A 55,925-nucleotide genomic window follows, 5' to 3' on the forward strand; every position below is an offset into this window, starting at 1 on the left:
AGGGCTAACGCCTCGGGGGATTTTTTTTGCATCTTTTTTTAATTTGCGAGAAAAGCAGTCGATAAAAAAGGCGGCTTGCGCCGCCCAGTTAAGGATTTACAAATTAAAGCGTTACGCGCAGATCGCCTGTAACGCCTCAATCAAACTATCCATTTCATCATCGGTGCCGATGGTAATCCGTAAGAAGTTGTTGAGCTCTGGGGTATTAAAGTGACGCACCAAAATGCCGCGCTCGCGTAGGCCTGCGTACAGCTGAGCACCTGCAAAGCTCGGATGTTGGGCAAGCACAAAGTTAGCTTTCGATGGCAACACTTCAAACCCTAGTGCTTCAAGGCGCTGGCGAGTACGCTCTCGCGTGGTGATGACATATTCGCGACATGCCTCGAAGTGTTCGGTGTCTTTTAGGGCAGCGATGCCGACAACGCTGGCTAAGCTGTCCACGGGGAACGAGTTGAAGGAGTCTTTTACTCGCTCTAGGCCGTCGATCAACGCCTCTGAGCCCACCGCATAGCCTAAACGTAAGCCCGCCAAGCTGCGAGATTTAGAAAATGTCCCTGTGACTAGCAAGTTAGGATAGCGATTAACCAGCGTCACAGCGCTCTCAGCGCCGAAATCGACGTACGCTTCATCAATGAGTACCACTCGGTCTGTCACGCGCTTAAGCAGTGCCTCAATCGTCTCTAGAGAGTGCGCATGGCCAGTCGGCGCATTAGGGTTGGCGAAAATAACGCCGCCGCGCTCTGTGTTTGCCGCAAGCGCATCTGTATCGACTTCCCAGTTCGCCGTGAGCGGATGCTTGCGCAGCTCTATGCGGTAAAGGTTGGCATACACAGGATAGAAGCTATACGTGATGGCCGGTACATCAAGTGGTGCCTGATGGCAAAAGAAAGCCTGAAAGGCAAACGCGAGGACCTCATCAGAGCCATTGCCAACAAACACCTGGCTACTCGTCACCTGAAAATTCTCCGCCAGCGCTTCGCGAAGATCGGCAGAGGTTGGGTCAGGATAGAGGCGGAGATGGTCGGTAGCGTAATGACGCAGAGCTTCACCAACGCCGGGTGCCGGCGGGTAAGGATTTTCATTGGTATTGAGCTTCACCAGCTGCTCGCGTGGTTGCTCGCCGGGCACGTAAGGCGTAAGTTCGCGAACGGCCGGACTCCAGTATTGGCTCATGACGGTAACCTGATTATCCTAGCGATGGTATGCCATGGTCGCTTGAAGACTAACGAAGCGCAAGCATTCGCATCGCTAGGGGTGTGCGTCGCACCTTGTAGCAGTTATGCTGTCACAAGTGCGCGTAAATAAATGTGATGTCCAACACGAGATTAAGGAGACACTCTATGCAACTCAGGAGTTTGCTAGCCGGTTCGGCTATGTTGGCACTGCTGGCTGGCTGTGCGAGCGGCCAAATGGAACAGCAGCAGGAAGAGGCTGCTACCTCGCAGGCTAACTACAAAGGCTCACTGCCTTGCCGTAACTGCGACGGTATTGACCTGGATGTCACGATGGTCGGTGAAGAAATGAGCGCCGCTGAAGAACGCACGTTCACGCTAAACGCGACTTACCGTAACCATCCCCAAACACCGCCGGATGAAAACTACGCCGGGAACTGGGAAGTACTGACAGGCACGCCGTCTGATCCAGATGCTACCGTTTACGAGCTAACGCCGAATGGCGAAGGCCAGATTTACTACTTCATGCGCATTGATGAGCGCACGTTGGAGTTGATCGATCCTGAGCGTCGCCGTTTTGAAAATGGTGAGAAGCTGCAGCTAACGCGTCAGTAACGCGTTAATCAGTAGTACAAAAGGCGGCCGATGGCCGCCTTTTGTATATATATCTGTTGGCTCAATCAAGCTCTGTTAAATAAAGATTAGTTTGAAGAGAATGGGTCGGATATGACGGCCCAGAAGCGACTCAGACATAGCAACCATGGGAGCGTAATCTCAGTGGCCAAAGCCAAAAGCGCCTTTGTATGTACCGAATGCGGTGCTGAATATCGCAAATGGCAGGGGCAGTGCAGCAGTTGCCAGGAGTGGAACACGCTAAGCGAAGTGCACTTGGCGAGTGCTCGTCCAGGCGGCGGAGCGGCTTCCGGCCGGTCAGGCTACGCGGGAGATCTTTCGCGTGAGGTAATCGACCTGGGCAACGTTGACCTCAGCGAAGTGCCACGTATGAGTTCCACTTTTGCGGAGTTTGATCGCGTATTGGGCGGCGGGCTTGTGCCTGGGTCGGCGGTGTTGCTGGGCGGTAATCCTGGGGCAGGGAAGTCGACGCTGCTGCTTCAAACGGCCTGCAAATTAGCGCAGCAACGACGCATTTTGTATGTTACCGGGGAAGAGTCACTATCTCAGGTAGCGATGCGTGCGCATCGCCTGCAGCTGCCTACCAACGGACTGAAAATGCTGGCCGAGACCAGCGTAGAAACCATTCTGGCGGTATCTGAGCGTGAAAAACCCGAAATCCTAGTGATTGATTCCATTCAAACGATGCACCTGGAAGATATCAGCTCGGCGCCTGGCGGCGTTGCGCAGGTGCGTGAATCTGCTGCCGCGCTGACACGCTTCGCCAAAAAAACCAATACCGTTCTACTGCTGGTTGGGCACGTAACCAAAGATGGCACCCTGGCAGGGCCTAAAGTGCTTGAGCATATGATTGATGCTTCGCTGTTGTTAGAGGGCGGCGCAGACTCACGCTTTCGCACCCTACGCGGCCAGAAAAACCGCTTTGGCGCTGTCAATGAGCTAGGCGTCTTCGCGATGCTAGAGCAGGGCCTCAAAGAGGTTAAAAACCCCAGCGCGATTTTTCTTTCCCGCCAGGAAGAGCAGGCGCCGGGTAGTTTGGTAATGGTGGTGTGGGAAGGTACGCGGCCAATTTTAGTTGAGGTGCAGGCGCTCGTTGATGAATCCGCACTGGGTAATCCAAGGCGGGTGGCGGTGGGCGTAGATCAAAACCGCTTGGCGATGCTGCTGGCGGTGCTCAATCGACACGGCGGATTGTTTACCGGCGATCAAGACGTCTTCTTAAACGTTGTCGGCGGTGTGAAGGTGCTTGAAACCAGCGCCGATTTAGCCGTTCTGTTGGCGGTGGTGTCGAGCTTGCAAAATCGGGCGCTGCCAAAAGAGCTAGTAGTTTTTGGCGAAGTGGGGCTGTCAGGCGAGATACGCCCGGTGCCAAGCGGCCAAGAGCGCATTGCCGAGGCCGCCAAGCACGGGTTCTTACGCGCTATTGTACCCCGCGCGAACGCTCCCAAGCAGGCGCCAAAAGGTATGGAGGTCATTGCCGTGGATAAATTAAGTGACGCCTTAGACGCGCTCTAGCATGAGCTATCCTTAAAGCGTCTGATATTATGAATGTGCCAGGGAGAGACACGATGAGTTCCATTCGTTTAACCCAATATAGCCATGGTGCTGGGGCCGGCTGCAAAATTGCTTCCGACGCGCTGGACAGTCTTCTAGCCAAGGCCGGGCCAGCGGCGGGCCATAAGCAGCTTATCGTTGGCAATCAAAGGCGCGACGATGCCGCAGTGTATGACCTAGGCGATGGACGCGGAATGATTGCGACCACTGACTTCTTTATGCCAATAGTTGATGACCCTTTTGATTTCGGCCGTATCGCTGTCACCAATGCGATCAGCGACGTTTATGCGATGGGCGGCACGCCGGTGATGGCATTGGGCATACTGGGCTGGCCGCTGGATAAATTAAGTGCGCAAGTCGCCGGCGATGTAATGGCGGGGGCTCAGGCGGTTTGCCGCGAGCTTGGTGTTGCGCTGGCTGGAGGTCATTCGATTGACGCGCCCGAGCCAATTTTCGGGCTCGCCGTGAAGGGCTTGGTTGATCTCAAAAAGCTCAAGCTGAGCAGCACCGCCAAGCCCGGCGACTTGCTATTTTTAACTAAGCCGCTGGGCGTTGGGATGCTAACCACGGCGGAAAAGCGCGGCTGGTTGGAAGTCGGCCATCACGGCCTGGCCCGTGAAGCCATGCTGAAAGCTAACCGTATTGGCGTGAGACTTGCCGAGGTCGAAGGAGTGAACGCCATGACAGACGTCAACGGCTTTGGCTTAGCCGGCCAACTCACTGAAATGTGTCAAGCGAGCAACGTGATGGCGCGCATTGATTTTCGCCGCCTGCCCCGCTTAGCTGAAGCTGAGGCATACCGGCGTAAAGGCGCCGTGCCGGGCGGTACGCTGAAGAATCGCGAAGCCCTGGGTGAGAGTTTACCCGCCATGGATGAGGTGCACTGGCAGTGGCTATGCGACCCACAGACCTCTGGCGGGCTGCTGATTAGCGTTGACCCTGCCTGGGAGGATGATGTGATGCGCATTGGCCGAGAGTACGGCTTGGATTTACAGTCATTTGGCGTGATGGCCTCGCGAAGCGCTAAGGCGAGCATCGAGGTGATTGGGTGATATTAATCTCCTCTGGCAGAAATTCATGTCGGCGACTGGGGCCGCTAGCGGTGTGCTTGAGCGGTTATGTCGCTTTAAGCCACTGCGTCATTAATCGATCCAGTAGCGGCGCTAGCTGAATGAAACGGTCAGCGTTTTCAGTGATTTGTGCATCATCCTGGACATAGCGGCCGCCGGTTTTAGATGTTGCGTGTGGGCGCGGAGTATTGCTCAGTAGCAGGTTGACGCTAGCGGGAGTGGCTTCTAAATGGCATAGCAGGCCCATGACGCGGCCTCTGTCCCAAGCAAACCCCTGCAGCGGTGCTGCTTCGCTACCGCCGAGCGCAATGGCTTCATCCGGCAGGCTGAAAACCAAGCGATGCCACATGAAAGCGCTAAATGTCTCTGGCAAATCGAACGTGCTTTCAGGCGCCAGCGTCACGGTGTGCCAGCCAGCCTCGGCATAGGTTCCAGGAGCGACCACTGCCCCCAGCGCACGCGCTAACCAATGGGCGCCCAAGCCAATGCCCAGCAGCGGCTTTTGGCCATCTAGGTAGCGGTTGATTAGTTTATCTGCGGCTTTGAGCCAGCGTGGAGGTTGGCTGAATAGCTCCTCCGGCCCATCAAGTACTATGAGTGCATCAGCCTCATTGTGGCGTGGGGTTAATTCATCCGCATAGAGATGAAAAGTGCTGTAACTATGGCCCATACTGGCTAACCAATCCGTTAAACGGGCGGGGCCATGGTCAGGGCCGTGCTGTAGCAGATGAATATGCATGGTAATCTCCTCGCCGGCCATTCCATCATCTGATGACCATAACGCACCCACTACTTTTCACCAATACTTCGTAGAAGAAGCTTCAGGAACTCCGCATGGCGCCTAAACCCATAGGATTTTATCAACGACTACAAGAGCTTTCGTTACCCGCCCAGCAGGCCTTTATGGCGGCGCTTTGCGAACGCTTGTTGCCCAACTACGCGCTCTATGAGCAAACCACCGGGCAGGGCGACGGTCACACGCTTAGCGCGGTGCTGAGCTTGGTTTGGGAGCGGCTGAGCGTGCCTAGCGCCAGTATCGATTTTGCCCGTCAGGCGGAAAAGTTAGCCGAGTGTGAGCCGCCTGAAGGCGACGACAGCTTTGGTGCCCGCCGTGCGCTAGACGCGGTAGTGTCGCTTTCGGCATTGCTTGATACGCTGCAAGGCGACTCTCCAGAGGCAGTGCTAGATGTGAGCCGCACTTCACGTGCGGGCGTACGCGCCTTTATCGAGCTCACTGAAGGTGAAGAAGATGCTCAGGCGTTGGCGCTGATTATCCGTGACCATCCGCTGATGGACGATGAAAATGACTTCCAGGATGCCGTGCTGGAAGCGGTCAGCGAACCGCTGGATAAAGCAGCGCTGAAAGAAGTGCGTCAGCTGGGTCGCAATGGCGGTATCAGTAACTTGGGTTTAACGCTTGATGAGAGTGATGAATAGCGGCTAAAAGCGCACGCCTGCGGTGACCATCATTCCGGCGGTTCCGAATATAATGAGATCGGACTCAAACCGCCCCCACTGCATGCCGATACTGGGCAAGACGGCCGGTGCCACTTCCAGATGGTTGAGCGGGATTTTGTCGCGATACTCGCCTTTGTAGCCGTGTAAAAGCCCGCCCGTTATTTTGGCACGCACGTTCAAGCCCTGGCTAAACTGCCAAACAGGGAACTCGCGGCCCGCATAGAAATACCACGTGGGCTGCTCATAAGAGTTCTTAAACCACGCCGCGCCCGCCAGCCAACGGTCTGGGTTGTGCAGTTCAATGCTAATGAGATTCTGATGATTATTATGCTCAGGATCCGGGCTGAAGTGGCGTGTATAAAGGCTGGTTTGTACCAACGTGTGATCCCACTCCAGCGCAGGTGGCCAGTCAGGCAGCGAAAACGCAGCGGCGGGCGTGCTCAGCGCTATGCCAGCTAGCCACCCCATCAATGGGTATGCTCGGCGCATTCGCCGCTCCTGATTGAAGAGAGGCATCTTAAAGGCGCATCTCAATGCCGCGCTCCGCCATGTAGCGTTTTGCTTCAGGGATCGTGTACTCGCCGAAGTGGAAAATACTGGCGGCCAGCACCGCATCGGCACCGCCTTTCAGCACGCCGTCCACGAAGTGGTCCAGGTTGCCCACACCGCCTGAAGCAATTACAGGAACGCTCACCGCTTCGGAAATCGCGTGCGTCACGCCTAGATCAAAGCCAATCTTGGTGCCATCGCGATCCATGCTGGTAAGCAGCAGTTCGCCAGCGCCGAATTCCACCATCTTCTTCGCCCATTCAATGGCATCGAGTCCCGTTGAGCGACGGCCACCATGGGTGAAAATTTCCCAACGCGGCGTTTCCCCCTCTGCTGATACTCGCTTGGCATCGATGGCGACGACAATACATTGGCTACCAAAACGTTCCGCGGCTTCGCGCACGAAGTCGGGGTTGGTGACCGCCGCGGTATTGATCGAGACTTTATCCGCCCCGGCATTAAGCATGGTGCGAATGTCGTCACAGGTGCGAATTCCGCCGCCCACGGTTAACGGAATAAAAACCTCACCCGCAATGCGCTCCACCATCTCAACCGTGGTGTCGCGGTCTTCGTGGCTGGCGGTAATGTCCAGGAAAGTGATTTCATCAGCACCTTGCTGGTTGTAGCGCTGGGCGATCTCTACCGGGTCGCCGGCATCACGAATACCGACAAAATTAACGCCTTTAACCACTCGCCCAGCGTCTACATCCAGGCAGGGGATAATACGTTTGGTGAGGCTCATGAGCGGCCTCCCGTCAGCTGGTCGCTCAGGTGCTGCGCTTGCGCAACATCCAGGCTGCCTTCGTAAATAGCGCGGCCAGTGATAGCGCCTAAAATGCCGCTGTCAGCGACATCGCACAGCGCTCTGATGTCGTCTAGATTGGTTACACCACCGGAAGCAATCACCGGTAAGCCGCCTTCGCGAGCAAGGGCCGCGGTGGCGTCAACGTTGACACCCTGCATCATGCCATCGCGGGCAATATCGGTGTAAACGATGCTGGATACGCCATCGTTGGCGAAACGCTTGGCCAATTCGGTGGCTTTAATCGTCGACACTTCTGCCCAGCCGTCGGTGGCGACATAGCCGTCTTTAGCGTCTAGCCCAACAATCACATGGCCTGGGAATGCGCGGCACATTTCGCCTACAAATGCAGGCTCTTTCACCGCTTTGGTGCCGATAATGACGTAGGCGACGCCGGCGCTTAAGTAGTGCTCAATCGTTTCTGCACTGCGGATGCCGCCGCCAATTTGAATCGGCAGGTTGGGATAGGCGCGGGCGATAGCGGTAACGGCATCGCCATTCACCGGCTTGCCTTCAAAGGCACCGTTTAAATCCACAAGATGCAGCCGACGTGCGCCGGCTTCCACCCAGCGCGCCGCCATTGCTACCGGGTCATCGCCGTAGGAGGTAGCGTCTTCCATGCGGCCTTGCTTAAGCCGTACACACTGGCCGTCTTTGAGATCAATAGCGGGAATGACTAACATAAACAATCCTCTCAGGGCGTCCAGGTGACAAAGTTTTCGAGTAAGCGAAGACCGGCACGGGAGCTTTTTTCGGGGTGAAACTGCACCGCGAAGGTAGCATCGCGGCCAATGGCGACGTGGGCGCTTACCTTGCCATATTGAGTCGTGCCAAACACCTGAGCATCGTCCTCTGCATTGACATAGTAACTGTGCACGAAGTAGAAATGTTCACGGTTATCAATGCCTGCCCACAGCGGGTGGTCGTTATGCTGCTCGACGACATTCCAGCCCATGTGAGGGACTTTTAAGCGTTGCTCGTGGGTGTCGCGCATATCGTTAGGAAAGCGGTCTACGCTACCTTTAAAGAACCCAAGACATGCCACGCCGCCATTTTCTTCGCTACGCTCCAGCAGCATTTGCTGACCCACGCAAATACCCAGCAGCGGTTTATCTTGGCGCGTTAAAATCTCATCCACCAGCCCGCGTAAATCGGTACGCTCAAGTTCGCCAACGCAGTCGCGAATAGCCCCTTGGCCCGGTAGCACTAAGCGCGTCGCGCCTAGAATACGTCGCGGGTCGCGAGTAATGACAACATTTTCATGCGTCACGTGTTCCAGCGCTTTGGCCACGGAATGCAGGTTGCCCATTCCATAGTCGATCACCGCAATGGTCATGAAGCGCTCCTTGTGGAAGTAAAGGGGTAGTCGCTAGTGGTACTGCACCGCATTACAGGCTCCCTTTGGTTGAGGGCATCTGACCGGCCATGCGAGGGTCTTCTGCTACCGCCATTCGTAGCGCACGTCCGAAGGCTTTGAAAATCGTTTCAGCCTGATGGTGAGCATTAAAGCCTTTAATGTTGTCGATATGCAGTGTCACGCGGGCATGATTGACGAAGCCTTGGAAAAACTCCCAGAACAGTTGAGTGTCCAAGCTGCCAATCGTGTCGCGCGTAAACTCAACGTTCATAAAGAGGCCGGGGCGTCCGGAAAAATCGATCACCACGCGCGAAAGCGCTTCATCTAGAGGCACATAGGCATGTCCGTAACGGTAGATGCCGCGCTTATCGCCAATGGCTTCAAAGAAAGCTTGGCCTAGCGTAATACCCAGGTCTTCTACGGTATGGTGTTCGTCAATATGTAGGTCGCCGGTGGCATTGATGTCAAGATCGATCATCCCGTGGCGGGCAACTTGATCAAGCATATGATCCAGAAACGGAACGCCGGTTTGGCAGCTAAGACGGCCTTCACCGTCGAGGTTTACGCTGACCTTGATCTGCGTTTCGTTGGTGTCACGGCTAACCGTGGCAATACGCGCTGACATGTTGCATCTCCTAGGCTAAAGCGCACTCTGAGGGGAGCCCTGAGGAACGATCCTAAGGGGTGATCCTAAGGAATGGTCGGTGGTTTTGCATCAACTTACCACCGTTTGATCAGGGCATGACCTCTGGCGAAGCGACCATTATAGTGAATCGACGCCCTCATCCGCTACAATGCGCGCAATGTAGCCGTTATCAATGATAGAAAAATAGCAGCAAGACTGCTTTGGCGAAGAGGATTTCATCATGCCGGTGACACTGCACCACGTCGACCAGGCCCGTTGGGAAGCCGATGAACAGGTGCGCCTTGATCTAGTGCGCATTTACCAGGACGCGCCTCAAGAGCGCATGCCTACTCCAACGGTTGAGCCGTTTATCGATGCGCATTTTAACGGCCGGCACTTTTTTGCCTGCGCGCTTTTTAATGATCGGCTGCTGGGAGCCGTCGCGGTACAGGAGGGCGCCGACCGCGCTTGGTGGCTCTCTGAGCTATGCGTGCGTACCACCACTCGCCGCCGTGGGGTTGGTTCGCGTTTAATGGCACTGCTGGGTGAGCAAGCCAAGCAAGAAGGGCGCGTATTGCGTATTGAAACCTCTTCACTGCCACTGGCTGACCGTGTGCTGCTTTCCAAGTTAGGTTATCGGCCCATGGCCAACCCAATGACTCCGGCGGGGATGCCCGCCACCAGCGATTTTGTTGAGTTAGACCCACAAGGGAAAGGGTAATGAAACAGTTATTACGTATTTTGCTAGCGGCCGTCGGTATTCTTGCCATCGTGGCGGTCGCTGCGGTGGTCTACGTGACCACCTTTTTAGATCCAGAAGACTTCAAACCACGCTTAACCGCCGTTGTAAAAGAGCAAACGGGACTGAACTTGGTGTTGGAAGGCCCGATCAACTGGTCGTTCTATCCGCGTATTGGGGTCAGCGTAGAGCAGGCGCGCGCGTGGCTGCCTGAGCAAGATCAAGACAGTGCCGCGTTTGCTGCGATTAACCGCGCTGAAGTGAGCGTTGCCTTTGCCCCGTTGCTACGCGGCGAGATTGCCGTTGATGGGCTGACATTGGACGGCATGCGACTCAACTTAGAGCGTGATGCTGAAGGCGAAGGCAATTGGGAACCGTTGGTCGAGCGCCTGTCTGAACAGACAAACGGTACCGCTGAAACAGTGTTGGCGCCTGCCAGTGCGGGCCCTAATGCCGACGCCGGTAGCTTGGCGGTAGTGCTAAACATTGCGAGCGTGGAAGTAAAAAATGCCGATATACGTTTTCGCGATGAGCAAACCCAGGCGCTGTGGCGGCTGCAACAACTGAACATCTCGGGTAGCAACGTTAATCCGGTGCGTGCTTTCCCACTGAAAGCCATGTTTACCTTGACTAAGCACAACCGCCTGGATACCGAGGTATTGGAGCGCGCTCCGGATATTACCAGTGACATCAATCTTGAAACGCGCATGCGGCTTGGTTTAGAGGAAGAGCTTTTTGTACTCGAAAACATGTCATTAACGACGCGTACTAGCACAAAAACTGACAGCGAGCCGCAGCAGCTTAGTTTGAAAGTCGCCGAAATGGTGGCGCGCATGGGTGAACAGCAGCTGTCGATTAAAGAAGGGCTACTGGAAGCGGGTTTGCGCAATGCAGACAGTTGGCAGGGCAGTCTGGCGCTGGCGCTTGCTTTTGGTTTAGAAGGCGACTGGCAAGCGCAGACCGCTCAGCTTAAAGATCTTCAGCTCACAGGCCCAGATGGGCTACGAGTGAGCGGCCATCTTAATATTGAACAGATGCTTGACGCGCCGAACTACCGTGGGCAGCTAACCGCAGCGCCTTTCACGCTGCGCCCCTGGCTAGCACGCGCGGGTATTACTCTCACCACCGCGGGCGAAGCCGCACTCAGTGATGTGGCAATGACCAGCCCTATTGAAGGCGACGCCGAACAGTTCTCACTGCCCAGATTGTCACTAGTCATCGACGACAGCACCTTTACTGGAGAGCTGTCGGCGGCGTTAGACGGCTCACGTCTGGCGTTTGATTTGGCAGGTGATCAGCTGTCGCTTGACCGCTACTTGCCCGGTGAGGCCACGGTTGAGCATGCCAGCCGCGGTTTGCTACGCAGTGCTTTTGCCCAAAGCAGTGATTCGCTACTCCCGCAATCCGTGCTTGAAGGGTTAGCGCTAGAAGGCGATCTGAGTATGGATACCCTGATTTTCGCTGGGCTGACGTTCAATAAGCCTAGTTTGCAGCTGCGCGGAGATGATGGCGTTCACCGCTTAACGGCGTTTGAATCCGGCTTCTATGAAGGTAAGCTCAGCGCTACCGGCCAGGTGGATGCCTCTGAATCTGTGCTTGAATGGGCATTCTCGCCAACGATTAGCAACGTGCAAGTAGCGCCGTTAATTGAGGCGATGAGTGAAGAAACGTCACCACTACGCGGTCGTTTTGATTTGTCTGGCGAACTCACCAGCCTTGGCAACACTCGGGAAGCGCTGACGAGCAATCTGAATGGCGAGCTCACTGCGCACCTAAAGGACGGGGCGATCTTAGAGACCAATATTTCACAGCAAATGTGTGAGCTGGTCGCTCAGCTAGAAGGTGAGGACACCGTTCGCGACTGGCAGGATGATACCCGCTTCGAGCAGTTCGATGGCACCTTCCAAATTAGCAATGGACTGGTGGAAAGCGATGACCTGCTCATCACCTTGCCGGGTATCAATGTTCAGGGCGACGGTGAGCTTAATCTCAGCAGCATGGCTTTTGATACGCACGCCAACGCACGCTTGGTCGACACGGCTGACGCGGCCTGCAACGTTAATCCGCGTCTGGCACAATTGCCGCTACCCATGCGCTGCGAGGGCAACCTGAGCGATGAGCGCAGCGAGTGGTGCCGCTTCGACCGGGCGGCATTCCAGACGGCCGTTGTCGATCTGCTGCGTAACGAAGCCGGTGATCGTGTGGACGAAGAGCTTGAAGAGCGCCTGGGCGATTCTTTGGATCAGCTAGACGAGCGCCTTGGCGAAGGAGCCGGCCAGAAGCTTCGCGAGGGGCTGCGTAATTTATTTAACTAAGCAATGATGCACGTTCATTCTGCGCCGGCCTAAATGCTGGCGCTTTTTTATGAGTATCGTGGGTCGTTTACATACTTCTGTGTGAGGAACGTGCATGGCAGATATGCCCGCACCGCGGCTGACGGCTGCTAAATTCCAACGTCGGCTATTAGCTTGGTTCGATCAACATGGTCGCCACGACTTGCCCTGGCAGTCACCGCGCAGTGCGTATCGCGTATGGGTGTCGGAAATCATGCTGCAGCAAACACAGGTTGCGACCGTCATTCCGTACTTTGAGCGCTTTATGGCGCGCTTTCCGACCTTGGAGGCGCTTGCCAGCGCGCCGCAAGATGAGGTGCTGCACTTATGGACCGGGCTAGGTTATTACGCCCGCGCGCGTAACTTGCACAAGGCCGCTCAACTCACGGTGGCGCAGCATGGCGCAGAACTACCTAGCGAAAGTGTCGATGCCCTAACGGCGCTGCCCGGTATTGGTCGCTCTACCGCGGGTGCCATCGTTGCGCAAAGCACAGGGCGGCGGGCGGCGATCTTAGATGGTAATGTCAAACGCTCGCTTACTCGTCTGCATGCGCTGCCCGGCTGGCCGGGCAAGCCGGCGGTGGAGCAAAAGCTTTGGGCGCTGGCCGAGTATTACACGCCCAGCACGCGCTTAGCCGATTACACCCAGGCGGTCATGGATTTTGGTGCGACGCTGTGTAAACGCAGCAAGCCTGACTGTTTAAGCTGCCCGTTTGATGACGTTTGTTTGGCCTATGCCCAGGGCGAGCCACAGCGCTATCCTGAATCAAAGCCGAAAAAAGCGCTGCCCACACGGCAGACCATTATGCTGATGCTGAGCGACTCACAGGGCCGGGTATGGCTAGAAAAACGACCGCCAAGTGGCCTGTGGGGCGGGCTATGGAGCTTGCCGCAGTTTGATAAGCATGGCGAACTTAACGACTGGCTAGAGGATCACGCGGTCAATCCTGCGCGTGGCAGTACATCGCCAAGTTTTTATCATACGTTTAGCCATTTTCGTTTAGAGATTACCCCGCAGCCGGTGACCTGCGATAGGCTGGGCGGTATTCGTGAAAGCGGCGTATGGTACGACATCAACGATCCGCCTGCGCTGGGGCTGGCGGCGCCGGTCAAAGCGTTGCTGAGTCAGCTAACACCTTTTACTCTCACCCAGTCGTAGGCCATGCTTGGCGGTATGGGAGAGGACACTGAATAACATCGCATAACCAGGAGCATGCTATGAGTAATACCGTTTTTTGCCGCAAGTACCAGACAGAGTTAGAGGCGTTGCCATTTCCACCCTTGCCGGGTAAACAAGGCCAGGAGATTCAGGCAACGGTCTCCAAGCCCGCCTGGGAAGCCTGGCAGGCGCTGCAAACTCGCCTGATCAACGAGAAGCATCTCAATATGCTCGATCCGGAGTCGCGGGCCTATCTTATGGATCAGATGCAGCGCTACCTAGATAATCAGGAAACTGACCAAGCAGAAGGGTATGTGCCGCCGACACAGGCATAAGCGTTGCCGCTATTCTAATAAAAGCAGTGGCGCAAAATACCCATAAGCATCGGTATCGAAAGAAAGTTTCACAAAGGTGTTGACGAAAAGCGGTGTTTTTAGTTTAATACGCACCGTTGGCAGCGGCCAGATAGCTCAGTCGGTAGAGCAGGGGATTGAAAATCCCCGTGTCGGCGGTTCGATTCCGTCTCTGGCCACCACGCAGTTGGGGTATCGCCAAGTGGTAAGGCACCGCTTTTTGGTAGCGGTATTCCCAGGTTCGAATCCTGGTACCCCAGCCATTGCCAACAAAATTTCTTGTTGATTGCAGAGCTTAGCAGCAAAACAATCATTTTCTCAAGAAAACGTGAAGCGCCGACATAGCTCAGTTGGTAGAGCAACTGACTTGTAATCAGTAGGTCCCGGGTTCGACTCCTGGTGTCGGCACCACTTAATGAGTGGTTAAAAGCAAAGCGTCAGAGAATTAGATTAAGCCGTCCGAAAGGGCGGCTTTTTCGTATGCGTCGATAAAATATTTGGTTACGCTGCAGGCTATTTCATCACACTGGAGAAACACCATGATCCTCTACGGCGTGCCACTCTCACCCTTTGTGCGCAAAGTGTTGTTTACCCTATATGAACTGGAGCTTGAGTTTGAGCAGCATCTGCTGGTGCCGGGTGACTCTTCGGCTGATTTTAGAGCGCTGAGCCCGCTTGGTCGTATTCCGGCGTTTCAAGATGGTGATTTCGGCATCTCAGACTCTTCAGCCATTTGCCGCTATCTCTTGGGCCGCTATCCTTCTGAACTGTTGGATATCGCTAACCCTGAAAGTGTCGCGCGTGCCGTGCAGTGGGATAAATATGCTGATGAGGACCTAGCGCCGGTGTTGCTGGCTCCGCTTATTGAGCGTTTGGTTAAGCCTGTACGTTTTGATACTCCGGCGGATGAGTCGGTCGTGCAAAAGGCGGTGCGCGAACAGATTCCTCCTGTGTTTGATCATCTAGAAGAGCGTTTGAAAACGCTGAGCGGCAAGTGGCTAATGGGCTCTGCGTTTAGCTATGCCGATATTGCTCTTGGGGCGCATATGAGCAGCTTTGTACTGGCCGATCTTGAGCTTGACACCGCTCGTTGGCCGGCACTGTCTGAATGGTTCAAGCGCCTAGCATTAAGGCCCGCCTTTCAACGACTGTGTGACGATGCTAGGCGTTTCAATCCCAAGGCGGTTTAGGTCTGATCGACGCAAAAAGATAGTCAAAAAAAGCGCTTACCTTCGGTGTGCGCAGCTCGTCGGGTGTGGCGTGAGATCGCCCAGAAAAATGCGCTGGTGAAGCCTGATGTCAGCAAGCTGGCATCTTGGTGGCATACGGATGCGGACCTTGGTCGCGATCAGGAATGCGTCAACGATACGACGAAATTACGCGACTATGGGTTTGATCATTTCCGTGAAACGCGTGCGGCGTTTCTTGATCTATTTACGCAGCTTCGGGAGGAGCTAATCATTCCCTAAATTCGCGTACAAATGCCACTGCCTAATGCGTAGCATCGGGCAGTGGTCTGACTTGAGCATGCCTTTTAAAATCTGTGTGAAGCTAAGCCATACAAACGCTAATAAAGGTGCACCGCCTGAAAGTGAGCCAGCGGCTCGTCTTGGTCGTCGGAAAGCACTAGCGTATCGCCGTCTACGCGCCATTGCGCGGCTTGTTCAAGCGCCGCTAAAAAGCCTTGCTCGGTTTCCATCTGGGGCTGTGGACAGGCCATCCTAGTGGTGCCCATTTGGTTGAATTCGATGCGCTCATCTTTGACAAGGTAGCTGCCCATCAGTGAGTTGCAGCCGGTAGCACCGGCTAGGCGCGAGGCTTCTTGATGAAGAACAAAGTGGGCTTCACGAGAATTCTCTTGAGTGATGATCGGTTTGTCATCAAGCGTCACAAGTTTCCAGTAGGTATTGATGAGCGATTCATTAGGGCGCTCGGTGGTCTTTGCATTGTCCATTGAGGCCGTAGTGCAGCCAGCGGTGATCAATAGAGCGCTGATAAAAATAGGAAAAGCGAGTAGTCGTTTCAAAGTGTCATTCCTTAATAGATGAAAAATCAGGGCTAAAATCGGTGGAACCTGTTCATAGGTGGGGTAGACTGTTGCGCCTGTCGTTGCGAAAGCGACACGCATAATGAGAAGGAGAATACCCGCCATGAGTTTTGTTCTACAGTTTACAGATGGTCAGGAATTTCCCCACGCGCTGGGCAAAGTCATCTGCATCGGCCGTAATTATGCCGAACACGCGAAAGAATTAGATAATCCTATTCCCACTGAGCCTCTGCTGTTTATTAAGCCGTCGACCAGCGTGGTGGATTTAACCAAGCCGCTAGATCCGCCTTTTTCACGTGGCGACGTCCATTATGAAGCAGAGCTTGCGCTGCTGGTAGGCGAGACGTTAACTCATGCTACTCAAGATGAAGCCGAGCGTGCCATCGTGGGAATTGGTTTAGCGATGGACCTGACGCTGCGTGATGTTCAGGCAAAGCTTAAAGAGAAGGGGCACCCCTGGGAAATTGCCAAGGCCTTCGATGGCGCTTGCCCGCTTTCGCCTTTTTTGCCGCTAAGCCGCGTTCCCAACTGGAACGCGCTGCAATTTACGCTTGAAATTGACGGGAAAGAACGCCAGCACGGTGAAGGCGCCGATATGATTTTCGCCGTTCCCACGCTGGTAGCAGAAATGAGCCGCCACTTTACCCTAGAGCCAGGCGATGTCATTTTGACCGGTACGCCGTCAGGCGTGGGTGAACTGGTGCGTGGTTCATCGCTGCGCTTTACGTTGACCGGTGGTTTGGAAATCGAAACCAGCGTCGTTGAGTAATCAGTGGTTGAATAGGCGCTACAGCTAAGCCCAACGAGCAACGCCACCCTGGATTAGGGTGGCGTTGCTCGTTGGGAACGGTGTAAACCGCTTATTTACACACCGCGCTATTCAAGATAGGTGTATCCCTCAAGGCCTTCGCTCAAGCTCGCCGCAAAGCGCGCCTGCTCATCGGCAGAAAAGCCGCTGGCTGCGAGCTGGTCGGTTAGCTTTTGCTTGAGCACATTGGCATTGAAGTTTACGTACGCCAGCACGTCTGCGACCGAGTCACCTGCCTGCGGGTTCGACAGTGTCCATTCGCCGTCTGCATTGAGCGCAGCATCGACAGAGTCGGTGTCGCCAAACAGGTTATGCAGATCGCCGAGGATTTCCTGGTAGGCACCCACCAAGAAGAAGCCAAGCCAGCGCTCGTCATCCGATGTCCACTCTGGCAGTGGCAGGGTGCTTTCTACCCCCTGGCCATCAACGTAGCTGTCGATGCGGCCGTCGGAATCGCAGGTGATATCTTGAATGACGGCTCGGCGAGTGGGCGCTTGGTCCAGCCCGCTGAGGGGGAGCACCGGGAAAATTTGCTCAATGCCCCAAACATCAGGTACTGACTGGAAAAGCGAGAAGTTAACGAACAGCTTGTCGGCGAGCTTTTCCGCTAGCTCATCCATGATTTCGCGATGGGCGCGATTGCGGGTATCAAGCTGGGTACGCAGCCGCGCACAGGCCGCCATGTAAACGCGTTCGCCTTCTGCGCGAGCGGTTATATTGCTTAGCCCCATCACAAAGCGGTCCTGCAGTTCACTCACGGCTTGCAGCAGGTCATGCCATGCTTCGACCAGCATGCGCGGCTCTTGAGTGGTCGCTAACTGCTCAAACACCCGCCACAGTAGCTCTACTTGAGGATCTTCTTGGCTTTCCTCTGAGGCATGTCGCTGCGGTGGCGTGTCGTCGATACGCTCTTCACCAATGACATTGGTGATAAGCACCGCGTGGTGGGCGGTTAGCGCACGGCCGGATTCACTGATCAGATGAGGCTGTGGCAGCCCCGACTCTTGGCAAAGCTGAGCAAAGGCGCTCACCACGTTGCGCGCGTATTCGCGCATCGAGTAGTTGGCCGAGCAGAAGCTGCGCGAGCGCGTGCCTTCGTAGTCGATGCCTAAACCGCCACCGACGTCCACGGTGTCGATGGGCGCACCTAGCTCCATCAGGTTTTGGTAGAAGCGCGCGCACTCGCGTAATCCGCGTTGAATATCACGAATGTTGGCGATCTGAGAGCCCAGGTGAAAGTGCACTAGCTGCAAACTTTCCAGCGCATCCTGATGGCGTAAAGTGTCTACGACTTCAAGAATCTGGCTGGCGGTCAGTCCAAATTTTGACTTTTCACCGCCGGTGTTCTGCCATTTGCCTTTGCCAACGGAGGCTAGGCGTGCGCGCAGCCCGATACGTGGCGTCACCTCCAGCTCACGTGCCTCTTCTAAAATCAGCTGCAGCTCAGAAAGCTTTTCGACCACGAGATAAACCTTATGGCCAAGCTTTTCTCCCAGCAGCGCTAGACGCACATATTCGCGATCTTTGTAGCCGTTGCAGACAATCAGCGAGGAGCCACCGTCGGAAAGCGCCAGTACGGCTAGAAGCTCTGGCTTACTGCCTGCTTCCAGCCCCACGCGACCATTGCCGCGCTCGGCGGTGGCTAAAATTTCTTCGACCACACGACGCTGCTGATTTACTTTAATAGGATAAACCGCGGTATAGCCGCCCCGGTACTCGCAATCACTCATTGCAGAATCAAACGCGCCGCAAAGCTGCTCAACGCGATCGTGAAGAATATCGCTAAAGCGCACCAGCACCGGCAGACGCAGCCCGGCACTTTGCAGTTGGCGAACCAGTCCGCTCAGTGGCAGGGCGGGGCCTTCTGCATCGCTACCCAGCGGGCGAACGAGGGCTTGGCCAGCGTCGTCGACATCAAAATAGCCGCTGCCCCATTGATCGATATTCCAGGTGCGCCGAGCGCGCAGCGCAGGGCTAGTCGTGGCCATTACACTCATGCAGAAACCTCAGGCAGCGGCAGCGCACCGTGGGCAATGCGCGCATTTAAAATGGTTCGGAATCGCTCGGGATCATGAGGCGTCAAATCGTGGGCTGGCGGATCAACGTAAACCACCAGTAGCCGAGAAAGCCAGTAGCGCAGCGCCGTCACACGCAGCATCGTTGGCCACAGAGCACGCTCGTCAGACGTTAACGGGCGACGCGCTTGGTAGGCACTCAACAGTGCGTCGTAGCGTTCGGCATTCAGTGAGCCATCATCGTTCGATGCCCAGTCGTTGACGACTATCGCTAGGTCAAACAGCAGGTCGCCGGTGCAGCCGTTGTAAAAGTCGATAATACCGCCAAGTTGGTCACTCTCAAAGAGCGTATTGTCGCGAAATAGATCACCGTGCAGGGCGCCTTGAGGCAGCTCATCGTACTGGATAAAAGCGCTCTCAAAATCGTCGACTTCATTTTTCATCAACGTTTGATCCGCAGGGCTTAAATAGCTCAGCACCTTGTGGTGCATGACTTGTAGCCAGGTCAGATCGCGCGGGTTTGGACGATGACCGTGAAAGTGCTTTGACACCACGTGCAGGCGACCCAATGTATCGCCCAACGCGTGGCATTGGGCTAGGTTAGGCGCCTCAGGATGGCGGCCAGGCAGGCGCGGAAATAGCAGTGCCGGCTTGCCTTCAAGGCTATGCAGGGCAATGCCTTCGCGGTCATGAATCGTGCCCGGGACCGGTAAACGGTGTTCCTCTAAATAGTCCAGCAGTTCTACAAAGAACGGCAGCTCTTCGTGCTCACCCTGCTCGAACAGAGTTAATACGAGCTCGCGACGGTCGGTGGTCACAAAAAATGTCGAGTTTTCGGTGCCGCCTGCGACTCCTTGTAGGGAAACGAAGCTACCAACATCAAACTTGTCTAAAAACGCGGCGACCTGTGCGTCGCTAAGCGGGGTGAATACAGCCATGAGAGTCTCGCCCAGGTTGCTAAGCCCGTTATTGTAGCGGCTTGAAAGCTCAGTTGGCAGCGTTGTTGTCATTAGATAGCAGGATTGCCTCTACAGGCAGCTGACGCAACGCGTATCATGTGGGTAACGCTTTTTAGCACTGCTTTTTTTACACTTCATTTTTAAACATGGAACTTGGTTATGGCTCGCGCTCCAATCGTTCTCGTCGATGGCTCTTCTTATCTTTACCGTGCGTTTCATGCGCTACCGCCGCTCACGACCGCTACGGGCCAGCCCACCGGCGCGGTAAAAGGCGTGCTGAATATGCTCAAGCGGCTAATCAAAGATTACCCGCAAAGCCCTATGGCGGTGGTGTTCGACGCCCCGGGAAAAACCTTCCGCGATGACATGTACAGCGACTACAAAGCCCATCGTCCGCCTATGCCCGACGATTTACGCAGTCAAATCGCGCCGCTGCACGCCTGCGTGAAAGCCCTGGGGCTGCCGCTGCTGTGCATTGAAGGCGTCGAAGCCGATGACGTAATTGGTACGCTGGCGCATCACGCTACTCAGGCCGGTCGCGATGCGGTGATTTCGACTGGCGATAAAGATATGGCGCAGCTGGTCAATGCTCATATCACGCTGGTCAATACCATGAAGGATGAAACGCTAGACGAGGCCGGCGTGGAAGGGAAGTTCGGCCTGCCGCCTGCGCTGATTATCGACTTTCTCGCCCTGATGGGAGACAAGGTCGATAATATTCCCGGTGTGCCTGGCGTGGGTGAAAAAACCGCTATTGGCCTGCTGCAAGGCATGGGCGGCGGTTTGGATACTATTTACGCTGATTTAGAGCGGGTAGCCACGCTGACTTTCCGGGGCGCGAAGACGCTGCCTAAGAAGCTTGAAGAGCACCGTGAACAGGCGTTTCTCTCCTATCAGCTCGCGACCATTAAAGTCGACTGCGAGCTGCCGGTGGGCTTGGATGATTTGGATATAGCGCACCCAGACCGCGAAGCGCTGGTGACGCTGTATAAAGAGATGGAATTTCGCCAGTGGCTGAGCGAATTACTGGAAGGCAAAGACGCCGGCATCGCTGACGTTAAGGGCGGTGAGCCAGCGCCCTCAAGCGTTGAGGAGACCGCGAGCGACGCACACAGTGCCAGTGCTCCGCGTGATGATCAGGTTATTCTCGAGCAGGCGGATTTTGAACGCTGGCTCGAGCGGCTAAACACAGCTGAGCGATTCTGTTTTGATCTGGAAACCACCAGTCTCAACTACATGGATGCAGAAATTGTCGGCGTTGGCCTAGCCCTGGAAGCGGGTGAGACGGCCTACATTCCGCTTGCCCATGACTATTTAGATGCCCCAGCACAGCTTGATCGAAAGGCGGTGCTGGCCGCTCTCAAACCGCTGTTAGAAGATCCTAGTAAGACCAAAATTGGCCAAAATCTTAAGTACGATATTTCCGTGCTGGCTAACTATGCTATTTCCGTCGCGGGGCCGTTTGCCGACACCATGCTGGCTTCCTATGTGCTCAACTCCACCGCCACGCGCCATGACATGGATTCGCTGGCGCTGAAGTATTTAGGCGAAAAGACCATTTCCTTTGAGGAAATTGCCGGTAAAGGTGCCAAGCAACTGACCTTTAACCAGATTGCCTTAGAGCAGGCAGCGCCTTACGCCTGTGAAGATGTGGACATTACTCTGCGGCTGCAAGAAGCGTTGCGCCCTCAGGTTGAGAGCGAAGGGCGCTTGGCAGACGTGCTCGATCATATCGAGCTGCCGTTAATCAAAGTGCTCTCACGCATCGAGCGCAACGGTGTGGCAGTGGATGCCGAGCGCCTTCATGAACAGAGCCAGCAGCTTGATCAGCGTATTCGTGAGTTAGAGCGCGAGGCATTTGAGCTTGCCGGGCGTGAGTTTAACCTGGGTTCGCCCAAACAGCTGGGTCAGATTTTATTTGAAGAGCAGAAGATCCCGGTACTCAAGAAAACGCCTAAAGGTGCGCCTTCGACTGCTGAAGGCGTGCTAGAAGAGCTGGCGCTGGATTTTCCGCTGCCCAAAGTCATCATGCAGCATCGTGGCCTTGCTAAGCTGAAATCCACCTACACGGATAAACTGCCACGACTGCTCAATAAAGCCACCGGGCGAGTACATACTAGCTATCACCAGGCGGTTACCGCGACCGGGCGTCTGTCATCGTCAGACCCCAACTTACAAAATATCCCTATTCGTACCGAAGAAGGTCGCAAAATCCGCCAGGCGTTCATTGCCCGGCCCGGCTATCGCATTGTGGCCGCCGACTATTCGCAAATTGAGCTGCGCATTATGGCGCACCTTTCAGAAGATAAAGGGCTGCTAGAAGCATTTGCCGAAGGGCGTGATATCCACACCGCCACGGCGGCGGAAGTGTTCGGTATCTCGCTTGAGAAAGTGTCCGGTGACCAGCGCCGCAGCGCCAAGGCGATAAACTTTGGGCTGATCTATGGGATGAGCGCCTGGGGGCTTTCGCGCCAGCTGCATATTGATCGCAACCAGGCTCAGACCTACATCGATCGCTACTTTGACCGCTACCCGGGCGTAGCCCGTTACATGGAGCGCATTCGCGCCCAGGCGGCTGAAGATGGTTTTGTTGAAACTGTACTGGGTCGACGGCTGTATCTGCCGGAGATTCATTCGCAGAACCATAATCGCCGCCAAGGCGCTGAGCGCACCGCGATTAATGCGCCGATGCAGGGCACGGCCGCCGATATTATCAAGCAGGCCATGATTGATGTGGATGCGTGGTTAGCGGAAGGCGAGTTTGATGCGCTGATGGTGATGCAGGTGCACGATGAGCTGGTGTTTGAAGTGGCCGAGAAGCAGGTTGATTCGTTTATCGAGCAGGTTCAAGCGCGTATGCAGGGCGCAGCCAAGCTAAAAGTGGCGCTGATTGTAGAAGCCGCAAGCGGCGCTAACTGGGATGAGGCACACTAAGTTGATGCGCATGTGACGTTAAACGCAATACCCCCGCAGCCTAGGCTGCGGGGGTATTAGGTATTAACGTAATGTTTAGCGTTTAACGCCAGCCGACGCGATCAAAGATGCGGATGGCTTCAGGGTTGTTTTCACCCAGCACGCTCATGTTTAGGTCGTCTTTTTTGAAGTCGCCCCATGATTCGAGCACCGGGTCTTTTTTAACGCCAGCCACGACCGGGAACTCATAGTTCCGCTCGGCAAGCACTTCCTGAGCAGTATCAGAGGCGAGGAATTCTAAGAAGCGAATGCCATTTTCAGGATTCTGGGCATTGGCCACTAGGCCCGCACCGCCCACGTTAATGTGCGCTCCGCGATCATTTTGATTAGGGAATATAACCCCCACTTTACGGGCGGCATCGCGCTCTGCCTCGTCATCGGAGTGGAGCAGGCGTACATAGTAATAGTGGTTAGCCACGGCTAGGGTACATTCGCCGCTGGCCACGCCTAGAATTTGGTCGGTATCGCCGCCTTCAGGCGTACGCGCCATATTATTCACAACGCCCTGCGCCCACTCTTGCGCGCCTTCTGCGCCGTGATGTTCAATCATCGAGGCAAGCAGCGACTGGTTGTAAATATTGTTTGAAGAGCGGATGCACACTTGGCCTTCAAACTGCGGGTCGGCAAGGTCTTCGTAGCTTTCCAGCTGGCTGGGGTCGAAGTTTTCACGGTTGTATAAAATCACCCGTGCACGCTGACTAAAACCAAACCATAAGCCTTCAGGATCACGCATGGATGCTGGGATACGCTCATTGAGCACGTCAGAATCAACGCTTTGGAAAAGTCCATCTTCCTCGGCGCGCCATAGGCGGCCGGCATCAACCGTCAGCATTACGTCAGCCGGGCTGGCAATGCCTTCGCGCTGCATACGCTCCATCAGCTGATCGGAGTCACCTTCCAACACGTTTACGTCAATGCCGGTCTCATCAGTGAACGCCTTATAAAGAATTTCATCAGAATCGTAATGACGAGCGGAGTAAATGTTGACCGCGTCAGCAAGAGCGCTACTCGTAAAGGCAGAGCCAGCCATAATGGCGGCTACAGAAGCCGTTAGACGTACTTTTTTCATCACCAAGAATCCCAAATGTTTATGATAATAAGTTTCATTAGCGTCGGGCTGCATTGAAGCGCTTTTAGCTAACGTCCGTCAAGAGAAATGCCAGTCACGCCTTGATTAAGGCGGAAGCGTGCATCTGGTTGTGATTAAAAATAGAATGCAAATAGCTTTCAAATGTATTGAATCCGCGTTTAGGCATTTATCGGCGCGACGTGCTCACCTGCAAAGTGATGATTTATGACCGCAACTCTGAAGGTAACCCAGGCAGCGTCTCACTCGACAGCGTTAACCCTTCACAATGTGCGCCATGCTTATGATGGCCATACGGTTGTGAAAGGCGTTGACCTGAGCGTCGCGCCGGGTGAAGTGGTATGCCTTTTAGGCCCTTCTGGATGCGGGAAAACCACGCTGCTACGTATTGCTGCGGGGCTTGAAGTATTGCAAGAGGGCAGCGTCACTTTAGACGATACCTATATTGCTATGCCGGGCCAGCGTCATCTGCCGCCGGAAAAGCGCAATGTAGGCTTGGCGTTTCAGGACTCGGCGCTGTTTCCACACCTCAGCGTGCTGGAGAACGTGACCTTTGGGCTGAAACATTTGGCGTCTCGACAGCGCCGTGAGCGTGCCACGCAGCTACTCGAACAGCTGGGTATGGCGAAGTATGTTGATGTCTATCCGCACATGCTTTCCGGCGGGCAGCAGCAGCGGGTAGCGCTAGCAAGGGCGCTGGCACCATCGCCTCGCCTAATGCTATTGGATGAGCCATTTTCAAGTTTAGATGCGCGGCTAAGAGACCGTATTCGCGACGATACGCTGCATGTGTTGAAAAAAGTGGGCGCGGCCACGCTGCTGGTGACCCATGACCCCGAAGAAGCCATGTTTATGGCAGACCGTATTGCCTTGATGCGCGATGGTCAGATTGTGCAGACAGGGACGCCGCAAGCGCTTTATTGCACGCCTCAAGATCCGTTTGTGGTGACCTTTTTTGGTGATGTGAATGAGCTGAAGGGCAGAGTGCACAATGGCTTCGTGAGCACGCCGGTAGGGCGGGTGCCTGCCAATGGGTTAGCTGAAGGCAGCGCTGTGCAGATCATGATACGCCCCGAGGCGTTGCACATTGTTGAGCGTAATCTTCCCGTTGAAGCACACCGCCATAGCCATGTGGTGATGTCGAAGCTGCTGGGGCGAACGAGCCTCTTACACCTATGCGCGCATGATGATAGCGGCCGTGAGGCGCATCTTCACGCCAGAGTACCTGGGGTGTTTCTGCCCGCAGAGGGGCAGCCGGTGGACATTCACCTCGATCTTTCTCAAGTATTTGTTTTCCCGCTCAAGGCTTAAAGCATTGCAATCAGTGCTTAGCGCCAGGGCGTGAGCGACGCATGGCCATACTGAGCAGGATAACCGGCAGAATACCCACCACCACAATCGCCAGCGACGAAGTCGAGGCTTCGGCAAGTCGTTCGTCGGATGCTAGATTATGTGCCCTGACTGCCAGCGTATCAAAGTTGAATGGGCGCAGAATAATCGTCGCGGGCAGCTCCTTCATTACATCCACGAAGACTAAAATACCCGCCGCCAGCAGGCTGCTACGCATCATTGGCGTATGGATATGCCGCAGCGTGCCGCCTGCCGTTTGGCCAAGGGTGCGTGAGGCAGCATCCATACTCGGCGTGACCTTGCCCAGGCTTGCCTCAACCGCATTGAAAGAGACGGCTAAAAAGCGCACCACGTAGGCGTATAGCAGGATAAACGCCGACCCGCTAAACACTAAGCCGATGATGTAGCCGTAGTGGCTGTGAAGCCACGTATTAAGGACGTTATCCAGCCAGGTAAAGGGAATCAGAATACCCACGGCAATGACGGAGCCAGGAATCGCGTAGCCCATGGAGGCTACTCTGGACGCCACGCGTGCAAACGCCGTGTCGTGCATGCGCACGCCATAGCTCAACACAACGGCTAAGCCCACGGCGATAAGCGCGGCCACTGTGGCCAGGCCCAAGCTATTCCAGGCGTAGCCGATAAAGCGTGTGCCCCACTGAGAATCCCCCCCGTTTAACGCTAAATTCAGCAAAATACCGCTGGGCAGTAAAAAGCCGATCAACACGGGCAGCAGGCATGCCAGCGTCGCTCCCAGGGCTCCCCAGCCGCGCAGCGCGTATTCGGGCAGCTGCTGGTAGCGATTGGTGGTATGAAAATAACGTCGTTTGCCCCGCGACCAGCGCTCCAGCAGCACCAGAATAATCACAAACGTCAGCAAGCAGGCCGCTAATTGAGCCGCGGCGACCTGCTCGCCCATGCCAAACCAGGTGCGGTAAATGCCGGTGGTAAAGGTATCGACACCAAAAAACTGGACCGCCCCGAATTCATTCAGCGTTTCCATTAGCACCAGTGATACCCCGCCCACTAGCGCCGGGCGTGCTAACGGTACCGCGACGGTCGCAAACAGCTTCCACGGGCCGCGTCCTAGTGTGCGGCCCACATCCAATACGCATACCGATTGCTCTAAGAAAGAGGCGCGCGCCAACAGGTAGACGTAAGGGTAAAGCACCAGCGTAATCACCGTCGCCGCACCGCCTAGCGAGCGCACGTTGGGAAAGTAATAGTCGCCATATCCCCAGCCAAACATGTCGCGCAGCATGCTTTGTAAGGGGCCCGCAAACTGCAGGAAATCGGTATAGGCGTAGGCAATGACGTAGGTGGGTACGGCCAGAGGCAGCAGCAGCGCCCATTCAAACCAGCGCTTGCCAGGGAAGCGGCACATAACCACCAGCCATGCAGTGCCTGTGCCGATAATTAACGTGCCCAGGCCTACCGTCACCACCAGCCAAAAAGTGTTGTTGAGATAGCGGCCTAGCACGGTGCTGGCTAAGTGCTGCCAAACGCCATCGGTAGGCATCACGATATGAGCAAACACTACCAGTACTGGCAGCGCAACGACGAAGGCAACGGCGATCAGTGCTATCGACCAAGGAGTGGCGCGATGGCTAAGCGAAGAGGAAAAAGCGAATAGCCCGCGATAGCCGGATCTGAACAAGCGCACACTCCTTGCAGTAGCAGTATTAGTCCAGTAACCGCCTAATGCGAATCACTGACGGCTGTGAATAGTAGCACTAGCCGTTAGCGGCTGCGCGTTACCTCCTGCCCTTGACGCAAAAAAGCCCACCGAAGCGGGCTCTTAAATGCACGTTTGTTAACGGGAAGGCTAGTAGCCCAGCATCATGTTTGGTAATCCGGTAATCAGCCAAGGGAAGAATGACATGAGTAAACAGGCCAACAGGATCAGCGCGACGAAGGGCACAACCGCTTTATACAGATCGACGATTTCGACCCCGGGCGGTGCGACGCCTTTTAAATAGAACAGCGCATAGCCAAAGGGCGGGGTGAGGAACGAGGTCTGGAGTACGACCGCCACCATTACCACAAACCACAGCATATCCACGCCCATTGCGTCGACAATGGGTAGCATGATCGGGAAGCTCAGCAGCACAATCCCAGTCCAGTCCAAGAACATGCCCAAAATAAATACCAGGAACAGCATAAGAATGAGCGCGCCAACGGTGCCGCCAGGCATCGCCATGACTAAATCGCTGATCACTGTCATGCCGCCACCGCGGGAGAACACACCCGTAAAGGCCGTGGCACCCACCAGCACCAGCATCACCATGGTGGTGGTTTTGCCGGCTTCCACCATGGTCCAGAAGCAGGTGGATATTTTGCGATCACCGAAGATCAAAAACAGAATGAAGGCGATAAATACACCGATTGCCGACGCCTCGGTGGCCGTGGCAATGCCGGTAAAGAGAGCGCCTAGCACCCCGAGAATTAATGACATCGGCGGCACTACGTACTTTGCCAACATGATAAGCAGCTGTTTTGTGCTGACTGCTGCGCGCTCTTCTGCCGGTACTTTAGGGCCATAGTGTGGCTTGAAATAGCAGATGATCAGCACGTAAAGTGCATACATCACCCCCAGCAACAAGCCGGGAATTAGCGCGCCCGCGAACAGTGCGCCCACCGAGACCGGTGAGTAGCTCGCCATCAAAATCAGCATGATGCTAGGCGGAATCAATATGCCTAAGCAGCCGCTGGCCATAATGACGCCCGCGCTAAGTTCTTTGTTGTAGCCATACTTCAGCATGGGCACCAAGGCGATCATGCCCATTACTGCAATAGAGGCGCCAACAATCCCGGTGGTCGCCGCGAGCAAAACCGACACAATGACCACGGTTAGCGCTAAGCCGCCGCGCAGGTTTGCGAGCAGCAGACGCATGGCGTCAAACATTTTCTCGGTGACGCCCGAGTCGTTTAAAAACCTCGCCATCAAAATAAACAGCGGTATCGCCACCAGCACATAGTTGTCCATGGCGTTACCGAAGATATTGTTGATTAGAGTGCCAAGTATGCGTTCACCAGGGCCCAAAAAAGCGCCAATAACAGCCACGCCACCAAGCACGAACGCTAGTGGATGACCCATAAATAGCCCGACCAGCAGGCCGCCAAACATCACCAGCGTGAGTAATTCAGGGCTTAAGTTCATGCTGATGTCTCCTCGCGAAGCTGCATGATGGCACGCAGCACAATGGCAATCGCCTGCAGCAGAATGAGCACGGCGGCCACCACAATCACCCCTTTGATTGGATAGACGGGAATTGAGATCATGCCATACGTGGTTTCACCGCGGCTCCAGGCGCGTTCAAAGAAGCTCCAGCCCAGCGTGATCAGCATCCAGCTAAAAGGCACAAAGAAAATCAGATAGCCCAGTACTTCAAGTGCCGCCTGCTTCTTACGCGACAGCAGACGCTTTAAAACGTCAACTTCAACATGTGCATGATGGCGTAGCCCATAGGCTGCCATCAGCATAAAGTGGGCACCAAATAGCATCTTGGTAACGTCAAACGCCCAGTCGCTGGGCCGACCAAACAGAAAGCGTGAGGCAATATCGTAAAGAACGATGAGGGTAATGATGGCAATCAGCGGTGCGATGATGCGCCCAAACGCCTCGTTGATGGCATCGATCGCCTTGGCAATCGCATTCATGGAAGATCTCCGCAGTCAGCACAAAAAAACCGCCTCAGCAAAACCGAGGCGGTGCATAAGCGTCTTATAGGCAGGCTTCGATTTCTTCCAGTGACGGGAGATTGTCCATCACTCGGCTCATGTTGAAGGGCGCCGATACGTCGCGCCAAGTGGCGTAGTGCTCAAGATAAGCAATCATTGATTGATACACTTTGGCATGGTCAGCATTCTCACAAGCACCGCGTAGAATAACGTCGTTGGTAATTTCCTGAATGCGTGCCAAGTCTTCTTCAGAGAACTGGTTAATCGTTACGCCCGCATCAATAAACTTCTGCGTGGCTTCGGTTGACTGGCGCTCAGACCAAGCAAGTGACCATGCCATGGTGGCATCTGCAGCAATGCGCAGTTTCTCTTGCGTGTCTTCTGAAAGCGCGTCCCAGGCATCTTTATTGATCATTACGCCAAACACGCTAGCGGACTGGTGCCAGCCTGGCGTTGCCCAGTAGTCAGCGACTTCTGCGAAGCCAGCCTTAAAATCAACGCCCGGAGTCGAGAACTCGCCAGCATCAATGACGCCACGCTCAATGGCTTGATACACTTCGCCACCGGCAAGCGTGACTTGTGACCCCCCCAGCTCTTCTAGCACGCGACCCTGATCGCGACCCGATAGGCGCAGGCGCTTGCCTTCAAGGTCAGCGATACTTTCGATTGGCGTGCGGCCCATAAAGCCAGATTCGTTGTTAGTAATGCCGTAGGGAAGATAGATCATGTTGAACTGGCCGTAGATCTCTTCGTACAACTCGCGGCCGCCCCATTGCTGAATCCAGTTAAGGTAATCAACGCCATTAAACAGGCTGGTCGTCGTCGCTAGCGGTGAGAAGGCGGGGTTTAAGCCTGCCCAGTAGCCCGGCCAGTCGCCAGCCGCTTCAATGCTGCCTGTTTCAGTGGCATCAAATACTTCGGTGCCGGGCATTAATGTACCGCCCGCGCGGAAGTTGATTTGCAGTTCGTCACCCGCCAACTGATTGACCAGCTCGGCCCAGTGCTGGTCAATCTTGATCAAATCAAGGTTTTCCGGCCAGGTAGAGGTCATCGTCCACTCTTCTTGTGCTTGGGCGGTGGCGGTGAAAGCAGCGAAAGCGATACCAGCGGCAAGGCCACTGAGGGCAAATTTTGTGGTTTTTTTCATGATGTATTTCCTGGTTTGGCGTAAGGCGTTATTAGTGTTTGTTACCTGGATGCAGGAAAGTGCAGCGTAGCAAAGGTTACGTTTACGTAAACAAAAAGATTTTAGCGCTGCAACGCTAAACTAGCACACTCATCCCGCTGCGATGCAATATCAGTTAATTAAGAGGTTTCGATTAAGTCTTGTGCTAATAAAATAGCTAAGCATCTGTTAAATAATAGATTGCCTCTGTTTTTAAGTTGACATGACAAGGTTCAAGTAGTGAGTCAGCGTTGAAATGAGCCGAATCATGCAACCAAAGTTGTAAGTTAGAGCCCCGCCATGAGAGGCTCGGCGACGGGTTTGACGGGGTGACGCTATGGGAAGCGATGGCGGCAAATAGAAAAGGGAATAACGGTGGGTGCAGAAACACAGGCAGATAGTCGCGCGTTAGATGGCCAGCAGCTACGCAAAGTGGCGACGTTAGTTCATCACACCCGGCGTTTAGCCCACAGGCATTGGCGTCAGCTGGTCTGGTTAAGCGGCGATGCCCAGCAGTGTCGGCATCTCGCGCGGGTGCTGTGGCAGGCCCATCCTTGGCAGGCGCCGGTGTGGGTAGGCAGCGACAAAGAGACGAACCAATGTGAGTCGTCTGCTTTTTCGCCGGTACTCTCACCTCGTAAAGCGCGCACGCGACTGGGGGCTGAGCATCAGTTAGTCGTGCTTGATACTCATGGCACCGGCTTTGATCCTGAGGCGCTGGGAGCACTGTCTGGAACCCTCATCGCCGGTGGTTTGCTGGTGCTGATCACGCCACAGCCATGGGGGCAGGCACCCGACCCAGACTACGCCCGATTCGCGGACCATCCGCTGCGCTGGGAAGATCTCAGCTGTCATTATCTTGCCCGATTAGCACGCCAGCTGCAGGCCTCTGATCAGATCGTGTGCTGGCGTGCGGGCAGCGCGCTGCATTTGCCCCGTTTACCCGCACGTAACGTTCATGGCAATGAGGATAGCCACAATGACGCTAATAATGACTACCTCAGTGGCGATAGCGACTGCTTGACGGCTGATCAGGCGCAGGCTGTTAGGGCGTTAGTCGGCCTGAAACGCCGCCGACCGCTGGTGATGACCGCTGACCGTGGGCGTGGGAAAAGTGCGGCGCTGGGGGTTGCCTGCGCTAGGCTGCTCGCTCATAAGCCCCGTACGGTCGTGCTCACCGCGCCGCGCCTTAGCTCGGTCGAGAGCGTGTTTGAACGCGTAGTGGCTCTTTGCCCGGGCGGCAGTCGCGTTGCCCCGGGTCACTTTGTGCTACCTCAGGGCAGCGAGTTGCTTTATCTAGCGCCGGATGCGTTAACCGAGCAGATCAGTGCGCAGCAGCAGGGCGGCGATGGCAGCTATTTGCTAGTAGATGAGGCGGCGGCCATTCCTGCTGCGTTGCTGGGCCAGTGGCTTGGCGCTTTTCCACGGATTGCGTTTGCGACCACGGTGCATGGCTACGAGGGTTCTGGGCGCGGCTTCGCGCTGCGCTTTCGTACCACGCTAGATCGACTTACTCCATCGTGGAAGGCGCTGACGCTTGAAACGCCCATTCGTTGGCGTATCAATGATCCGCTGGAGGATTTGGTCAACCGACTGCTGCTGTTAAAAGCGCCGCTGCCTATCGCACAGGCGCAACAAAGTGCTGAAATAACCACGGTTGTTGATCGCGACGCGCTTGCTCAGCAAGACGCTAGGCTGGAAAAACTGTTTGGGCTACTGGTGCAGTCGCACTATCGCACGTCGCCTAACGACCTACGTCAACTGCTTGATGGCCCGGGTGTTGAACTGCGTACTATCGAACAGGCTAGCGAGCCGCAGGCTGTCTTGGTTACTCGCGAGGAGGGCGGTTTTGAGGCGGGCCTTGCTGACCAGGTCGCCCGCGGCCAGCGTCGGCCGCAGGGGCATCTGTTAGCTCAGTCGCTCGCTACTCACACGGGTAGCCGCGCGGCGCTGACCGCTCGCTGGCGTCGGGTGGTGCGTCTTGCCACTCATCCCGAACGGCGCCGCCAAGGGTTGGGGCAAGCGCTGCTACAGGCAGATATGAACGCCGCGAGACAGCAGGGCGTGGCGCTGTATGGGGCCACTTTTGGCGCTGAGGCATCGCTGCTGCAATTTTGGCTGGCGCAAGGTTTCATCCCGGTACGCTTGGGTATTAGCCGCGAGACCTCGACCGGTGAGTTTGCCGTGATGGTCGCCAAGGCGCTGAATGAGCAGGGAGAGGATGTGCTGGCTGACCTTAGCGCGCGCTTCCAGGCAGGGCTTTTAGGCCTGTTGGCGTTTGAACTTAACACGCTGCCTGCATCAATGGTTGCGCTGCTGCTCGCTGCATTGCCTGCCGCGGCGCTGAGTGCGCGTGATTGGCAAGATATAGACGATGTGGCCTTGGCTCATCGCGATCCTGTGCTTACACGAGCGGCGTTACAGGCCCTGGCGCGCGAAGCCAGTCGCTGCGTTTTAACGGATTCGCAACAGCTCGCGCACCACCAATTGGCCGCATGGGCATTTCAAAATCGATCGCAGGCGAAGGCTCATGGCGAGGCAGTTCAAGCCTTACGCATCGCTGTGCATACACTCATTGAACCGGTAAAGTAGGCCGGTTGCCTATAACGAAGAGTCATCATGAACGCACATCTTGAAGCACTGGCGCCCACTATCGTTTGGCGCCACTTTCGAACGCTTTGTAATACGCCGCGCCCGTCTGGGCATGAAGCGGCGCTTGTCGCCATTCTTGAGGCTTGGGCCGATGCGCAAGGCTTTGCTCATGACCGTGACACCTTTGGTAATTTACGCATACGTAAACCCGCCTCTCCAGGCTGCGAACAGGCGCCTGGCGTAGTGCTTCAGGGCCACCTGGATATGGTGGCGCAAGCGAATAGCGACCATGCGCATGACTTTACTCGCGACCCAATCAGCACCTATGTTGCCGACGGCTGGCTGCACGCCGATGGCACCACCCTAGGCGCTGATAACGGTATGGGCGTAGCGGCGATGCTTGCCGTGCTAGAAGACCCCGATTTACGCCATGGGCCGCTGGAAGCCCTGTTCACTTTGGAGGAAGAAACCTCCATGGGCGGGGCGTTGAATCTAGCCGAGAATTGGTTAGAGGGTTCGCTACTGCTCAACCTGGACAGCGAAGATCGCGGCCAGGTCTATATTGGCTGTGCTGGCGGGGCTGATGTTGAAGTGGATGCTCAGCTACCCAGCGCTGCCGTGAATGATCATGAGCAAGTGATTAGCATTGCGCTGACCGGTTTAAAAGGTGGCCATTCCGGCATTGATATCCATAAACCGCTGGGCAACGCTAACCGTCTATTAATCAGAGTATTGCGCTCTCTAGAGTCGTTTGATGCACGCCTGATAAGCTATCACGGTGGCACTTTGCGCAATGCGATCCCTCGCGAAGCGTTTGCCCAGGTGGCGCTGCCTGGCGATGAAGTCGATGCGGCCATGGTCGCTATCGCCGGGCTTGAAACTATTCTGCTGAGAGAGCTTGGGAGTGGTGACAGCGGTCTTAAAATCAGCGCCCAGCGTGTGAAGGAAACACCTGCTGCTGAGCCGTTAACCTTAGATGCTAGCTTAATGCTGCTGGCCGCGCTGCATGCCGCTCCCTGTGGGGTTGAGCGAATGAGTGCCGATGTGCCAGGCGTGGTAGAAACCTCCAATAATCTTGGCGTGTTAAGCCTGGAAAACGGCCGGCTACATCTTTGTGCATTGGTGCGTTCACTGCACGACAGCGCGGTCATTGCCATGGGCGACCGTTTTCATGCGCTGTTTGGGCTCATTGGGGCGCGGGTGAAAGTTGAAAATGGCTATCCCGGCTGGGCGCCTAATCCAGATGGCGAGCTGTTGGCGACGTTCAACGCACGCCATTTGGCGCTGCTGGGCCGCGAGCCAGAGGTAAAGGTAGTTCACGCAGGGCTCGAATGCGGCATTTTGGGCAGCAAGTACCCGCATCTAGATATGATCTCGTTTGGGCCGCTGATTCGCGGTGCCCACTCACCGGATGAGCGGGTAGAGCTTGCGTCGGTGGAAGAGTTCTGGCTGATGCTGCGGGCGTTGATTGAGGATCTTGCCGAAGCTAAATAACGCGCTGAAGCGTATAAAGATACGTGTATAAAGATGGCCTATTTCAAGCCCTTGGTGTTGTTTATCCCAAGGGCTTGAAACGTTAGAGGCCGATGTCGCTATCGTTAAAAGGACGCTATGCCTGCTTACCAAGCGCTGATTGAGATGGCTGGCTATTGCTACCGCGCCGTGCCACATAGGGCAACAGGCTAAGTAGCCCAAGAACGGCCAGCAGTGTGCCGACCCAAAGCGGTGAAAGCAGGCCATAGCCTGCGCTGATGCCGAGACCACCTAGCCAAACGCCCATTCCCAAGCCAATATTGATTACCGATGCATGCACCGTGTTGACCAGCGTGCCCGGCCGGGCCGTTCTCATCACCCGTGCCACCATGGCAGGGTTCATTGTGACACCCACCAGCCCGATTAAAATGATCATCATAATACTGACCGTGGCGCTTTGCGCTAGCAGCGAAAACGCCACCAGTGCCGTGATCAGCAGCAATAGCCCGCAAACCATTACCGAATACGTGTGCTTATCCGCGTAGCGACCCACCACTGCATTACCGACGATATTAGCGACGCCATACATGCCAAGCAGCCAAGGAATGGCCGTTATGGAAAACCCGGTTACTTCTGTCAGGATTGGTGTGAAATAGCTGAAAGCTGCGAATGTCGCGCCGATAATGAAGGCGCTGGTGGCATAGGCAGACCACAAGTGGCCATTCTTAAACTCGGCCAACTCCTTGCTCAGCCCAATGGGGGCTGACGATTTAGATAGCGGCACTCGAATGCTAATGGCAACGGCACATAGCGCCGTGAGCGCCACCACGAGCCAGAAACTGGCGCGCCAGCCTACATTCTGATCAATCAGTGTGGCGATAGGTACGCCCAGCGCTGCCGCTAGCATTAACCCGCCCAACACGATTGAAGCAGCGCGTCCGCGTGCCTCGACAGCGACGACCTCTGCACAGATGGATAACGCGGTGCCGATACAGGCTGATGCCGCCACGCCTGTCGCGATGCGCGCTAATGTCATGATCGTATAGCTGTCTGTCGACGCGGCAATAGACTGCGCGGCGGCGTACAGCGCTAGCAGCCAAAGTAGCGCCGATTTGTTGGGCACACGAAGTTTGAGCAGGCCAGCGGTTAGCAGTGGCCCGCCAATCACCATGCCAAAGGCATACATTGAGATGAGAGAGCCGACCTGCTCTAGCGAAATATCAAACGCTGCTGCCAGCGATGGCATCATGCCCGCGACCATGAATTCCGATGTGGTCAGTGAGAAGATAGTTAGTCCAAGAATATAAACAACGAGGGGCATGAAAATTTCCTGCCGTGTCACGGGCGTTAAAAGTGAATAGCTAAAGCGCTGGCTTAATATTGCTTGCTTAGAAACATAAAAACGGCACCCTTAGTGGGTGCCGTTTGACGTACCTATTGCTGGGCGGTTATTTAACCACTTATTTACTCAAGTAAGCGTTCAGCATCCAAATGGTTTTTTCCTGCTCACGGATGTAATCACCGGCTTGAGAGGCCGTGCCCTCATCGTCGGCGTCCGACGCTAGGGCTAGCAGTTCACGCTGCAGTTCAATGAGCGTTTGGTAGCCTTTCAGAACACCTTTGACGCAGGTTTTGCCGTCGTGAACATCCTTTTCTTCCTGAATGTTCGAAAGCTTTATGTAGTCGCTGTAGGCGTGTACTGGCTTGTGGCCTAGAGTCAAAATTCGCTCGGCGACTTCATCGACCTTGGTCAGTAGATCGGTGTAATACTCTTCAAATTTGACGTGGAGTTCGAAGAAGTCACTGCCCCTGACGTTCCAGTGATAGCCACGTACGTTCATGTAAAAAATCTGATAGTTGGCCAGCAGATGGTTAAGCTTTTCGGCGAGCTGGCTAGCGCTGCCTTCGTGTAGGCCAATGCTATTGGTGTCTGTCATATCCTGCTCCCTATCGGTGCCGCTGGCGCGGCGGTTAATGCGTGATATGCAGCATAGAGCGTATTGGACGCGATGCAAAACAGGTTTTATGTATCGCTTCCATAGCGCCACGACATTACGTCTGTGTCGGCTGCCTGTGACTGATTACTAAATGCTGGCAGCCATTGATTTTTTCAAGGCCTGAGGAGAAACATTCACTATCGCTGGGAGGTTGCCCATAGCCGTAGCAGGCTTTCACAGCGTGCCTCAAGCAGCTCGGCGGTGCGTGGCAGGGCATCTTTTAATGCCATGGGGCCATCGGCTAACGCAAATGCCGCGGTCACGCCTTCATCAAAGCAGGCTTCCCAGCCATCGCCGAGGCTGCCTGCGAGCACAATCACCGGTTTATTGGCACGCTGGGCCGCGCGGGAAACGCCGATGGGTGTTTTGCCCGCTAGGCTTTGGCCATCCAGGCGGCCTTCACCGGTAATTACCAAGTCTGCACGGGCTAGCCGCTCCGCCATACCGGCTTGCTGCATAATCATCTCAATGCCGGGTTTTAGAGTGGCGTTCAAAAACGCCTTTGCAGCAAACCCCATGCCGCCGGCTGCTCCTGCACCGGGCAGCGCCCGATGATCGCAGCCCAGCGTTTGCGCACTGATGTCCGCAAAGTTGCTAAGTGCTTGATCGAGCTGCTCGACTTGCTGCAAAGACGCGCCTTTTTGCGGGCCGAATACCGCACTAGCCCCGCGTTTCCCTAGCAGCGGATTATCCACATCAACCGCGGCCTCTAGTGTGAGGCTGGCTAGGCGATGGTCCAGCCCCTCAAGTTCTAAACGATTTAACTGGCTAAGTGCCGCCCCGCCGGGGGGGAGCGATTTACCCTGCTGGTCGAGCAGCTGGGCGCCCAGCGCCTGCAGCATGCCGGCACCGCCGTCGTTAGTGGCGCTGCCGCCGAGTAGCAATAGTGCCTTTTCTGCGCCTTGGTCAAGCGCTGCGAGTAGCAGCTCACCGACGCCAAACGTCGAGGTCGTTAAAGCGTTACGCTCCTCGGCGGTGAGGTGTTGTAAGCCGCTGGCTTCTGCCAATTCGATAAACGCGGTACGCTGGTCGCTTAGCCAGCCCCACGTTGCTTGGCGCGGACGCCCCAGAGCATCTTGAACGCTCAGCTGGCGCCGTTCTGCGCCGGTGGCATCGATCAGTGCATCTAGGCTGCCTTCGCCGCCGTCAGCCAAGGGGCAGGTCTGAACGTGTGCATCAGGCACCGCGCGTTTTACACCCCGCGCCATGGCTTCAGCGGCCGCCTGGGCGCTCAGCGCATCTTTGAAACTGTCAGGGCAAAGCAATATATTCATTGGTACGGACTCCGCAAAACGTTCTTATCAAAATATTGTCATCATAATACGGCCATTGTTGGCGAGCTCAGCGCGCTAATCAGCGGTCAACCAGCGGCCTCGTCCGTTAGAGGATCTAACATGAAGTCGATACCGATAAGCTTAACCTGTCTGCTGACACTGGCTGGCTGCCAGGCGGTCCCTGATCGTTTGCCACAAGCCGAGCCTGCCCCCGCCGCCGCTTGTTATTTTCCCACCTCAGCAGAGGGTGCGCTTAAAACCAGCGTGGATGTGCTAATCGAAGAAGGGTTTACCCTAAGCTCTACCGATACCACATTAGGTCTGATTAGCGCCAGTCGTGAGCGTGCGCTGCAGGGGTATTATGATCCTTACGACAACGCCTACGGCTACGGGCGGGGAATGCGGGTATTCGGCGGATTGGGGTTTGGGCGGGGCGGATCAGGTGTGGGTATCGGGCTCGGCGGAATTGGTTTTGGCGGCGGGGTAGGCCAGCAGCCGGTTGAGGTGGAGCGCGTCTCATTACTGGTGAGCGACGCCCATATACGCATATCTCGAGATATTCGCCGCTTTGATCACGTAGGTGATTTACGTGAATCCTATAGCGCCAGTAACGCCGATTTCTGCCAACGCTTTCAAACCAGTTTTGAACAACGTGTGCCGGCAACGAGGACACCGCTATGATGATTCGCCATTGGCTGCTGATAAGCCTGCTGGGCGGGCTGGCAGGCTGCGCAACGACGGCACCGCTTGAAACTCGCGAGCTTTTCTATGCCACTGCGCCTGAAGAGACCTTTCGCGAAGCGGTAGAACTCATGGTGGAGCAGGGCTACGTCGTTCGTCATGCGGATATTTCACTGGGGCGAGCGGAGGCATCGCTTGCTCGTTGGCCTGAATATCGTTTGCAGCTGCAGGTCAGTGAGGAGCGCAGCGGTAGTCGGGTGAGTGTTTCCGCGCTGCGGGGTAATCAGCCGCTGCCTCCCTACGTATTAGACCCATGGCTTGTATCCTTACAGAGCAAACTAGGCGTTGCGCCATGAGGCTGGCGCACGCTGCTATGGCATTAGGAATGGGGGTGAGTGGCTTGTCTGTCAGCGCGGAGGCACTCGCGCACCCGCATGGCTGGATTGATCTGAGCGTTCAGGTCATGACAGATGATCAGGGCGTCGCTAGCGGTTTATATCAAACGTGGCGAATGGATCCATTTTACAGCCTGGTTGTCTTTGAAGAGCTTCAGCAGGTAGAAAATGCAAACCTTGAACAGGGGCTTGATCAGCTGGGAAAAGAAATTCGCGACAATCTCTCTGGCGAGCACTACCTCACCGAGATAAGCATTAACGGTGAGCGTCAGGCGCTGGGCGAGGTGAGCGAATATACCGCTATGGAACGCGATGGCCGGTTAGTTTTCATGTTTATTCTGCCGCTGGAAACGCCTCAATCCCTGACCGATTCAACCCTTACGTACCAAGTGTTTGACCCCACCTACTACATCGAAGTAGTGCATGAGGCGGACGATAATCAGCCCACCGATGATGCACTAGTCCTCCAGGGGGGGCCTGCCTGTGAGCTGAGCATTCTGCCCGCTAACCCTGATCCCGAACTGGTGATGCAAGCCGCACTGCTTGATAAAGGCGAAAGCGGTGAACCAGGGCTGGGACGCTATTTTGCGGAAACGGGCAGCGTTGATTGTACGGGTCGCTAAGAATGTTGTTTTTCACAAAATCCCGGCTGACAATTGATCGTGATGTGTTACTTTATAACTTTTAGCGGCGAGACATTACGATGCCCTTAGCACGGCCTTTAACGCGATCCTTCACACGCCATTCTGGCTTACTACTTTGCTTTCTGCTGGTGGGCGCAGCGCTGGCCCTTATCGTTTGGACTGGTGCGCTACAGGGCGTGAGCTATCAATTGCTGGCCTGGCAGCGAAGTTTGCATCGTTCGCTCACGATGGCGATTACCGAACTGTCAGGCGCGCCCACGCTAATGACATGGGTGAGCCTGCTGAGTATTAGTTTTGTTTATGGTGTTTTTCATGCCGCTGGGCCAGGGCATGGTAAAGCCGTGCTGGCGACCTATTTAGCCACTCATGGCGGCGCGGTGAAGCGTGCGCTAGGGCTCTCTTTTGCAGCCTCCTTACTCCAGGGGCTGACCGCCATTATGCTGGTGGTAGTGCTGGTGTACGGCTTGGGCTGGGTAACGCGCCAAGCGATGGGCAGCGTAGTGTGGGTTGAACAGGCAAGCTTTCTACTCGTAGCCGCCCTGGGTGTATGGCTATGTTGGCGAGCCATCAAGCAGCTTCGGCGTGCTTATAAGCCTGCCGTCGCGGCGCATAGTCACAGTCATCAGCACAATCACAGCCATAGGCATGATCACAATCATGAGCCCCATGTTAGCCATGACAACCACTGCTGCGGCGGAGCCCATCATATTGAGCCCCAGCAAGTATTGGACTGGCGTACGGCGCTGATGACGGTGGGGGCCATTGGTATGCGCCCCTGTAGTGGCGCAGTGCTGATGGTCGGTGCTGCTAGTTTGCTAGGCCAATTCTACGTGGGCGTTGCGTCAGTGGTCGCGATGTCGGTTGGCACGGGCCTCACTGTTTCAGCGCTTGCAGTCGCCAGCATTGTGGCACGCGGATGGGCGCAGCGGCGCTTGGCTACGCAGCAGCATAGCGAGCGTCGCGTTCAAAAAGCCGCTGGTTGGCTGGCCTTAGCCGGCGGGGCGTTCATCGTCTTACTAGGGGGTTCACTCAGCGTTGCGGGAATAGTCGAGCCTGTCGGCGGGCCGCTGCTTAACGAGCCGCCCGCCCGAGTGGGCCACCCTCTTAGCGGGTAAGCGCTGACTAAACATCTAGCGTTTGAATGTGTGCAAGCAACTGGTCACGCATGTGAGCCTGGCCTGCTAAGTCATAAGGTTCCGGCGTGCCGTTGCCCCAAACGGGCGCAGGCCAGGTAGCATCGCCATGTTGACGTATGACGACATGCACGTGCAGTTGGCTCACGACGTTGCCAAGCGAGGCAATATTAAGTTTGTCGCCTCCCAGCGCTACCTTCATTGCTTCGCCTAGCTGGGTTGCCTCACGCCATAGCTGCTGTTGATCCGCCGCGGGCAGTTCAAATATCTCGCTGATCGCTGGGTGGCGCGGTACCAGAATGACCCATGGGTAGCGCGCATCATCCATTAGCAGTACGCGGCAAAGAGGCAGATCCGCCACGGGGAATGTGTCGCTGGCAAGGCGTTCATCAAGCGTGAAATCGTTCAAGTAATAGGCTCCCGTATACTTACTAGGTGTTTATTAGCATAGCAGCCACGGCGTGGCGTAGGGAAAACAAGCGCAATTGCGAAAACGCTGTTACCCTAAAAAAACTCCCAGGCGGTGAGTCGCATTGCCAGTGGAGTTCCCCCGATGTTGAATGACTCGTTAAGGAGAACGTAAATGAAAAAATTATTGGCCATGAGCTTTATGCTGCTGATGACGGCAGGTGTTCTGTCCGGTTGTAACACTATTTCTGGCGCTGGTCAGGATGTGCAAGAAGGCGGTAAAGCCGTCCAAGATGCAGCTGAATAATTAGTTAAGGCTGGATTAGAGATAACGCTAGTATTCCCACGGGCTAGGCTAATGCCTAGCCCGTTCGGGTTCATTAGCTCATTTTTTCATTACGTTTTGGAGACTCAAGGATGAAGCCTCGCTTTACCCTGTCTAAAGTTGTGGCCATGGGCGCCTTCACTATGCTGCTAACGGCGTGCGTTAGTTCTCAAATGCCGATTTCACCGGCTAACGATGATGTAGATGCCGCGCCGCCCCCGCCAACGGTCACTTCCAGTAATGCCGCTCAAGAGCAGGCCTCAACCTGTGATTTAGAGGCTATCAACGATGCGATAGGTGAGTCATTCGATGAAGCTGGGGTGTCCCAGCTGCAAAGCGAAAGCGGCGCCAGCCAGGTGCGTGTCTTGCGTCCAAACGATATGGCGACCATGGACCATCGTCCTAATCGTTTGAATATTCATCTTGATGATCAAGATGTTATTGCCGATGTGCGCTGCGGCTAAGACGCTTGACGCTTTAACCCATGCAGCGTTAGCGTAAAATCAGTACAACGCAGGCGGCGGTCAGCGCGCCCATCGTTATATTGAACGAACGCCATGCGCGGTCGCTTTTGATCCACTGCCCAATGGCACTGCCAAAAGCGGCCCATAGTGCAATGCAGGGTAGGCCCACCAATTCCGCAAAGCCGGCAAGCATCAGCGCGTTAAGCACCGGAGGGCCGCTTTCCGGCAGAAAGCCCGCCATCAAAGCAAGCCCCATCACCCACGCTTTAGGGTTAGCAAACTGAAACGTCGCCGCCTGCCAAAATGTAAACGGCACGCTATGTTCTTGGGCCTTAAGATTGGGTGGCGGTGCGGTGGCAATCTTCCACGCCAAATAGAGCAAATACAGGCTGCCGAGCCAGCGCAAGGCGAGCTGGAGCGATGGATAGCGCTCAAACAGCACACCTAAGCCCAGCGCAATGCCCGCGAACAGTACAAAGCAGCCACCCAAAATCCCCCACATATGCGGCAGCGTACGCCGAAAACCGAAGTTAGCCCCAGACGCCGTGAGCATGATGTTGTTTGGGCCAGGCGTTAGCGTCATCGACATCATATAGAGTGCGGCAGGGCCCAGAATTAACCATTCACTGTTCATTTTTTGTATCCATACAATGTGCGCTTTAAGATTGTCTTGAGGCTGCTTTTGCTAGCATAATGGGGATTAAAATGACGTCAAAGGTTTTATTGTCACCATGACAATCTGGGTGCCTTCATTAAACGAGTTTTCTGGATCGCGCTATCGTGCTATTGCCAGCGCCGTCGAATCCGCCATTCAGGACGGGACACTGCTACCTGGGGAGCGTTTGCCGCCTCAGCGCCGGTTGGCAGATGCGCTAGGGGTGACCGTCGGCACGGTGACGCGTGGTTATGCTGAGGCTGAGCGCAATGGGTGGGTGTCGGCCAGGGTAGGCAGTGGCACCTATGTGAAGAGCGAATCCCAAGCCAGCGCTTTTAGCCCGACATTTCATAGTGATGAAACGCCCGGCATGATCGATTTAAGCCTTAGCATACCGCCACCACATCCGTTGCGTCAGTCGCTGCTGAGCGAAGCCCTGGTTGCCTTAAGCCAGTCAGGGGCCGCATTAGCCCGGGGTGTTACCTATCAAGAAGCCCAAGGCCGTCGTGAGCAACGTGGTGTGCTGGCGAGCTGGTTGAATAAATTGGGAATGCCGTTTAGTGCCGATGAGCTATTTATTACTCAAGGTGGCCAGCACGGCATTAGCCTAGCGCTCAGCACGTTACTTCGGCCAGGCGAGCTGTTGGCCGCTGATGCGTTAACGTACCCTGGTGCTATTAGCGCCGCGCAACAGGCGCACCTCAAACTGGTTGGGATCGGTCAAGACCATGAGGGAATGCGGGTGGATCTTCTTGAAGCTCAGTGTGCCCGGCAACCGCCTCGAGCTATCTACCTGACACCGGATCAGAACAACCCCACCGGTGCCTGTTTAAGCGAGCCACGTCGCGAACAGCTGGTGGCGTTAGCAAGGCGTTATGATATCTGGCTGATTGAAGATGGCGTGCAATATTTGCCGGTGGAGCAGCGCGGCACGCCGCTTTATCAACTTGCACCGGAGCGTACGCTGTTTGTCTTCAGTACCGCTAAAGTACTCGCGGGCGGGCTGCGTATTGGGGTGCTTCGAGCGCCGACATGTTTGCATGAGCGACTTGCGACGGGGCTACGCTCGCAGAGTTGGATGGTACCTCCATTAATGGTTGATGTGGCATGTCACTGGGTCAATCAGGAGGCGGCTAAGGAGCTGCTTACTTGGCAAACCCAAGAATTAGCTGAACGTCAGCGGTTAACGGCCGAATGGCTGCAAGGTTTTACCCTAAGCGGACGTTCACACAGCAGCAATGTATGGCTCACGCTACCCGAGGGTCGGCGCGCGGTGGAGTTATGTGAGCGACTCCTGCAGCGAGGCGTGAAGGTCAGTAGCGCAGAGCCATTTTGTGTCGGGAGTACGCCAGCGCCACAAGCGATTCGTCTATGTATTGGTGCCGCGTCGAATCGTAGCAAGCTTATTCATGCATTGAGCATTGTTGCTGCCTGTTTAACTGAGCGCCCCCTGGCGCCCGCCACGTTGTAAATTATTCATAACGGTCTTTCCACCCTTGATGGCGCACTTGGTCTTTTAGCATTTCGAGAACATCGTATAGTACTTGCTCTGTCACGCGGCTGCTGCCTTCATCGACCGTTAACCAAGTGTCAAAGCCGCTATCGGCGGTGCGCTCTACTAGCTGTCTGAATTCGTCAGAATGAATGCCGAGCATCAGCTCATCGACTAAGCGCTGGGCAACGCCGCTTAAAGAGGCTTCCATCGCGCTGGTTGCCTGCTGCCCCATCGGCAGTCGGTGCAGCCGCTGAATCTCTGGGCTTTCGCGCAGGGTGCGATGCACCAAATCACTGATTGCCGCCATGATGGATTGACGATTATGCTGGTAAGCCTCACCGACAGTGCTCTCCAGGCGCTGAACAATTTCCTGAATTAGCTGTGCTTTGCGCGGCATAATCACACGCTCAATGATCCGCTCGGTCAGCGAATCGCTGGCGCGGATCTGCTGTTGCACATTGCCCAATAGGCGAAGGGCAATGCGATCAGAAAGCTCTTCAAGCAAAATATCGTAGTATTTGGCAAAAAACAGAGTGATATCCCAGCGGGCAACATCAATAAGGCCGAGGCGATGCAGGCGGTGGATCAGAGACACCACGCGTAGAATCCGCAGCAGGCGGAAGCCCGCCAGAGGAATACAGCCCAGCACGTCATACCAATGTACGAAGGGATAAAAGAACCACCGGTGGTAGCGCCGCTCGGCAATCGCGATGGACCAGCCCAGCAGTACATCAACGATAAAAAAGCTGACGAATATTAAATCGATAGTCGTAAAACGGCTATGTATCACGTCAGCATAGAACGAGTGAAAACTCGGTGCGATGCTGGCAATGCCTTGATTGATAGGGCCTAGCAGGAACAGTGAATCAAATAGCAGTAGCCCAAGGTTGATGACTACCGCCGCCAGGATAAGAAAATCCCAACCGATGTGGGTATATTCAACGGCTTTAGGCAAATGCGGGTAGCGTTCCCTAGCGGGCATACGAACTCCTTGTCGTTGGGCGATGCAGTGCTCTGCTACTGAGCCCGCGACTGATACTGTTGCTGGGTCAGACGCTCTTCTTTTTCTGCCTGCTTGCGCAGCTTCTTGCGCAGAGCGGCCTTTTCAAATCGCAGTTTCTGCAGCGGGGTTGCCAAATTAAGCGGCGGCACGCTGGCGGGTTTGCCATCAGCATCGACAGCGACCATGGTCAGGTAGCAGCTGTTGGTGTGACGAATCAGCTTATTGCGAATATCTTCAGCCACGACCTTGATGCCAATTTCCATTGATGAGCGCCCAACGTGATTGACGCTGGCTAAAAAGGTGACCAGCTCGCCAACATGAATCGGCTGTTTAAACAGCACCTGATCCACTGACAGTGTCACCACATAATGGCCCGAATAGCGGCTGGCGCAGGCAAACGCGACTTCATCTAGCTTTTTAAGAATGGCGCCGCCGTGAACTTTACCACTGAAATTAGCCATATCCGGCGTCATCAGTACGGTCATCGACAGTTCGTGCTGCCCGGGCAGGGCGCTGTTCGCACTTATTTCGGCGTCGGTCATGCGGTGTTCCTGCGGTTATCTTAAAACGTTAAGGGTTGCCCGCCGCCTCTCAATGGTGAATTAGCGGCGGGCAATGAAGAAGTGCTAGAACCACACCAGTCCGATGGAGATAATAATACCGGTGATAAATAGCTGAATCAGGCAGAAGCCCATTATGTCTTTCGCCTTTAACCCGGCAATGGCGAGCACCGGTAATGCCCAGAAGGGCTGCAGCAGGTTAGTCCAGGCGTCGCCCCAGGCAACGGCCATGGCAACGCGTGAAATATCGGCACCTAGCGCTTGAGCTGCAGGTAGCATGACCGGCGCTTGCACGGCCCATTGGCCGCCACCAGAGGGTACAAACAGGTTGACGATGCCCGCACTAATAAATGACCAGAACGGTAGCGTTGTCGCCGTGGCAAAGGACACCAGCCATTCGGACATGCTTTCTGCTAATCCGGACTGCACCATGATTGCCATAATGCCCGCGTAAAATGGGAACTGAATAACGATACCCGCGCCGCCTTTAATCGCCTCGTTTAGGCTGTTCAATAAATTACGTGGCGTGCGGTGCAGCACAATGGCCAGGAACAAAAACAGGAAGTTAACTACGTTAAGGTTCAGGCTGCCTCCGCGCAGTAAAAAATGATCCAGCAAAAACAGCAGTCCGGGTACCCCGACCAGCAGCGCGAGAGCCATGCTGTTTTCGAGCTTTTCAGCCGGCCGTGTAATACGCCCCATCTGCTCTGGCTCATCGTCGAGCACTTTAGGGTCTACGTAAACGCTATCCTTTTCATCCGGCAGCATCATGCGGTTGACGAGAGGTATAGCAATGAACAGGCAGATCACGATCGCGATGTTGAAGAAGGCAAAAATCGTTGAACCGGTGCCAATAACGCCAATTTGATCAGCGGCAAAGTGACCCTCGGTCGCAATCGTCAGCGGTATCGAGCCCGCTAAGCCGCCGTGCCAAACGACGAAGCCGGAGTAGGCGCTGGCAACCAATAGCCGGTAGTCAACGCGAATCAGACGGGCCAGCTCTTTCGCAAATAGCGCGCCGACAACCAAGCCAAATCCCCAGTTGATCCAACTCGCTGCCAATGAGACTAGCGTGACTAAAATGATAGCACCACCGGGCGTTTTGGCGGTGCCGGCAATTTTTTGCAGAATGCGCTTTACCGGTGGAGAGCTTGCCAGCATAAATCCTGTCACCAGCACCAGTAGCATCTGCATGGAGAAGGTCAGCAGGCTCCAGAAACCGTCACCCCAAAACCGCAAGACAGCCAGCGGTGACTGGCGCTCAATAGCAATCGCGGCGACTGAGGCGATGAGCGTCAGCAGCAGAACGAAAATGTACGGGTCAGGCAGATAGCGCTCCACTAGCTTAACCGCCGGTTTTGATATCATTTTAAGCATGGGATGCTCTCTTTTTTCATTATTAGGAAGTGCGTGTCTGATCCGTGGCTAATATACGGGGGAGGGCGGCATTTTTCACCTTGAAGCTGCACGCTTCATCTCACGTTAGCTTAGTTAACGCTAATTGCCCCGTTTTAGCGCCAGCGGTTTAGCTGGTAGCGGCGATGGTAGTGACGGTGATAGTAATGGATCAATACCGCCGAGCGAACCAGGGTGAACAGCATAAACGATAGCCAGAGCCCATGATTGCCGAGCCCTTGGGTTAGCCACCAGGCGGGTAGGTAAGCGGCAAGGCCGATAAAAATACTGTTGCGCATTTCGCGCACGCCGGTGGTGCCGATAAAGATACCGTCGAGTAGATAGCTCCACACCGCAATCAGCGGCATAACCACCATCCACGGCAGATACTGCGCCGCGGTTATACGCACTTCTTCAAGGCCGGTAAGCATGGCCACCAGCCCATTACCCCCCACGGCGAACAGGCAGGCCGCCGTGCCCGCGGTCCAAAAGGAAAAACGTGCGGCGGCGCGCACGGTAAGCGCAAACTCACGCCAGTCTTTGCGGCCGTAAGCGCGCCCCACCAGCGATTCTGCCGCGTGGGCAAAGCCATCTAAAGCGTAGCTGGTCAGCATAATAAATTGCAGGAGTACCGCATTGGCAGCCAGTATGGTGTCACCTTGGCGCGCGCCCTGAGCGGTAAAAAAGGCCATGACAAATAATAGCCCTAGCGTGCGCACGAACAGATTGGCATTGACGTGAAAAAGCGCCGTGTAGGCCGCTAGCGCGAGCAAACGTTCGCGCAAAAAAGTGCCTTTCAGCGTGGCTAGCTGGCGCAGCACTAAATAGCCGCCGAACGCAAAAGCCGTGTAGTCAGCAATCACGCTGGCCCAGGCGACGCCGTTGCTGGTCATGCCTAGTCCCATCACAAACCATATATCCAGCGTGATATTGACACTATTGGTGAGTAGCAAAATCATTAGGGTAACGCGCGAATTTTGCTGGCCGAGAAACCACCCTAAAATCGCATAGTTAGCGAGAACGGCTGGCGCCGACCAGAGGCGTATTTGGGCATATTCACGGGCTAGGTGGGTTGCCACGTCACTACCGTCTAATAGCCATAACCCTAGTGAGATTAGCGGGGATGCAAATAGAATAAGCAGGACGCCGATCACCATTGCCATGATCAGCGACTGGCCCAGCAGGTTGCGCACGTCAGTGTCGTTCGCGCGCCCCATGGCTTGAGCAACCAGCCCTGTGGTGCCCATGCGTAAAAAGCCAAACCCCCAGTAAAGGAAGCTAAATAGCATCGCGCCTAGCGTGACGCCTGCTAAATAGCGAGAGTCAGGCAGGTGTCCAACCACGGCGGTATCCACCAGGCCCAGCAATGGGACGGTGATATTAGATAAAATGATTGGCCAGGCGAGGGCCCAAATACGCACGTTAAGGGCTGAGCCGCTTAAGCGGCAGTGATGATGCGGTACTTCGTCATCAGCTGTTCTTGGCTTTCGTGGCGCTCAGGATCGAGTGGAATACAGTCTACAGGGCATACTTGCTGGCACTGCGGCTCGTCAAAATGACCGACGCACTCGGTGCACTGGCTAGGATTGATGACGTAAATCTCCTCGCCTGGGGAAATAGCGTCATTGGGACATTCGGGCTCGCAGACGTCGCAGTTAATGCACTCGTCGGTAATCATCAGGGCCATGGGCGTACCTCGCGGATGGCTGGCGCACTCAAGGGATCAATACCTGAGTGTTTTACTCAACAATGGCGTTGGCTAGTTAGTGTAATGCTTACGCAGCGCCTCGGCGACCTGCGGATGGACTAATGGTGAAATGTCGCCGCCGAGCTTGGCAATTTCCCGCACAATGGTCGAAGAAATATACGAATTTTCTACCGCAGGCGTGAGGAACACGCTTTCGAGCTCCGGATTTTGAGCGCGATTCATATTGGCAAGCTGCAGCTCGTACTCAAAATCGGATATCGCGCGCAGGCCGCGCAGTATGATCGATGCACCCTGTTCGTGCATCATGGTGGTGAGCAGGTTTGAAAAGCCAATTACCTCAACGTTAGGCAGCGCCTCACAAACCGTTTGCGCTAGGGCTATACGCGTTTCCAATGAGAGGTTCGGCCGTTTCCCTGGGCTTTCTGCGACCGCAATCACCACCTTATCGAACAGTCGTGCACCGCGCTCAATTAGGTCGAAATGGCCGTTGGTGATCGGGTCGAAGGTGCCTGGGTAAACGGCGATATTGGCATTGCCGATACTCATGACGACGTTTCCTCATCCAGCCGGCCAAACGGATTGTCGCTGGTTAACGAGATAGCGTGATCGTAGCCGGGAATGTGAATTCGGTCAGCATGGATATCCAGCTCTGGGCCTTCAAGCACCGCTTCGCCAAATTGATAGCGTGGGGCGTAATGGCCAGAATCAGCCTGGGCAAGGTAGGCCGCCGCCGTTAGACGAGTTGTCTCGCGACGCTCTTTCCAGGCGCTCACTGCAGCGGCGCCATGGCGCTGAGTCAGCAGGCGCTCAGTCACCGCAGGGGAAAGCACCACGCCGGTGGCATTGTTGCCCCCGAAGCCTTTGGCATTGATAAAGGCGGCATCGGCATGAAATGCCTGCGTCGTTTGCGACAAGCGCAGCCGCTCGGCATAGACATCGTCGGCCACCGCGTCAAGCGTGGGGATTCCCGGTAGCAGGCCGTGGGCAAAGCTGCCTAAGGCGCTCGCTAGCTGGTCGCCTGCAGCTGAACCTTGCGAGTGGCCGATAAACGCTTTAATGGCGACCACGGGCCAATCGGTGATCCCGTTGGCGCGAGCAATTTCATCCAGGACATGAGATTCAGTGGTGCGATTTTTGGGCGTGCTGGTGCCATGGGCGTGCACAAAACTGCGTTCTTTCAGCGCTTTTTCACCAAGCATGTCGCGCACTAGCGCGGCCGCTTTACCCAGGGTGATGTAGTTGCCAATGCCCGGTGCGGAGATCGAGCGCTTATAGCCATCAGCATTGACGAATACATCGGGCACAGCGCCCAAAATGTCGGCGCCGACATCCATCGCTAACGTATCGTCCATTAACATTACGAACTGGCTGGCTTCTGCCATTGTAAAGCCGCAGTTGCGTGCAAACGGCCGACAGGCGCGCTGGTAGTCAGCATCAGTGAGCAGCTCCAGAGCATCTAGCGCTTTCAAGCCTGCATCGTCAGCCAGCGCGCCCATGGCCCGAAAGCCTTCAATAATTTCTGGCGTAATGGGGGCATCGGCGGTGCCTACCATCACTACCCGCCGGCGTCCGGAGCGAATGTCGTCAATGCCAAGGCGCAGGTTATAAAGGAAACTAGCGCAAGCGCCTAATGCTGCGCCGGTGCCGCCTACGCTGCCAAGCACGTAGGCGTTTAAAAAGTCGGCAGGCATTTGGCCATAGCCCAGCGGCATCTGCTTAGACGTAGCGCGTTGGCCGCTCACCAGGCTCTTCAGTAAGCCACCCCAGCCTTGATCGTCCAATTGACCAATAGAGTTCCCAGCGTACACGGCAATATGATCCGGGCTCAGCTGCTGTCGTAGTGCTTCCCAGGAAAGGCCGCTGGCGCCTAAGCAGTCGCTGGCGCCAAACACCGCTAGAGATAATCCGCGAGGGTGGTGCACGCTGCGGTAGAGGCTGGCGGGGTCAAAGCCGCTGGGTAGCTGGGCCGCTGCACGTACTTTAGGAACCTGTGCATCGGGCAGCAGCACCTCTAGCACGCCTGCGGGCACGCTGACCTCTACCTCTCGGGCATCAATGTCGCGCACCTGCCAGTCAGCCGGCAGGTGGTCGGGCAGTTGGCGTCGACGCAGCGTAAAGCGCATCGGCTCAGCAAGATGCATGCTGGCTTGCCGATTAGACGGCATGCCCGGGGCGAGAAAGCGCGGGTCTTCATTGCGGCGGATCAGGGTATGGTTAAGCACCTGTTCACGCAGCGACTCAGCAGGGGCATCTACAGACTGGCCAGACTGATCGAGCCATCCTTTGTCGGAGTGCTGAACAAGACGCATAAGCGCCGCTAAGCCTTCCAGTGTCTGGCGTTGCTGGTCAGCAGGAAGAGCATCAAGCACGGTGCGGCGGAAGGCCTGATGGCCAGATGTTCTGCCTGCGGGATTGATGCCACCCATGCCGACAATCACCGGTAAGTGTGACAAGCCGGGTTCCTCGTGGTGCGATGGTGGTAATAACGGTTTTTGGCAATACTCGGACCGTATAATGACCAGAGTCATGCGCTTCATAAGCAATTAAGGCGTGATGATAGCACCGGGCGCGCAATGGCGTCATGCCGCAAGCGTTCTAGACTGATAGAATCACTGCTTTTCAGCCGAGAGATGGCATGCAGCATAATTCTCGATCAGTGATTTCTAATCAACCTGGCCCCCATCACGATCTAGCGCGCCAAGTCAGCCGAGCGTTAGCGTATCCGTTGCGCAAACCAATTGCCGACCATACCAAGCGCAGTTTTGCGCAGGCAGCCGAGTGGTTTCAGGCCCGCCAAACGCCGCTGATACTTGATTCGGGTTGCGGTGTGGGTATATCGACACGTCAACTGGCGCTCCAGTTCCCAACCAGAGCGGTGATTGGCGTTGATCGTAGTGAGCATCGGCTGGGTCGTGATCACGGTGACCTGCCGGCGAACGCTCTGCTGGTTCGGGCGGACCTTGTCGATTTCTGGCGACTCGCCCACCAGGCTGGCTGGGCACCCGAGCGTCACTATCTGCTTTACCCTAATCCTTACCCTAAGTCTGGCCACCTAAAAATGCGCTGGCATGGTCATCCTATTTTACCCACACTGTTGGCCCTTGGGGGATGCCTTGAGTTGCGCTCCAACTGGCCAATATATGTTGAGGAGTTTGCTTCAGCGGTGGCTCAGGTGACCGGTAAGCAGTCGAGCATTGCCGAAATTTTCCCCAATGGTGATTATTTAACCCCGTTTGAAGCTAAGTATTCGCAAAGCGGCCAGGCGCTGTGGCGTTTACGCGTTGATTTGGAGCGAACATGACGCATTTTTTTAACCTAGCTGCGCGTCTGCAGCGTGGTATTTCTGTTGTTAGCATCACCACCGCGGCACTGCTGGTCAGTTCCCCGCTGCTTGCCGACTTTAATCGTCTCGGGCAATTAGAAGATAAAGGATTCTCGATCAGCGCTGAGGCGCGACTACTTGACGCTGACTCAAACGCCAATGCGCTGCTGGGTAGTTTGAATCCTGACCGTCAGATGTCTCCAGCGTCGGTGACCAAAACGTATTTAGCCGCTGCGGCGCTGAATCGTTTTGGCCCCCAGCATCGCTTTACTAGCCAATTAGTGAGCTCTGGCCGGGTGGATAATGGCGTGCTGCATGGTGATTTAGTGTTTGAGGGCGGGGGAGACCCGGGCCTGACCACTGAAAATTTATGGCGCCTGGTGCAGCGTTTGCACCTAGCGGGGGTTCGCGACGTTGACGGTGCATTGGTGGTTAGCCAGTGGCGCTTTGGGCCTGTCGATTGCATTACCACTGATCGCTGCAATGCCCTGACCCAGGTCACTAACGCCTATAGCGCACCGCTTTCTTCGGCAGGCGTTGATTTCGGCACCTGGTGCGTTAATGTTGCCCCAGGCGCCGTTGCCGGTGAGCCTGCACGCGTTGGCCTGTGCGACAGCCAGGCACCGTTGATCACCATTGATAATCAGGTGACGACTCGCCCGGCGAACAGCGGCACAGAGATCAGTGCTGAGCGGGTGACGGATGAGCGCGGCGATGTCATGCGTCTCACCGGGCAGATTTCAACCAATGCCAACGCCCAGGATGTCTATCGCGGCGCGGGCGATGCTGCCGAAAAAACAGCACAAGTATTGCTGAGCATGCTCAATCAGGCGGGTATTCAAGTGCGTGAGCCGTGGCGGGTTAGCTCCACCCAGCCGCCCAGCACGGCCCAGCGATTGGCGGCGATCGACGGTCAGCCGCTACAAGAGATACTGCTGCGGATCATGAATTACTCCAATAATTATATGGCTGATGTGCTGGCGCTGGATCTAGTTGAGACGCCACAAGCGCAGCTGCGCCAAGCGGGCCAAGCGGTCGAAGCATACGCTCAGGGTCTGCCTGGGCACGGGCCGTTAACGCTATACAGCGGCAGTGGACTAACGACGGAAAATCGGACGTCTGCGCAAGGTGTGAACGTGATGCTAGAGGACATGTTTCGTCAGAGCGCTCTTTTTCCAAGTTTTGTAGCGGCGTTTCAATCGCCGGCTAATGGGGTGATGCGTTTTATTCGACGTGGCTCAGCGACGTTTCAAAACAATGTCATGTTAAAAACAGGCACGCTAAACCAACCGTTCGCAGTTCGCGCTGCCGCGGGTTACTTTCGTACGGCGGAAGGGCGCTGGGGAGTGTTTAGCGTCCTGGTCAACGGTAACGGCAGTACGCCTTACCTAAGCTGGCCCGAGGTGCTGGATCCGCTGTCTCTTGATCTAGATGCAATGATTTTAGCGAACTGATTCAACTTTACGCTCACAGGGTGAGGCAACGTGTATGAAACCAGGGCATACCGGCTTAACACATTTGGTTCACTCCATGCGTTATTCATGGAAAGGCCTTAAAGCTGCGTTTAGAAACGAATCGGCTTTTCGTCAGGAAGTTGGCATCACGGCGGTTATGCTGCCGTTTGCCTGGTGGATTGGTGAGGGCCCCGTTAGCTGGCTGCTGCTAGTGGGAAGCCTGTTTTTAGTGCTGATAGTAGAGCTGCTCAATAGTGCGATTGAAAATGTGGTCGATCGCATTGGCACCGAGCACCACGAGCTTTCTGGGCGGGCTAAGGACATTGGCTCTGCGGCGGTTATGCTGTCGCTGATTATGGCCGGACTTACCTGGGGGCTGTTAGGTTGGGAAAAATTCTATAGCTAAGTCGGGGTTGGAAGGCCAAGTTTAATAACTAGCTAACTAGGCGAACTTTTTCAACGCTGATAAACGTGCTTGGCAGCGAGGTGATTATGCAAGTGAACAACGATTTTTTACCGTTGTCGACGCTGCCAGCGTCGTTACAAACAGTGGCCCAATCTGCTTGGCAGCGCTTGGTTGAGGCGCTAGCCCAGGCGGATAATATCGCCGAGATGACTCAGCAGGAGCTGCCTTCAAGTAGCTGGCAGGGGCTTTCTGAAGCCCGCCGCGAGGCCCTGGCTAGAGTGCTGTCGATCTCAACCTTCTTTGTGGATAGCCTTGCCCGATACCCGCACTGGCTGACTGAGCTTGATGTCGCCGGCGAGCTAGACGCAAATCCAGGGCGCGAGGCGCTGGAAAACTGGCTGAATGAGTCGCTTGAGCGTATCGATGACGAAGAAGGCATGCAGCGAGTAATACGCCGTTTTCGCCGTCAGCGTATGCTGGGCATTATCTGGCGTGATCTTAACCGAGTGCCCAACCACTCCATGTGGGATACCGCCAAGGCGGTGTCTGAGCTTGCCGAGCTATGCCTTGAAGCTGCGTTAACCTGGCTTGAGCAGTTTTATGCCACGCGTTGGGGCGCGCCCGCTCCACGCAAAGACGGGACGCCCCAGCGTCTGGTGATTTTGGGGATGGGCAAGCTGGGGGCCGGGGAGCTTAATCTTTCCTCTGATATTGATCTTATCTTTGCTTTTCCCGAAAAAGGCGAAACCCAGGGCGGGCGCAAGCCGTTAGAGCATCAGGAGTATTTTACTAAGCTGGGCCAAAAGCTAATTGCCGCGCTGGATGCTATGACCGCCGATGGTTTTGCCTTCCGCGTTGATATGCGCCTGCGGCCACTAGGCGATGGAGGCCCGCTAGTGGGCAGTTTTGCGATGCTTTCCAGCTACTATCAAGATCAGGGCCGCGAGTGGGAACGTTATGCCATGCTGAAGGCGCGCCCGGTGGCGGGCGATGTAGATGCAGGGCGTGAGCTGCTAGCAGGGCTGCGCCCCTTTGTGTATCGCCGCTACCTTGATTTCGGCGCGATTGAGTCGCTGCGCGAGCTGAAAGCGATGATTAATCGCGAAGTAAAGCGCAAAGGTATGCAGAGCAATATCAAGCTTGGCCCTGGCGGCATTCGCGAGGTTGAGTTCGTAGTGCAGGCCTTTCAGCTAATTCGCGGCGGTCGCGATACGGAGCTGCAGGTGACGTCGCTGAAAACCGCGCTCAACCGATTGCCCGAGCTAGGCTTGTTGCCTCAAGCTGTGGTTGATGAGCTACTGCCCGATTACGCTTTTTTACGCGATATTGAGCACGCACTTCAAGCGCTGGAAGATCGCCAGACACAGACCTTGCCTAGCGATGATAGTGATCGTGAGCGGGTGGCCTTTGCCATGGGCCATGAAGATTGGTCTGGCTTGATGGCGCAGCTTGATGAAGTGCGTGAACGGGTGCGCCAGCACTTTGATGCGGTGATCGCGGACCCCGAAGACGATGTCGACGAGGCAAATGATGCCAGCCAGTTGGGTTTGGCTCAGTGGCGGCTAATGTGGCGCGGCGAGTTAGACGCAGACGAGGCCATCACGCATCTTACCGAGGCAGGTTTTCACGAACCCGAAAAAGCCCTGAAGCGGCTGCAGAGCCTGTATCACTCGCGCCAAGTACAAAGCATGCAGCGGATTGGCTTTGAGCGGCTGGACGCACTAATGCCGCTCTTACTGGATGCCGTGGCGAGTAACGATGCGCCGGACACGGCCCTTGTACGCGTGCAGCCGTTGATAGAAGCCGTCCTACGGCGTACCGCTTACCTTGCGCTATTGCGTGAAAATCCGCATGCGCTTGAGCACCTTATGCACCTGTGCGCTGCCAGCCCCTGGATTGCCGAACAGCTGTCGCGCTACCCCATTTTGCTCGACGAGCTGTTGACGCCGGAGACGCTATATACGCCTGCCGATAAGGCACGCTTGGCGGACGAGCTGCGCCAAACGCTGAACCGCTTGCCCGAAGATGATGAAGAGGCGCAGCTGGAGGCGCTGCGGGTCTTTAAGCATGCCAAAACGCTGCACGTCGCTGCCTCCGATGTTGCGGGTACTCGGCATTTGATGAAAGTAAGTGATTACTTAACCTTTATTGCCGAAGTGATTCTTGACGCGGTGCTGGCGATGGCGTGGAAGCACATTACGCGTAAGCACGGCGTGCCTGAGGGGTTCAATGCCAGTGAGGCCGAGTTTTTAATTATTGGCTACGGCAAGCTGGGTGGCATTGAGTTGGGCTACAGCTCCGATTTAGACCTGGTGTTTTTGCATGATAGCGACGGCAAAGGTGCGACTGACGGCCCCAGGCCCATTGATACAGCGATGTTTTTTACCCGCCTGGGTCAGCGCATTATTCACCTGCTGACGGCGGTGACGCCGGCGGGCAGTCTTTATGAGGTTGATATGCGCCTGCGACCTTCGGGCAATTCAGGGCTATTGGTCACATCATTGAAAGCCTTTGCCGATTACCAGCATCAGAATGCCTGGACCTGGGAGCATCAGGCATTAGTGCGCGCACGGGTCGTGGCAGGCAGCGGTTTACTCGCCGAAAAATTTGGCAGCCTTCGGGGCGACATTTTATCTCGTCAGCGTGATAACG

Annotated in this window: 53 protein-coding genes and 3 tRNA genes (1 of these 56 running past the window's edge); 29 read left to right on the forward strand and 27 right to left on the reverse strand. The window is 55.5% G+C overall.

Annotation, left to right across the window (positions count from 1 at the left end):
- Nucleotides 1-111: 111 nt before the first annotated feature.
- A complete protein-coding gene (gene hisC, locus ACT3TF_RS00005) occupies nt 112-1,173 on the reverse strand; it encodes a histidinol-phosphate transaminase (protein ID WP_441684133.1) in 1,062 nt (353 codons plus the stop codon).
- A 167-nt stretch (nt 1,174-1,340) separates the two neighbouring features.
- On the opposite strand from hisC, the gene ACT3TF_RS00010 reads away from it, so the two are divergent.
- From ACT3TF_RS00010 to selD, 3 genes are all read left to right on the forward strand, one after another.
- Complete coding sequence (locus tag ACT3TF_RS00010) at nt 1,341-1,787, forward strand: copper resistance protein NlpE N-terminal domain-containing protein (protein ID WP_441684134.1); 447 nt, start codon at nt 1,341-1,343, stop codon at nt 1,785-1,787.
- Between the two features lie 162 nt (nt 1,788-1,949).
- On the forward strand, nt 1,950-3,320 hold the full coding sequence (gene radA, locus ACT3TF_RS00015; RefSeq protein ID WP_096278001.1) for a DNA repair protein RadA: 1,371 nt from the start codon (nt 1,950-1,952) through the stop codon (nt 3,318-3,320).
- 53 nt (nt 3,321-3,373) lie between these two features.
- A complete protein-coding gene (gene selD / locus ACT3TF_RS00020) occupies nt 3,374-4,411 on the forward strand; it encodes a selenide, water dikinase SelD (protein ID WP_444671352.1) in 1,038 nt (345 codons plus the stop codon).
- Between the two features lie 64 nt (nt 4,412-4,475).
- Here the strand turns inward: selD and ACT3TF_RS00025 are convergent, their stop codons facing one another.
- Nucleotides 4,476-5,168: a type 1 glutamine amidotransferase gene (locus ACT3TF_RS00025; RefSeq protein ID WP_444625068.1), complete on the reverse strand. Its 693-nt coding sequence runs from the start codon at nt 5,166-5,168 to the stop codon at nt 4,476-4,478.
- Between the two features lie 95 nt (nt 5,169-5,263).
- Here ACT3TF_RS00025 and ACT3TF_RS00030 point away from each other — a divergent pair, with 95 nt between their 5' ends.
- Complete coding sequence (locus ACT3TF_RS00030) at nt 5,264-5,866, forward strand: YjaG family protein (RefSeq protein WP_441684137.1); 603 nt, start codon at nt 5,264-5,266, stop codon at nt 5,864-5,866.
- 3 nt (nt 5,867-5,869) lie between these two features.
- On the opposite strand, the gene ACT3TF_RS00035 is transcribed toward ACT3TF_RS00030, so the two are convergent.
- Genes ACT3TF_RS00035 through hisB form a run of 5 tightly spaced genes read right to left on the reverse strand, consistent with a single transcriptional unit; the run spans nt 5,870 to nt 9,220 of the window.
- Nucleotides 5,870-6,376 (reverse strand): hypothetical protein, encoded by a 507-nt coding sequence (locus ACT3TF_RS00035; RefSeq protein ID WP_444625069.1) that lies wholly within the window; start codon nt 6,374-6,376, stop codon nt 5,870-5,872.
- A gap of 28 nt (nt 6,377-6,404) precedes the next feature.
- Nucleotides 6,405-7,178, reverse strand: a complete 774-nt coding sequence (gene hisF, locus ACT3TF_RS00040) for an imidazole glycerol phosphate synthase subunit HisF (RefSeq protein WP_096278011.1) — start codon at nt 7,176-7,178, stop codon at nt 6,405-6,407.
- Nucleotides 7,175-7,921 carry a 1-(5-phosphoribosyl)-5-[(5-phosphoribosylamino)methylideneamino]imidazole-4-carboxamide isomerase gene (gene hisA, locus ACT3TF_RS00045; protein WP_441684139.1) on the reverse strand — a complete coding sequence of 249 codons (747 nt, stop codon included), beginning with the start codon at nt 7,919-7,921 and terminating at the stop codon, nt 7,175-7,177. Before hisA ends, hisF begins: the two co-directional genes overlap by 4 nt.
- A gap of 11 nt (nt 7,922-7,932) precedes the next feature.
- Nucleotides 7,933-8,574, reverse strand: a complete 642-nt coding sequence (hisH, locus tag ACT3TF_RS00050; RefSeq protein ID WP_444625071.1) for an imidazole glycerol phosphate synthase subunit HisH — start codon at nt 8,572-8,574, stop codon at nt 7,933-7,935.
- A 52-nt stretch (nt 8,575-8,626) separates the two neighbouring features.
- Nucleotides 8,627-9,220 (reverse strand): imidazoleglycerol-phosphate dehydratase HisB, encoded by a 594-nt coding sequence (hisB, locus tag ACT3TF_RS00055; RefSeq protein WP_441684141.1) that lies wholly within the window; start codon nt 9,218-9,220, stop codon nt 8,627-8,629.
- A gap of 241 nt (nt 9,221-9,461) precedes the next feature.
- On the opposite strand from hisB, the gene ACT3TF_RS00060 reads away from it, so the two are divergent.
- The 9 genes from ACT3TF_RS00060 (at nt 9,462) to ACT3TF_RS00100 (ending at nt 15,273) form a co-directional block, all read left to right on the forward strand.
- Entirely contained in the window at nt 9,462-9,941 is a 480-nt protein-coding gene (locus ACT3TF_RS00060; RefSeq protein WP_441684142.1) for an acetyl-CoA sensor PanZ family protein, read from the forward strand.
- Nucleotides 9,941-12,274, forward strand: coding sequence for an AsmA family protein (locus ACT3TF_RS00065; protein ID WP_441684143.1), 2,334 nt, complete (start codon nt 9,941-9,943; stop codon nt 12,272-12,274). Before ACT3TF_RS00060 ends, ACT3TF_RS00065 begins: the two co-directional genes overlap by 1 nt.
- 94 nt (nt 12,275-12,368) lie before the next feature.
- A complete protein-coding gene (mutY, locus tag ACT3TF_RS00070; RefSeq protein ID WP_441684144.1) occupies nt 12,369-13,451 on the forward strand; it encodes an A/G-specific adenine glycosylase in 1,083 nt (360 codons plus the stop codon).
- Nucleotides 13,452-13,510: 59 nt separating this feature from the next.
- Nucleotides 13,511-13,786: an oxidative damage protection protein gene (locus tag ACT3TF_RS00075; protein WP_441684145.1), complete on the forward strand. Its 276-nt coding sequence runs from the start codon at nt 13,511-13,513 to the stop codon at nt 13,784-13,786.
- Nucleotides 13,787-13,910: 124 nt separating this feature from the next.
- Nucleotides 13,911-13,986 (forward strand) — tRNA-Phe (locus tag ACT3TF_RS00080).
- 6 nt (nt 13,987-13,992) lie between these two features.
- Nucleotides 13,993-14,067 (forward strand) — tRNA-Gln (locus ACT3TF_RS00085).
- Nucleotides 14,068-14,139: 72 nt separating this feature from the next.
- Nucleotides 14,140-14,215 (forward strand) — tRNA-Thr (locus tag ACT3TF_RS00090).
- A gap of 128 nt (nt 14,216-14,343) precedes the next feature.
- Entirely contained in the window at nt 14,344-14,994 is a 651-nt protein-coding gene (locus ACT3TF_RS00095) for a glutathione S-transferase family protein (protein WP_444671353.1), read from the forward strand.
- Nucleotides 14,995-15,039: 45 nt separating this feature from the next.
- Nucleotides 15,040-15,273, forward strand: a complete 234-nt coding sequence (locus ACT3TF_RS00100) for a hypothetical protein (RefSeq protein ID WP_444671354.1) — start codon at nt 15,040-15,042, stop codon at nt 15,271-15,273.
- A 98-nt stretch (nt 15,274-15,371) separates the two neighbouring features.
- On the opposite strand, the gene ACT3TF_RS00105 is transcribed toward ACT3TF_RS00100, so the two are convergent.
- A complete protein-coding gene (locus ACT3TF_RS00105; protein WP_444671355.1) occupies nt 15,372-15,830 on the reverse strand; it encodes an META domain-containing protein in 459 nt (152 codons plus the stop codon).
- A gap of 124 nt (nt 15,831-15,954) precedes the next feature.
- Here ACT3TF_RS00105 and ACT3TF_RS00110 point away from each other — a divergent pair, with 124 nt between their 5' ends.
- Nucleotides 15,955-16,620: a fumarylacetoacetate hydrolase family protein gene (locus ACT3TF_RS00110; protein WP_444625074.1), complete on the forward strand. Its 666-nt coding sequence runs from the start codon at nt 15,955-15,957 to the stop codon at nt 16,618-16,620.
- 107 nt (nt 16,621-16,727) lie between these two features.
- On the opposite strand, the gene speA is transcribed toward ACT3TF_RS00110, so the two are convergent.
- Both speA and ACT3TF_RS00120 read right to left on the reverse strand, forming a co-directional pair.
- Nucleotides 16,728-18,656 (reverse strand): biosynthetic arginine decarboxylase, encoded by a 1,929-nt coding sequence (gene speA / locus ACT3TF_RS00115; RefSeq protein ID WP_441684149.1) that lies wholly within the window; start codon nt 18,654-18,656, stop codon nt 16,728-16,730.
- Entirely contained in the window at nt 18,653-19,612 is a 960-nt protein-coding gene (locus ACT3TF_RS00120; RefSeq protein WP_444671356.1) for a homoserine kinase, read from the reverse strand. Before ACT3TF_RS00120 ends, speA begins: the two co-directional genes overlap by 4 nt.
- Before the next feature lie 180 nt (nt 19,613-19,792).
- Between ACT3TF_RS00120 and polA the strand changes: the two genes are divergently transcribed.
- On the forward strand, nt 19,793-22,567 hold the full coding sequence (gene polA, locus ACT3TF_RS00125) for a DNA polymerase I (protein ID WP_444671357.1): 2,775 nt from the start codon (nt 19,793-19,795) through the stop codon (nt 22,565-22,567).
- 82 nt (nt 22,568-22,649) lie between these two features.
- Here the strand turns inward: polA and ACT3TF_RS00130 are convergent, their stop codons facing one another.
- Nucleotides 22,650-23,675: a Fe(3+) ABC transporter substrate-binding protein gene (locus tag ACT3TF_RS00130; protein ID WP_192536078.1), complete on the reverse strand. Its 1,026-nt coding sequence runs from the start codon at nt 23,673-23,675 to the stop codon at nt 22,650-22,652.
- Between the two features lie 225 nt (nt 23,676-23,900).
- Between ACT3TF_RS00130 and ACT3TF_RS00135 the strand changes: the two genes are divergently transcribed.
- Complete coding sequence (locus ACT3TF_RS00135; protein WP_192536079.1) at nt 23,901-25,004, forward strand: ABC transporter ATP-binding protein; 1,104 nt, start codon at nt 23,901-23,903, stop codon at nt 25,002-25,004.
- A 10-nt stretch (nt 25,005-25,014) separates the two neighbouring features.
- Here the strand turns inward: ACT3TF_RS00135 and ACT3TF_RS00140 are convergent, their stop codons facing one another.
- The 4 genes from ACT3TF_RS00140 to dctP all read right to left on the reverse strand — a co-directional run bounded on the left by ACT3TF_RS00140 (nt 25,015) and on the right by dctP (nt 29,871).
- Nucleotides 25,015-26,700: an ABC transporter permease gene (locus tag ACT3TF_RS00140; protein ID WP_444671358.1), complete on the reverse strand. Its 1,686-nt coding sequence runs from the start codon at nt 26,698-26,700 to the stop codon at nt 25,015-25,017.
- Nucleotides 26,701-26,868: 168 nt separating this feature from the next.
- Nucleotides 26,869-28,203 (reverse strand): TRAP transporter large permease, encoded by a 1,335-nt coding sequence (locus tag ACT3TF_RS00145; protein ID WP_192536081.1) that lies wholly within the window; start codon nt 28,201-28,203, stop codon nt 26,869-26,871.
- A complete protein-coding gene (locus ACT3TF_RS00150) occupies nt 28,200-28,703 on the reverse strand; it encodes a TRAP transporter small permease subunit (RefSeq protein WP_096278090.1) in 504 nt (167 codons plus the stop codon). Before ACT3TF_RS00150 ends, ACT3TF_RS00145 begins: the two co-directional genes overlap by 4 nt.
- A gap of 64 nt (nt 28,704-28,767) precedes the next feature.
- Entirely contained in the window at nt 28,768-29,871 is a 1,104-nt protein-coding gene (dctP, locus tag ACT3TF_RS00155; RefSeq protein ID WP_441684155.1) for a TRAP transporter substrate-binding protein DctP, read from the reverse strand.
- 393 nt (nt 29,872-30,264) lie between these two features.
- Here dctP and ACT3TF_RS00160 point away from each other — a divergent pair, with 393 nt between their 5' ends.
- Together ACT3TF_RS00160 and ACT3TF_RS00165 are read left to right on the forward strand one after the other, a co-directional pair.
- On the forward strand, nt 30,265-32,481 hold the full coding sequence (locus tag ACT3TF_RS00160; RefSeq protein WP_444671359.1) for a tRNA(Met) cytidine acetyltransferase TmcA: 2,217 nt from the start codon (nt 30,265-30,267) through the stop codon (nt 32,479-32,481).
- A 27-nt stretch (nt 32,482-32,508) separates the two neighbouring features.
- Nucleotides 32,509-33,975, forward strand: a complete 1,467-nt coding sequence (locus ACT3TF_RS00165; RefSeq protein ID WP_441684157.1) for an aminoacyl-histidine dipeptidase — start codon at nt 32,509-32,511, stop codon at nt 33,973-33,975.
- Between the two features lie 115 nt (nt 33,976-34,090).
- Here the strand turns inward: ACT3TF_RS00165 and ACT3TF_RS00170 are convergent, their stop codons facing one another.
- The 3 genes from ACT3TF_RS00170 to ACT3TF_RS00180 form a co-directional block, all read right to left on the reverse strand.
- A complete protein-coding gene (locus tag ACT3TF_RS00170; RefSeq protein ID WP_441684158.1) occupies nt 34,091-35,275 on the reverse strand; it encodes an MFS transporter in 1,185 nt (394 codons plus the stop codon).
- A 139-nt stretch (nt 35,276-35,414) separates the two neighbouring features.
- The gene (locus ACT3TF_RS00175) at nt 35,415-35,891 is read right to left on the reverse strand and encodes a Dps family protein (RefSeq protein WP_192536089.1); all 477 of its coding nucleotides are present in this window, start codon (nt 35,889-35,891) and stop codon (nt 35,415-35,417) included.
- Between the two features lie 197 nt (nt 35,892-36,088).
- Nucleotides 36,089-37,225, reverse strand: a complete 1,137-nt coding sequence (locus tag ACT3TF_RS00180; RefSeq protein WP_444625083.1) for a glycerate kinase — start codon at nt 37,223-37,225, stop codon at nt 36,089-36,091.
- Nucleotides 37,226-37,345: 120 nt separating this feature from the next.
- Here ACT3TF_RS00180 and ACT3TF_RS00185 point away from each other — a divergent pair, with 120 nt between their 5' ends.
- The 4 genes from ACT3TF_RS00185 (at nt 37,346) to ACT3TF_RS00200 (ending at nt 40,060) form a co-directional block, all read left to right on the forward strand.
- A complete protein-coding gene (locus ACT3TF_RS00185; protein ID WP_192536091.1) occupies nt 37,346-37,906 on the forward strand; it encodes a hypothetical protein in 561 nt (186 codons plus the stop codon).
- The gene (locus ACT3TF_RS00190) at nt 37,903-38,262 is read left to right on the forward strand and encodes a hypothetical protein (protein WP_441684160.1); all 360 of its coding nucleotides are present in this window, start codon (nt 37,903-37,905) and stop codon (nt 38,260-38,262) included. Before ACT3TF_RS00185 ends, ACT3TF_RS00190 begins: the two co-directional genes overlap by 4 nt.
- Nucleotides 38,259-38,924: a DUF1007 family protein gene (locus ACT3TF_RS00195; protein ID WP_444671360.1), complete on the forward strand. Its 666-nt coding sequence runs from the start codon at nt 38,259-38,261 to the stop codon at nt 38,922-38,924. Before ACT3TF_RS00190 ends, ACT3TF_RS00195 begins: the two co-directional genes overlap by 4 nt.
- Before the next feature lie 80 nt (nt 38,925-39,004).
- Nucleotides 39,005-40,060, forward strand: a complete 1,056-nt coding sequence (locus tag ACT3TF_RS00200; protein WP_444671361.1) for a nickel/cobalt transporter — start codon at nt 39,005-39,007, stop codon at nt 40,058-40,060.
- Between the two features lie 7 nt (nt 40,061-40,067).
- On the opposite strand, the gene ACT3TF_RS00205 is transcribed toward ACT3TF_RS00200, so the two are convergent.
- Nucleotides 40,068-40,487 carry an HIT domain-containing protein gene (locus tag ACT3TF_RS00205; protein ID WP_444671363.1) on the reverse strand — a complete coding sequence of 140 codons (420 nt, stop codon included), beginning with the start codon at nt 40,485-40,487 and terminating at the stop codon, nt 40,068-40,070.
- A 174-nt stretch (nt 40,488-40,661) separates the two neighbouring features.
- Between ACT3TF_RS00205 and ACT3TF_RS00210 the strand changes: the two genes are divergently transcribed.
- Nucleotides 40,662-40,793, forward strand: coding sequence for an entericidin A/B family lipoprotein (locus tag ACT3TF_RS00210; protein ID WP_096278113.1), 132 nt, complete (start codon nt 40,662-40,664; stop codon nt 40,791-40,793).
- Between the two features lie 110 nt (nt 40,794-40,903).
- A complete protein-coding gene (locus tag ACT3TF_RS00215) occupies nt 40,904-41,275 on the forward strand; it encodes an I78 family peptidase inhibitor (protein ID WP_225734463.1) in 372 nt (123 codons plus the stop codon).
- Between the two features lie 28 nt (nt 41,276-41,303).
- On the opposite strand, the gene ACT3TF_RS00220 is transcribed toward ACT3TF_RS00215, so the two are convergent.
- Nucleotides 41,304-41,909, reverse strand: a complete 606-nt coding sequence (locus ACT3TF_RS00220; protein ID WP_096278115.1) for a LysE family translocator — start codon at nt 41,907-41,909, stop codon at nt 41,304-41,306.
- A 97-nt stretch (nt 41,910-42,006) separates the two neighbouring features.
- Between ACT3TF_RS00220 and ACT3TF_RS00225 the strand changes: the two genes are divergently transcribed.
- Complete coding sequence (locus ACT3TF_RS00225) at nt 42,007-43,401, forward strand: aminotransferase-like domain-containing protein (RefSeq protein ID WP_441684163.1); 1,395 nt, start codon at nt 42,007-42,009, stop codon at nt 43,399-43,401.
- Between the two features lies 1 nt (nt 43,402).
- Here the strand turns inward: ACT3TF_RS00225 and ACT3TF_RS00230 are convergent, their stop codons facing one another.
- The 7 genes from ACT3TF_RS00230 to ACT3TF_RS00260 all read right to left on the reverse strand — a co-directional run bounded on the left by ACT3TF_RS00230 (nt 43,403) and on the right by ACT3TF_RS00260 (nt 50,517).
- Nucleotides 43,403-44,407 (reverse strand): ion transporter, encoded by a 1,005-nt coding sequence (locus ACT3TF_RS00230; protein ID WP_444671364.1) that lies wholly within the window; start codon nt 44,405-44,407, stop codon nt 43,403-43,405.
- Between the two features lie 35 nt (nt 44,408-44,442).
- Complete coding sequence (locus tag ACT3TF_RS00235; RefSeq protein WP_096278122.1) at nt 44,443-44,970, reverse strand: acyl-CoA thioesterase; 528 nt, start codon at nt 44,968-44,970, stop codon at nt 44,443-44,445.
- A gap of 84 nt (nt 44,971-45,054) precedes the next feature.
- Nucleotides 45,055-46,365, reverse strand: a complete 1,311-nt coding sequence (locus ACT3TF_RS00240; protein WP_096278124.1) for a short-chain fatty acid transporter — start codon at nt 46,363-46,365, stop codon at nt 45,055-45,057.
- Between the two features lie 134 nt (nt 46,366-46,499).
- Nucleotides 46,500-47,804 carry an MATE family efflux transporter gene (locus ACT3TF_RS00245; RefSeq protein ID WP_096278126.1) on the reverse strand — a complete coding sequence of 435 codons (1,305 nt, stop codon included), beginning with the start codon at nt 47,802-47,804 and terminating at the stop codon, nt 46,500-46,502.
- Between the two features lie 17 nt (nt 47,805-47,821).
- Nucleotides 47,822-48,070, reverse strand: coding sequence for a YfhL family 4Fe-4S dicluster ferredoxin (locus ACT3TF_RS00250; RefSeq protein ID WP_096278128.1), 249 nt, complete (start codon nt 48,068-48,070; stop codon nt 47,822-47,824).
- A gap of 72 nt (nt 48,071-48,142) precedes the next feature.
- Nucleotides 48,143-48,637 carry a pantetheine-phosphate adenylyltransferase gene (coaD, locus tag ACT3TF_RS00255; protein ID WP_441684166.1) on the reverse strand — a complete coding sequence of 165 codons (495 nt, stop codon included), beginning with the start codon at nt 48,635-48,637 and terminating at the stop codon, nt 48,143-48,145.
- Nucleotides 48,634-50,517, reverse strand: a complete 1,884-nt coding sequence (locus ACT3TF_RS00260) for a beta-ketoacyl synthase (protein ID WP_441684193.1) — start codon at nt 50,515-50,517, stop codon at nt 48,634-48,636. The genes coaD and ACT3TF_RS00260 overlap by 4 nt, the downstream gene beginning before the upstream one ends.
- A gap of 209 nt (nt 50,518-50,726) precedes the next feature.
- Here ACT3TF_RS00260 and trmB point away from each other — a divergent pair, with 209 nt between their 5' ends.
- The 4 genes from trmB to glnE form a co-directional block, all read left to right on the forward strand.
- A complete protein-coding gene (trmB, locus tag ACT3TF_RS00265) occupies nt 50,727-51,392 on the forward strand; it encodes a tRNA (guanine(46)-N(7))-methyltransferase TrmB (RefSeq protein ID WP_096278132.1) in 666 nt (221 codons plus the stop codon).
- Nucleotides 51,389-52,867: a D-alanyl-D-alanine carboxypeptidase/D-alanyl-D-alanine endopeptidase gene (gene dacB / locus ACT3TF_RS00270; RefSeq protein WP_444671365.1), complete on the forward strand. Its 1,479-nt coding sequence runs from the start codon at nt 51,389-51,391 to the stop codon at nt 52,865-52,867. Before trmB ends, dacB begins: the two co-directional genes overlap by 4 nt.
- 34 nt (nt 52,868-52,901) lie before the next feature.
- Entirely contained in the window at nt 52,902-53,273 is a 372-nt protein-coding gene (locus ACT3TF_RS00275) for a diacylglycerol kinase (RefSeq protein ID WP_441684168.1), read from the forward strand.
- A gap of 86 nt (nt 53,274-53,359) precedes the next feature.
- Nucleotides 53,360-55,925 carry the 5' portion of a bifunctional [glutamate--ammonia ligase]-adenylyl-L-tyrosine phosphorylase/[glutamate--ammonia-ligase] adenylyltransferase gene (gene glnE / locus ACT3TF_RS00280; protein WP_444671366.1) on the forward strand. It continues 407 nt past the right edge of the window, so the window shows 2,566 of its 2,973 coding nt (coding positions 1-2,566); its start codon is at nt 53,360-53,362; its stop codon lies beyond the right edge, outside the window.

This window comes from Halomonas sp. AOP25-F1-15, from assembly GCF_052378675.1.
Classification (GTDB): Bacteria; Pseudomonadota; Gammaproteobacteria; order Pseudomonadales; family Halomonadaceae; genus Vreelandella; species Vreelandella casei.

What these genes read in the sequence shown, in the direction of transcription:
- ACT3TF_RS00065 (WP_441684143.1), top strand. Translation starts at nt 9,941, where the DNA reads ATGAAACAGTTATTACGTATTTTGCTAGCGGCCGTCGGTATTCTTGCC.
- ACT3TF_RS00165 (WP_441684157.1), top strand. Translation starts at nt 32,509, where the DNA reads ATGAACGCACATCTTGAAGCACTGGCGCCCACTATCGTTTGGCGCCAC.
- ACT3TF_RS00175 (WP_192536089.1), bottom strand. Translation starts at nt 35,891, where the DNA reads ATGACAGACACCAATAGCATTGGCCTACACGAAGGCAGCGCTAGCCAG.
- dctP (WP_441684155.1), bottom strand. Translation starts at nt 29,871, where the DNA reads ATGAAAAAAACCACAAAATTTGCCCTCAGTGGCCTTGCCGCTGGTATC.
- ACT3TF_RS00220 (WP_096278115.1), bottom strand. Translation starts at nt 41,909, where the DNA reads ATGAACAGTGAATGGTTAATTCTGGGCCCTGCCGCACTCTATATGATG.
- ACT3TF_RS00195 (WP_444671360.1), top strand. Translation starts at nt 38,259, where the DNA reads ATGAGGCTGGCGCACGCTGCTATGGCATTAGGAATGGGGGTGAGTGGC.
- speA (WP_441684149.1), bottom strand. Translation starts at nt 18,656, where the DNA reads ATGAGTGTAATGGCCACGACTAGCCCTGCGCTGCGCGCTCGGCGCACC.
- ACT3TF_RS00095 (WP_444671353.1), top strand. Translation starts at nt 14,344, where the DNA reads ATGATCCTCTACGGCGTGCCACTCTCACCCTTTGTGCGCAAAGTGTTG.
- dacB (WP_444671365.1), top strand. Translation starts at nt 51,389, where the DNA reads ATGACGCATTTTTTTAACCTAGCTGCGCGTCTGCAGCGTGGTATTTCT.
- ACT3TF_RS00010 (WP_441684134.1), top strand. Translation starts at nt 1,341, where the DNA reads ATGCAACTCAGGAGTTTGCTAGCCGGTTCGGCTATGTTGGCACTGCTG.
- ACT3TF_RS00135 (WP_192536079.1), top strand. Translation starts at nt 23,901, where the DNA reads ATGACCGCAACTCTGAAGGTAACCCAGGCAGCGTCTCACTCGACAGCG.
- ACT3TF_RS00075 (WP_441684145.1), top strand. Translation starts at nt 13,511, where the DNA reads ATGAGTAATACCGTTTTTTGCCGCAAGTACCAGACAGAGTTAGAGGCG.
- polA (WP_444671357.1), top strand. Translation starts at nt 19,793, where the DNA reads ATGGCTCGCGCTCCAATCGTTCTCGTCGATGGCTCTTCTTATCTTTAC.
- coaD (WP_441684166.1), bottom strand. Translation starts at nt 48,637, where the DNA reads ATGAGTATCGGCAATGCCAATATCGCCGTTTACCCAGGCACCTTCGAC.
- ACT3TF_RS00110 (WP_444625074.1), top strand. Translation starts at nt 15,955, where the DNA reads ATGAGTTTTGTTCTACAGTTTACAGATGGTCAGGAATTTCCCCACGCG.
- ACT3TF_RS00225 (WP_441684163.1), top strand. Translation starts at nt 42,007, where the DNA reads ATGACAATCTGGGTGCCTTCATTAAACGAGTTTTCTGGATCGCGCTAT.
- ACT3TF_RS00240 (WP_096278124.1), bottom strand. Translation starts at nt 46,365, where the DNA reads ATGCTTAAAATGATATCAAAACCGGCGGTTAAGCTAGTGGAGCGCTAT.
- ACT3TF_RS00190 (WP_441684160.1), top strand. Translation starts at nt 37,903, where the DNA reads ATGATGATTCGCCATTGGCTGCTGATAAGCCTGCTGGGCGGGCTGGCA.
- trmB (WP_096278132.1), top strand. Translation starts at nt 50,727, where the DNA reads ATGCAGCATAATTCTCGATCAGTGATTTCTAATCAACCTGGCCCCCAT.
- ACT3TF_RS00130 (WP_192536078.1), bottom strand. Translation starts at nt 23,675, where the DNA reads ATGAAAAAAGTACGTCTAACGGCTTCTGTAGCCGCCATTATGGCTGGC.
- ACT3TF_RS00030 (WP_441684137.1), top strand. Translation starts at nt 5,264, where the DNA reads ATGGCGCCTAAACCCATAGGATTTTATCAACGACTACAAGAGCTTTCG.
- ACT3TF_RS00145 (WP_192536081.1), bottom strand. Translation starts at nt 28,203, where the DNA reads ATGAACTTAAGCCCTGAATTACTCACGCTGGTGATGTTTGGCGGCCTG.
- ACT3TF_RS00170 (WP_441684158.1), bottom strand. Translation starts at nt 35,275, where the DNA reads ATGCCCCTCGTTGTTTATATTCTTGGACTAACTATCTTCTCACTGACC.
- ACT3TF_RS00035 (WP_444625069.1), bottom strand. Translation starts at nt 6,376, where the DNA reads ATGCGCCGAGCATACCCATTGATGGGGTGGCTAGCTGGCATAGCGCTG.
- ACT3TF_RS00180 (WP_444625083.1), bottom strand. Translation starts at nt 37,225, where the DNA reads ATGAATATATTGCTTTGCCCTGACAGTTTCAAAGATGCGCTGAGCGCC.
- selD (WP_444671352.1), top strand. Translation starts at nt 3,374, where the DNA reads ATGAGTTCCATTCGTTTAACCCAATATAGCCATGGTGCTGGGGCCGGC.
- ACT3TF_RS00185 (WP_192536091.1), top strand. Translation starts at nt 37,346, where the DNA reads ATGAAGTCGATACCGATAAGCTTAACCTGTCTGCTGACACTGGCTGGC.
- hisF (WP_096278011.1), bottom strand. Translation starts at nt 7,178, where the DNA reads ATGAGCCTCACCAAACGTATTATCCCCTGCCTGGATGTAGACGCTGGG.
- ACT3TF_RS00025 (WP_444625068.1), bottom strand. Translation starts at nt 5,168, where the DNA reads ATGCATATTCATCTGCTACAGCACGGCCCTGACCATGGCCCCGCCCGT.
- ACT3TF_RS00250 (WP_096278128.1), bottom strand. Translation starts at nt 48,070, where the DNA reads ATGGCCCTGATGATTACCGACGAGTGCATTAACTGCGACGTCTGCGAG.
- ACT3TF_RS00215 (WP_225734463.1), top strand. Translation starts at nt 40,904, where the DNA reads ATGAAGCCTCGCTTTACCCTGTCTAAAGTTGTGGCCATGGGCGCCTTC.
- ACT3TF_RS00120 (WP_444671356.1), bottom strand. Translation starts at nt 19,612, where the DNA reads ATGGCTGTATTCACCCCGCTTAGCGACGCACAGGTCGCCGCGTTTTTA.
- ACT3TF_RS00210 (WP_096278113.1), top strand. Translation starts at nt 40,662, where the DNA reads ATGAAAAAATTATTGGCCATGAGCTTTATGCTGCTGATGACGGCAGGT.
- ACT3TF_RS00060 (WP_441684142.1), top strand. Translation starts at nt 9,462, where the DNA reads ATGCCGGTGACACTGCACCACGTCGACCAGGCCCGTTGGGAAGCCGAT.
- ACT3TF_RS00200 (WP_444671361.1), top strand. Translation starts at nt 39,005, where the DNA reads ATGCCCTTAGCACGGCCTTTAACGCGATCCTTCACACGCCATTCTGGC.
- hisB (WP_441684141.1), bottom strand. Translation starts at nt 9,220, where the DNA reads ATGTCAGCGCGTATTGCCACGGTTAGCCGTGACACCAACGAAACGCAG.
- ACT3TF_RS00260 (WP_441684193.1), bottom strand. Translation starts at nt 50,517, where the DNA reads ATGGGTGGCATCAATCCCGCAGGCAGAACATCTGGCCATCAGGCCTTC.
- ACT3TF_RS00275 (WP_441684168.1), top strand. Translation starts at nt 52,902, where the DNA reads ATGAAACCAGGGCATACCGGCTTAACACATTTGGTTCACTCCATGCGT.
- hisA (WP_441684139.1), bottom strand. Translation starts at nt 7,921, where the DNA reads ATGTTAGTCATTCCCGCTATTGATCTCAAAGACGGCCAGTGTGTACGG.
- ACT3TF_RS00150 (WP_096278090.1), bottom strand. Translation starts at nt 28,703, where the DNA reads ATGAATGCGATTGCCAAGGCGATCGATGCCATCAACGAGGCGTTTGGG.
- ACT3TF_RS00235 (WP_096278122.1), bottom strand. Translation starts at nt 44,970, where the DNA reads ATGACCGACGCCGAAATAAGTGCGAACAGCGCCCTGCCCGGGCAGCAC.
- hisH (WP_444625071.1), bottom strand. Translation starts at nt 8,574, where the DNA reads ATGACCATTGCGGTGATCGACTATGGAATGGGCAACCTGCATTCCGTG.
- ACT3TF_RS00230 (WP_444671364.1), bottom strand. Translation starts at nt 44,407, where the DNA reads ATGCCCGCTAGGGAACGCTACCCGCATTTGCCTAAAGCCGTTGAATAT.
- hisC (WP_441684133.1), bottom strand. Translation starts at nt 1,173, where the DNA reads ATGAGCCAATACTGGAGTCCGGCCGTTCGCGAACTTACGCCTTACGTG.
- mutY (WP_441684144.1), top strand. Translation starts at nt 12,369, where the DNA reads ATGGCAGATATGCCCGCACCGCGGCTGACGGCTGCTAAATTCCAACGT.